The 46,403-nt window shown below is 48.1% G+C and carries 43 protein-coding genes and 3 pseudogenes; 21 read left to right on the top strand and 25 right to left on the bottom strand.

What is annotated here, in order from left to right; translation table 11 throughout:
• From E2980_RS20830 to E2980_RS20795, 8 genes and pseudogenes are all read right to left on the bottom strand, one after another.
• Window positions 1-181 (bottom strand): annotated as a pseudogene (locus tag E2980_RS20830) (RNA-guided endonuclease TnpB family protein); the annotation flags it as partial.
• 113 nt (window positions 182-294) lie between these two features.
• Window positions 295-453, bottom strand: a pseudogene (locus tag E2980_RS24815) (NAD(P)-dependent alcohol dehydrogenase); the annotation flags it as partial.
• Window positions 450-1,133 (bottom strand): DUF4386 domain-containing protein, encoded by a 684-nt coding sequence (locus E2980_RS20820; RefSeq protein WP_135154153.1) that lies wholly within the window; start codon window positions 1,131-1,133, stop codon window positions 450-452. The gene E2980_RS20820 and the pseudogene E2980_RS24815, both read right to left, overlap by 4 nt.
• 54 nt (window positions 1,134-1,187) lie before the next feature.
• On the bottom strand, window positions 1,188-1,589 hold the full coding sequence (locus tag E2980_RS20815) for a hypothetical protein (protein WP_135154152.1): 402 nt from the start codon (window positions 1,587-1,589) through the stop codon (window positions 1,188-1,190).
• Window positions 1,590-1,614: 25 nt separating this feature from the next.
• The gene (locus E2980_RS20810) at window positions 1,615-2,313 is read right to left on the bottom strand and encodes an ABC transporter ATP-binding protein (RefSeq protein ID WP_338080735.1); all 699 of its coding nucleotides are present in this window, start codon (window positions 2,311-2,313) and stop codon (window positions 1,615-1,617) included.
• Entirely contained in the window at window positions 2,306-2,683 is a 378-nt protein-coding gene (locus E2980_RS20805; protein ID WP_135154150.1) for a GntR family transcriptional regulator, read from the bottom strand. Before E2980_RS20805 ends, E2980_RS20810 begins: the two co-directional genes overlap by 8 nt.
• A gap of 6 nt (window positions 2,684-2,689) precedes the next feature.
• Window positions 2,690-3,430 (bottom strand): hypothetical protein, encoded by a 741-nt coding sequence (locus E2980_RS20800; protein ID WP_135154149.1) that lies wholly within the window; start codon window positions 3,428-3,430, stop codon window positions 2,690-2,692.
• A 150-nt stretch (window positions 3,431-3,580) separates the two neighbouring features.
• Window positions 3,581-7,453, bottom strand: coding sequence for a discoidin domain-containing protein (locus E2980_RS20795; RefSeq protein ID WP_135154148.1), 3,873 nt, complete (start codon window positions 7,451-7,453; stop codon window positions 3,581-3,583).
• Between the two features lie 331 nt (window positions 7,454-7,784).
• On the opposite strand from E2980_RS20795, the gene E2980_RS20790 reads away from it, so the two are divergent.
• From E2980_RS20790 to E2980_RS20765, 6 genes are all read left to right on the top strand, one after another.
• Window positions 7,785-9,356 (top strand): ABC-F family ATP-binding cassette domain-containing protein, encoded by a 1,572-nt coding sequence (locus E2980_RS20790; RefSeq protein ID WP_135154147.1) that lies wholly within the window; start codon window positions 7,785-7,787, stop codon window positions 9,354-9,356.
• 506 nt (window positions 9,357-9,862) lie between these two features.
• Entirely contained in the window at window positions 9,863-10,750 is an 888-nt protein-coding gene (locus E2980_RS20785) for a carbohydrate ABC transporter permease (protein ID WP_135154155.1), read from the top strand.
• Window positions 10,751-10,817: 67 nt separating this feature from the next.
• Window positions 10,818-11,594, top strand: a complete 777-nt coding sequence (locus E2980_RS20780; RefSeq protein ID WP_167747206.1) for a carbohydrate ABC transporter permease — start codon at window positions 10,818-10,820, stop codon at window positions 11,592-11,594.
• A 99-nt stretch (window positions 11,595-11,693) separates the two neighbouring features.
• Window positions 11,694-13,007 (top strand): ABC transporter substrate-binding protein, encoded by a 1,314-nt coding sequence (locus E2980_RS20775; protein WP_135154145.1) that lies wholly within the window; start codon window positions 11,694-11,696, stop codon window positions 13,005-13,007.
• Between the two features lie 64 nt (window positions 13,008-13,071).
• The gene (locus tag E2980_RS20770; RefSeq protein ID WP_135154144.1) at window positions 13,072-16,326 is read left to right on the top strand and encodes a carbohydrate-binding protein; all 3,255 of its coding nucleotides are present in this window, start codon (window positions 13,072-13,074) and stop codon (window positions 16,324-16,326) included.
• Between the two features lie 85 nt (window positions 16,327-16,411).
• Window positions 16,412-17,422 carry a cell wall hydrolase gene (locus E2980_RS20765; RefSeq protein ID WP_240703124.1) on the top strand — a complete coding sequence of 337 codons (1,011 nt, stop codon included), beginning with the start codon at window positions 16,412-16,414 and terminating at the stop codon, window positions 17,420-17,422.
• Between the two features lie 18 nt (window positions 17,423-17,440).
• On the opposite strand, the gene E2980_RS20760 is transcribed toward E2980_RS20765, so the two are convergent.
• From E2980_RS20760 to E2980_RS20740, 5 genes are all read right to left on the bottom strand, one after another.
• The gene (locus E2980_RS20760) at window positions 17,441-17,740 is read right to left on the bottom strand and encodes a transporter (RefSeq protein ID WP_338080734.1); all 300 of its coding nucleotides are present in this window, start codon (window positions 17,738-17,740) and stop codon (window positions 17,441-17,443) included.
• Window positions 17,741-17,769: 29 nt separating this feature from the next.
• Window positions 17,770-18,093 (bottom strand): hypothetical protein, encoded by a 324-nt coding sequence (locus E2980_RS20755; protein ID WP_135154142.1) that lies wholly within the window; start codon window positions 18,091-18,093, stop codon window positions 17,770-17,772.
• A 157-nt stretch (window positions 18,094-18,250) separates the two neighbouring features.
• A complete protein-coding gene (locus E2980_RS20750; protein ID WP_135154141.1) occupies window positions 18,251-19,981 on the bottom strand; it encodes a methyl-accepting chemotaxis protein in 1,731 nt (576 codons plus the stop codon).
• 219 nt (window positions 19,982-20,200) lie between these two features.
• A complete protein-coding gene (locus tag E2980_RS20745; protein WP_135154140.1) occupies window positions 20,201-21,022 on the bottom strand; it encodes a methyl-accepting chemotaxis protein in 822 nt (273 codons plus the stop codon).
• A 170-nt stretch (window positions 21,023-21,192) separates the two neighbouring features.
• Window positions 21,193-22,278, bottom strand: coding sequence for an LLM class flavin-dependent oxidoreductase (locus E2980_RS20740; protein ID WP_135154139.1), 1,086 nt, complete (start codon window positions 22,276-22,278; stop codon window positions 21,193-21,195).
• Between the two features lie 287 nt (window positions 22,279-22,565).
• Between E2980_RS20740 and E2980_RS20735 the strand changes: the two genes are divergently transcribed.
• The gene (locus tag E2980_RS20735) at window positions 22,566-22,916 is read left to right on the top strand and encodes a winged helix-turn-helix transcriptional regulator (RefSeq protein WP_135154138.1); all 351 of its coding nucleotides are present in this window, start codon (window positions 22,566-22,568) and stop codon (window positions 22,914-22,916) included.
• A gap of 88 nt (window positions 22,917-23,004) precedes the next feature.
• Here the strand turns inward: E2980_RS20735 and E2980_RS20730 are convergent.
• The 4 genes and pseudogenes from E2980_RS20730 to E2980_RS20715 form a co-directional block, all read right to left on the bottom strand.
• Window positions 23,005-23,648, bottom strand: a pseudogene (locus E2980_RS20730) (FMN-dependent NADH-azoreductase).
• An 82-nt stretch (window positions 23,649-23,730) separates the two neighbouring features.
• Window positions 23,731-24,699, bottom strand: coding sequence for an NAD(P)-dependent alcohol dehydrogenase (locus tag E2980_RS20725; RefSeq protein ID WP_135154136.1), 969 nt, complete (start codon window positions 24,697-24,699; stop codon window positions 23,731-23,733).
• Window positions 24,696-24,923, bottom strand: coding sequence for a helix-turn-helix transcriptional regulator (locus E2980_RS20720; protein ID WP_135154135.1), 228 nt, complete (start codon window positions 24,921-24,923; stop codon window positions 24,696-24,698). The genes E2980_RS20725 and E2980_RS20720 overlap by 4 nt, the downstream gene beginning before the upstream one ends.
• A gap of 1 nt (window position 24,924) precedes the next feature.
• A complete protein-coding gene (locus E2980_RS20715; RefSeq protein WP_135154134.1) occupies window positions 24,925-25,371 on the bottom strand; it encodes a hypothetical protein in 447 nt (148 codons plus the stop codon).
• A 215-nt stretch (window positions 25,372-25,586) separates the two neighbouring features.
• Here E2980_RS20715 and E2980_RS20710 point away from each other — a divergent pair, with 215 nt between their 5' ends.
• The gene (locus tag E2980_RS20710) at window positions 25,587-26,132 is read left to right on the top strand and encodes a cupin domain-containing protein (RefSeq protein ID WP_135154133.1); all 546 of its coding nucleotides are present in this window, start codon (window positions 25,587-25,589) and stop codon (window positions 26,130-26,132) included.
• A gap of 49 nt (window positions 26,133-26,181) precedes the next feature.
• Here the strand turns inward: E2980_RS20710 and E2980_RS20705 are convergent, their stop codons facing one another.
• From E2980_RS20705 to E2980_RS20685, 5 genes are all read right to left on the bottom strand, one after another.
• Entirely contained in the window at window positions 26,182-26,937 is a 756-nt protein-coding gene (locus E2980_RS20705) for an amino acid ABC transporter ATP-binding protein (RefSeq protein ID WP_135154132.1), read from the bottom strand.
• Between the two features lie 14 nt (window positions 26,938-26,951).
• Complete coding sequence (locus E2980_RS20700; protein ID WP_135154131.1) at window positions 26,952-27,620, bottom strand: amino acid ABC transporter permease; 669 nt, start codon at window positions 27,618-27,620, stop codon at window positions 26,952-26,954.
• A 28-nt stretch (window positions 27,621-27,648) separates the two neighbouring features.
• Window positions 27,649-28,482, bottom strand: coding sequence for an amino acid ABC transporter substrate-binding protein (locus E2980_RS20695; protein WP_135154130.1), 834 nt, complete (start codon window positions 28,480-28,482; stop codon window positions 27,649-27,651).
• A gap of 274 nt (window positions 28,483-28,756) precedes the next feature.
• The gene (locus tag E2980_RS20690; protein WP_135154129.1) at window positions 28,757-29,395 is read right to left on the bottom strand and encodes a YitT family protein; all 639 of its coding nucleotides are present in this window, start codon (window positions 29,393-29,395) and stop codon (window positions 28,757-28,759) included.
• Window positions 29,396-29,679: 284 nt separating this feature from the next.
• Complete coding sequence (locus E2980_RS20685; protein ID WP_135154128.1) at window positions 29,680-30,312, bottom strand: YitT family protein; 633 nt, start codon at window positions 30,310-30,312, stop codon at window positions 29,680-29,682.
• 165 nt (window positions 30,313-30,477) lie between these two features.
• Here E2980_RS20685 and E2980_RS20680 point away from each other — a divergent pair, with 165 nt between their 5' ends.
• Together E2980_RS20680 and E2980_RS20675 are read left to right on the top strand one after the other, a co-directional pair.
• Window positions 30,478-30,915 carry an Lrp/AsnC family transcriptional regulator gene (locus tag E2980_RS20680; protein ID WP_135154127.1) on the top strand — a complete coding sequence of 146 codons (438 nt, stop codon included), beginning with the start codon at window positions 30,478-30,480 and terminating at the stop codon, window positions 30,913-30,915.
• A gap of 3 nt (window positions 30,916-30,918) precedes the next feature.
• On the top strand, window positions 30,919-32,112 hold the full coding sequence (locus E2980_RS20675) for a low temperature requirement protein A (RefSeq protein WP_135154126.1): 1,194 nt from the start codon (window positions 30,919-30,921) through the stop codon (window positions 32,110-32,112).
• Here the strand turns inward: E2980_RS20675 and E2980_RS20670 are convergent.
• Entirely contained in the window at window positions 32,104-32,949 is an 846-nt protein-coding gene (locus tag E2980_RS20670; protein WP_135154125.1) for a helix-turn-helix transcriptional regulator, read from the bottom strand. The two genes, E2980_RS20675 and E2980_RS20670, sit on opposite strands and share 9 nt — an antisense overlap.
• 121 nt (window positions 32,950-33,070) lie before the next feature.
• Here E2980_RS20670 and fabF point away from each other — a divergent pair, with 121 nt between their 5' ends.
• Window positions 33,071-34,309, top strand: a complete 1,239-nt coding sequence (gene fabF, locus E2980_RS20665) for a beta-ketoacyl-ACP synthase II (protein ID WP_135154124.1) — start codon at window positions 33,071-33,073, stop codon at window positions 34,307-34,309.
• A 232-nt stretch (window positions 34,310-34,541) separates the two neighbouring features.
• Window positions 34,542-35,630: an HD-GYP domain-containing protein gene (locus E2980_RS20660; RefSeq protein WP_135154123.1), complete on the top strand. Its 1,089-nt coding sequence runs from the start codon at window positions 34,542-34,544 to the stop codon at window positions 35,628-35,630.
• Here E2980_RS20660 and E2980_RS20655 read toward each other — a convergent pair.
• Window positions 35,623-35,850 (bottom strand): hypothetical protein, encoded by a 228-nt coding sequence (locus E2980_RS20655; protein ID WP_135154122.1) that lies wholly within the window; start codon window positions 35,848-35,850, stop codon window positions 35,623-35,625. The genes E2980_RS20660 and E2980_RS20655 overlap by 8 nt on opposite strands.
• Window positions 35,851-35,998: 148 nt before the next feature.
• Here E2980_RS20655 and E2980_RS20650 point away from each other — a divergent pair, with 148 nt between their 5' ends.
• The 9 genes from E2980_RS20650 to E2980_RS20610 all read left to right on the top strand — a co-directional run bounded on the left by E2980_RS20650 (window position 35,999) and on the right by E2980_RS20610 (window position 45,296).
• A complete protein-coding gene (locus E2980_RS20650) occupies window positions 35,999-36,268 on the top strand; it encodes a hypothetical protein (RefSeq protein ID WP_135154121.1) in 270 nt (89 codons plus the stop codon).
• 488 nt (window positions 36,269-36,756) lie between these two features.
• The gene (locus E2980_RS20645; RefSeq protein ID WP_135154120.1) at window positions 36,757-37,341 is read left to right on the top strand and encodes a GNAT family N-acetyltransferase; all 585 of its coding nucleotides are present in this window, start codon (window positions 36,757-36,759) and stop codon (window positions 37,339-37,341) included.
• Window positions 37,342-37,446: 105 nt separating this feature from the next.
• Window positions 37,447-38,817, top strand: a complete 1,371-nt coding sequence (locus E2980_RS20640; protein ID WP_135154119.1) for an extracellular solute-binding protein — start codon at window positions 37,447-37,449, stop codon at window positions 38,815-38,817.
• Between the two features lie 83 nt (window positions 38,818-38,900).
• Window positions 38,901-39,794, top strand: coding sequence for a carbohydrate ABC transporter permease (locus E2980_RS20635; protein WP_135154118.1), 894 nt, complete (start codon window positions 38,901-38,903; stop codon window positions 39,792-39,794).
• A 16-nt stretch (window positions 39,795-39,810) separates the two neighbouring features.
• On the top strand, window positions 39,811-40,692 hold the full coding sequence (locus E2980_RS20630; RefSeq protein ID WP_135154117.1) for a carbohydrate ABC transporter permease: 882 nt from the start codon (window positions 39,811-39,813) through the stop codon (window positions 40,690-40,692).
• Between the two features lie 9 nt (window positions 40,693-40,701).
• Entirely contained in the window at window positions 40,702-42,504 is a 1,803-nt protein-coding gene (locus E2980_RS20625) for a sensor histidine kinase (protein ID WP_135154116.1), read from the top strand.
• Window position 42,505: 1 nt separating this feature from the next.
• Window positions 42,506-43,690 carry a response regulator gene (locus tag E2980_RS20620; RefSeq protein WP_135154115.1) on the top strand — a complete coding sequence of 395 codons (1,185 nt, stop codon included), beginning with the start codon at window positions 42,506-42,508 and terminating at the stop codon, window positions 43,688-43,690.
• Window positions 43,691-43,929: 239 nt separating this feature from the next.
• Window positions 43,930-44,484, top strand: coding sequence for a PadR family transcriptional regulator (locus E2980_RS20615; RefSeq protein ID WP_135154114.1), 555 nt, complete (start codon window positions 43,930-43,932; stop codon window positions 44,482-44,484).
• Window positions 44,481-45,296 carry a CPBP family intramembrane glutamic endopeptidase gene (locus E2980_RS20610; protein ID WP_135154113.1) on the top strand — a complete coding sequence of 272 codons (816 nt, stop codon included), beginning with the start codon at window positions 44,481-44,483 and terminating at the stop codon, window positions 45,294-45,296. The genes E2980_RS20615 and E2980_RS20610 overlap by 4 nt, the downstream gene beginning before the upstream one ends.
• 11 nt (window positions 45,297-45,307) lie before the next feature.
• Here E2980_RS20610 and dnaN read toward each other — a convergent pair whose 3' ends face one another.
• Complete coding sequence (dnaN, locus tag E2980_RS20605; protein ID WP_167747205.1) at window positions 45,308-46,207, bottom strand: DNA polymerase III subunit beta; 900 nt, start codon at window positions 46,205-46,207, stop codon at window positions 45,308-45,310.
• Between the last annotated feature and the right edge of the window lie 196 nt (window positions 46,208-46,403).

Raw genomic sequence — 46,403 nt, 5'->3', positions numbered from 1 at the left:
GATTCCGTACCGCTGAAGGCAGCTTCGCTTCAATGTCTTTAGATGTTAGATGGGGGAATGTTCCTGCTCTTTCTGCTTGCATGGTGAGTCGGTTCGTCGCTTCGATATATGCGTTACCATGTTCGCGCAACAATGTGGGATTGTCAGGAAATATGCGAATCTGAACGGTTATGGTTTGCATCTTATCACCTCCTTCACGGATATTATACCAAACAAATGTTCGTATAAAAAGGCTTAAAGACAGCCCTTGTCCTAAGGCGATTCATCCCATGACTGAAGGCAAGGGCTTTCTCGGCTTGATTCTGTAAAGCTTCGCATCCTGCAGTCCCCGGCGTTTACGGTTGTCGCATGCACTTTTACCAATATTTCATTGTCATTTGGCGTAGGTTTGTCGACCTCTTTGAGCTGAAGAACCTCAGGTGATCCGTATTTTGTTGCTACAATTGCTTTTATAAGTATTCCTCCTTAATATTGAATCCTTTAACGATGAGCCATACCGCGAGGATCATTTCATTAGCTGCTATTGGCAGCGCCAATAGCCCCCAAACAGAAATTTGTTCAACTACACCGAACATTACTAACAAGGCATTAATAAAAACAAGAGTTGCCCCTGTCATACCCAAGATGGGTATAAACCGGGGTACGAGCTTGGATTTATAAAAGATATAACTGTACATCATCGTGTTGATGCCCAGCATGAAAAGAGGCCCAAGCAGAAAGGTCCAGTCATGTATTGCTTTTAATAATATACCTGAAGCTTGAAAAGAGGCGGTATCCGGGGCTCCCGCTGCTACGAATTCCCGGCTTAAGGTCAATAGGGACAGTACGCTGATTACGCCGACAGTAATGATGACCGCCTCCAGAAACCTGAAGCAAACATGCCAAAGAGCTATCGTTTCGTTATATTTTCTTAAAAGTGGAAACATTGTAGTTGCAGTACCAACCGCGGAAACGACAAGAATTAACTCCATAAGCGCTCCCAGTATCACCTGGTTGGAATGTTCGGAACCTTTAATCAGGTAATCGGGACCATTTAGAATCGGATCGTATAAAAGCAGACCTATTATCGCAGTAACGGCCGCAAGTATAAACAGTACCCCCACAATTTTTGCTCTTTGCCTGTTGCTATTCATTTTTTGTCTCCTTCTTATATATATTTTTGATTAAAATTACATGTCCAGCTTCGCTCAGCGCCACCGATCTCCGCGCTTCTTCACGTAGTGAGCAAACACATAGCGCCAAGGAATGACGAAAGGAATAATCACGACCCACAAGCAGGATGAGGCGATCGCCAAGGTTGATTCGTCCATTTGACCGGCGGACCACAATGGGAGCGCAACGACGATCAGCCAGATCAACTTCCACACCAATTCCCATAGGAGCAAAGGCAGCATCTGCAGCGGATACCGCAGGCCCAGGACTGACAGAGCCGAAAAGGCGACCAATATGCATTGGACCACTCCTTCCATCAGTTCCCAAGGCTCCTCTCGGTAGATGACTCCTGGCCATACTACGATACCGAGCCCCACGACGATAAGAAGGTACATCGCCCTCAGCAAATAAAGACGAAACAACGAGACCTCGTTCATTTTGGTAGATCCTCCTTCTTTATATTTAGACATAAGTCTTCTTCATCCACTCCGTTATACCAAGTCCCTCTGATTCGTGTAATTCCTCGACATCGGCCATTCTAATCAATGACCCGTCTCTGATGGCTATGAAGCTGTCTAATATCGATTCGATTTCCGTTATCTCATGGCTCGTCATGACTAGCGTCTGAGATTCCAAGTCGACATAGGAGATCATTCCCTTCACGATAGATTGTCGCACCATCGGATCAAGTCCGGATAACGGTTCATCCAATAGGATGTAAGGCACATCTCTGGCTAGAGTAAGAACAATTTTTAATCGGCCGCGATTTCCTATGGAGAGATCTCTGATTCTCTTATCCGGTTCTAGCTGCAGATACCTCATGATTTCTTCAGCCTTAGCTCTATTAAAGTCAGGAAATTGCGAAGCCTGAAAGGCCAGCGCTTCTCTAATCGTGAATAGGGGATAAAAAGAATCATGATCCGATAAGTAAGAAACGAGCTTGCCGATTCTTCGATTCGCGATTTCTCCATTAACGGTTACCGATCCGCTCGTCGGATGCGAAAGTCCCGCAATAAGCTTCAATAGCGTTGACTTTCCGCTGCCGTTCTCGCCCACAATGGCTATGATCTTACCCAAGGGTAACGATAATGAAATGTTCTTAATTGCGGATCGCTTCTTATACATCTTAGAAACATGAGTAAATTCAATCACATTACGCATCTCCCTTATCCTTTTTGTTCAAGTGGTCTTGTAATCCCGAGATGATTTCATCTGAGCTGTATCCCATTTCCTGCATGATCTGGACAAACGTTTGAATCTGCTCCTCTTTCAAATTCCCGCGTAGTTGAATCAAGCGATCCTCTTGTTCCGTGACGAATGTACCTTGACCTCTTCTCGTTTCCAGAATGCCCTCACGCTCCAGTTCGCTGTAAGTACGCTGAATCGTATTCGGGTTCACGTTGTAGGATAGCGCCATGTCGCGGACAGATTGAAGCTTCTGGCCTGCTTTTAACTCCTTACTTACAATCAGTCGATTGATCCGATCCGCCAATTGCAGATAGATCGGTTTTGAAGTATTAAATTCATCCATCCATCGTTACACCTCGACTTTCCTATCGATGATCCAAGTACTTAAATAAAACAATCCGACGATAACGATAAAATGATACAGATATTCTCCAGCATATAAGGGTATAGGGTCCATCAAGAAAGTCGTAAAATTCAGTTCCATGCTTCCCCATTGCGTTAATTGCTTGAATAGGTCAGTAGAATCGATTAGGGCAGCAATCCAGGTGGGCAGGATGACCGCTCCAAGAAGCGCTAACCAGGTCCAACGCCCGATTCTGTATTTAAGCGCGTGGTATAACGACCATAAGAGGATCACCCAGACGCCGAACATAATGGAGATCATCAGAATATGAGGAAAAATCAGCAGTCCCGCCGTCCAAGTATCCGTCCAATACGCTTCGATTAATTCGAACCTTGAAATAATCAACGATCCCGCCATCGAATATAGGACTACTAAGGATACAACCGCCATGACAATCCCATTCAGTACCTTGCTTAGGAGCAAGGCGGCGGCCGATCGGGGATTATGCAGCCAGAGGTGCAGGTGATTAGCCTCCGTTTTCAAACTGATAAACAATAAGATCGGAAGATATAGAATATGAAACGCAATAGCGACTACCAAGGGTATAAACAGGTATAGGTTATCGCCAGTATTCACATCCACGAACAACGTTAAGGATAAAATCAAGAAGTTAATGACAAGCCCGACGAAAAAAACAGTTCTCGTTAATCGAAAATCCTTTTTGAATAAAGCTGACCAGGTGGCCAATTAAATCTCCCCTTTAATTACGGTAAGTGTATTAATGTCATAGTACACTAATCCGTTAGTTCATGTCAATGGACGTTAACTATGGCTAGCAAACAAAAACAGCTTACTCGGTTACCCGAGTAAGCTGTTTGCCATTTTAATAACGTAATATCACCAGTTGTTGCCGGAAACTCTGTTGACCGTAAAGTTCGGGCTCAAGGCTTCGCCGTAGATTGCGGTGACACCAGGATTGTTTACTTTTACATTCGTAAAGCTTGCCGTACCGACAACCGGTCCTTGACCTTCCTCCGCTTTAGCAACAAGCTTGATGCCATAGCGGGTCGGATTGTTAATGTTGACGTTCTCAATGCGAACGTTTTGCATGGCAAGGTTTTCCGGCGATTTCGTCTGGAACATTAATCCAAAGTATACCGGATTATTGATATCCACATTTTTCACTAGAATATTTTTGAAGACTCTGTCCCCTCCGAAGAACCAAATGGCTCCGAAGTTTTGATACTCGTTGATCTTGTCGTCCGCTCCGACGCTGGTCCAGAAATCTCCGCCGGTCCGGTCTAACGTAATTCCGTCGAATACCGTATCCACGTCGCCAAAGCCCAAGGTGTTGTAACCGAAGCTCAAGCTGCTGATCGTGATGCCCGGGTAAGTCAACGTATCGGCGCCATACAGGTTCTGGAACAAGTTATCCGAACCGCCATAAGCTGCAAAAGCAGCGGCGCGTCTTACGCAAACCGCCGTAAGGTTAGTGAACTTGTTGCCTACGTTGTAGGAACCGCCGGCATCGACCGCGCTGAACAAAGCGAAGGCATCGTCCCCGGCTCCTCTCGAATAGTTGTTGTCGATAATGTTGTAGGACGAACCGTTCGTCATGTTGATTCCGTCCGCAAACGTATTTTTGATCCGGTTGTTTCGGAACGTATTGTAAGAAGAGTTGACTCCCCAATACAAGCAGATGAAGTGCTCGGCCCAAACATTCTGAATCGTTACGTTCTGCATGCCGTTTCCGTCGATGAATTTACCGGGTCCGTCTTGTCTGTAGATATAATTGCCCCAAGCGGACAAGTCTTTGATGACCGTGCCGTTGGCGGTTGATGCGATATTAAAGCCTACGTCCGTATTGGATTGGTCTTGCGGAGCCGTCAACTTGGTATGCCATGGACCGGCGCCGATGATTTCGGTCGCGCGTCCGTAGATGAAAATTTTACTGTTGATGGTCCACGTGCCGGCAGGAATAAAGATCCCTTTCTTGGTGGCATCCTGTCTAAATTCATTTAGCGCTTGCTCAATGGATTTCGTAGCCGAAACCTGGACGTATTTGCTCGGATCGGGGTTGGAAGCCGCCGGAGCAACGTTTTCCGTTTCGATCATGTCTACGTAGATCCACGAGACGTCGCCGGCGTCTTTTTGGATTTTGATCTTCGTTCCAGCCGGATAGACTTGGTCGAGCATCAGTTGGGAATCTTCATAGAGCCAGTAAGCTTTCGTACCCGAATTATCATAACCGAGTCGGCCAAGCGTAGTAGGCGATGCATACAAGTAAGAGAACTTGGAGGATACGTTGAATTTTCCTTTGCTGACTCCGTCGGCATAAATACTGACGGTTCCCGTCGTATTTTCCGCCACGGCGTTACGCAGGACGAACGCGTTGGCCGAAGAGGTCAGCGTAAACTCGACGTATTCTCCATTCGCATCCAGGTAAACAGCGGAACGTCCGGAAGCTTCGCCGGCAAAGTCGCCGGGCGTGAAGTTCGGAACCAATCTCGTTCCGTTCGTGGTATTGGAAGGCAGCTCCGCTTCAATCACAGTAAAAGGCATGTTAGCGCCTCGTCCGGAATAAAGGCTTGTCGTGCTTGTGTTGTTCATTTGCTTGATGCTTACTTCGTTCGCATCGACCGCAACCGTCGTGGTTACCGTGTAGCTGCCATTGACAGCCGTCCAAGTTCCCATATTAACATTGACGGATTGCCCCGCCGCTAGTGCACCGTTATAGGAACCATTCAAGGTTTGAACGGTTGTACCGGCAGCGTTCTTAAGAACCAAGGTGAGGGCATGAGCGCCGCTTGCGGAAGCGATGTTGCCTTGGTTGCTTAGGTTTACCGTAAAGGTCACGGTATTGCCGGCGCTTGGATTACTTGGGTTCCATGTCGCCGTTGCGACTAAATCGGAACTCGGCACGGGAGCGACAACGAGCGACGACGGATTCGTGAAGGCGTTGTTCGCGTCGTTCTGCTCGATGATTGCGTTGCTCTCGTCAACCTTGGAGCTGACGGCGTATGTCGCTGCATTTTTAGTTCCGATATTCAAAGATACCGTTGCCGATCCGCCGGCCGCAAGCGCGTTAACCGGGGCGGAGCCTGCCAGCTGGTTGTTCAGATAGAAGTTGACGGTAGAGGCAGGCGAGCTGGAGTTGCCGATGTTCGATACGTTTGCGTTAAGGGTAATCGCGTCCGACTCGAGCGGAGAAGCCGGCATCCAGGACATGCCCGTAATCGTCAAGTCAGGGTTCGGTGCAGGATTGCCGTAAACTTGGAACTCTGCGATCTGACCCGCGGGAGCGCCGGAATTGGACGTAATGTTCAGTTGCAGACGCTTCACCGTCGCCGTAACCGGAATCGTGACGGAGTTGCCGGTAGCCGGATCGAACGTGTACGTTTGCGCCGAAACCAAGTTACTGAAAGTCGTCGTATTCTGGTCGTGGCCGAGTACTTGAATCGTTTGGGTCCGCGTAGCCCAGATCGTGTCCGGGTTCAATTTCAGCACGATGGACGTAATGTTTTGATTGGCTAACAGGTCGAGCGTCAGTTGGCTCGGATTGCCGCCGCCTTCCCAGTACGTGTTGACGTCGTTATCGTTGGCGTTCGTAGCTACGAACGTATGCACAGTGGAAGATGCGGTAATCGGTTTGCCGGGAGCAATGTTGCCGCCCGGTGGTGGAGGCGTTGGAGTAGGAGTAGGTGTAGGTGTAGGTGTAGGTGTAGGTGTAGGTGTAGGTGTAGGTGTAGGTGTAGGTGTAGGTGTTGGTGTAGGAGTCGGCGTAGGCGTTGGAGTTGGAGACGTTGGATCTAAAACAATTTGGTCTAGGTTGACGTTGCCGGAGTCACCCGCGTCGTATTTGTACGCGATCGTGTTATTGCCGGCATTCAGGGTAATCGTCTCTGCTTTATTGCTCCAGGTGTCCCAGTTCGCCAAGTTAGGCAACGAGGATTGACGGATTTTCGTTCCGTTGACATAGAGGCTTACCGTCTTCTCGCTCCCGGATGCATTACCGTATTTCAGCGTCGCGTTGTAGTTGCCCGCAGATGCTGCGTTAACCGTGAAGGTTGTCGTCGCGCCTTGTATCCAGTAGCCGTCAACAAAGCCCGTACCGGAGTAGCCGGTATGGTCCGTGTTCACTTTAGCTCCGGCGGTCAATTCAGCGGACTCAGCTTGGTATGTGTTCGAAGGCGGTGGCGTCGGCGTCGGTGTCGGTGTCGGTGTTGGCGTTGGCTGGATTGTAGCGCCGTATATTTCGAATTCGGACAGCTGTGCTGCCGGCCAACCTGTGTTGCCCGTTACGTTCAGACGAACGTAGCGCGTGTTGGCTGATGCAAAGTTGATCGTGACCGAGTTGTTCGCAATCGCAGAGTCGAATACATAACCGGCGGAGCCTACGATATTCGCGAATGTCGAGCCATCTGTACTGCCTTGAACGGCCAGCGTTTGCGTCCGTGCCCCCCAGCCGGCGGGGAGTTTCAACACGATCTGGTCGATGTCCGTATTCGCGCCGAGATCGACTTGAATCCATTGCGGGAACGCGTTGTTCGTGCTTTCCCAGTACGTTGCTTGATTACCGTCTTTCACGTTATTCGGCGCGTATACGTCGGCTTGGCCGCTCGCCGATACGGTTTTGCCTAGAGCGAGGTTAGGCCCGCCTGCAGCTGAAGTCGAGGAAGGGTACAGCGTAAACTGCGATAGCAGCATAACGAATGCCAACAACCAGATGACGAATGGGTTTCTTTTTAGCGATTCGCTTATTGAAAACATAAACAACCTCCAAGTAAAATATTTTTAACTCATTAATGCGCTTTCATTTGCGCAAAGCCGGTATGCCTTTTCTTAAAACCCCCTTTATTGTGTTTTGTCGTGAGTCTCATCATGGAGATATCGTGAAGTGAACTTAGCATAAATCAGTTACATCTCTTGCTGAAGATGTATTCCTACGCTTATCGTGTGTAATCTTATGTGACTAGCGTAATGAAGAACAAACAAACTCCCATCAAAGACATCGCGGAGATGTCAGGATTTAAGGAACACACTAGAACGGTGATCTAGTGTTATAATCGCTAGATTGACGGAATTTAGAAGGGTGATTGCCATGAGCGTAATTCGTTTGGAGAACGTCACTAAGAAATATGAAGAGTCCCTGATCTTTCGCGATATCTATTTTCGAGTGAGCCAAGGAGAGCGTATCGGCCTTATCGGACGGAACGGTGCCGGTAAATCGACGGTTTTCAAGCTGATCATGGGTAAAGAAGAGCCTACGTCCGGAAAAGTGGAAATAGATCCTCAGGTTAAGATAGGGTACTTCTCCCAATTCTCGGAAATGCGCGGAAGTCTGTCCGTTCAGCAAGAGCTGGAAATGTGCTTCGAGCAGGTTGCTCTTATCGAACGGGAGCTGCAGGAAGTCGGGGAAAAGCTAGGTACGGTTACTGATAACGGAGAAATGGACGGGTTGTTGACGAGGCAGGCGGAGCTGTTCGAACAAATGGAGCATTTGGATGGCTGGAACGTGTCCGTCGAGATTAACACGGTTCTTACGAAGCTGGGGTTCGGCGAGAGGTCGCGCAATCAGCCTATCGATGAATTGTCCGGAGGCTGGAGAAACCGTGCCGCGCTCGCCAAAATGCTCATCGAGATGCCCGATATCGTCTTGCTCGACGAACCGACGAATTATTTGGATATGGAAGGTATAGCTTGGTTGGAGCAGTGGTTGTATCGGTTCAAAGGCGCCATGATCCTGGTGTCGCATGACCGGCAATTTATTGACAAAGTGGTCACGCGAACGATCGAGATCGAGAACTATCATTTTCAGGAATACGAAGGGAATTACACCGACTACATCCGCAAAAAGAAGATGCGCAAGAAGGAGTTGGACCGCCAGTTCGAGTGGGAGGAAGAGCTTCTCCTCATGGAGGCGGAAGCCATCGACAGCCGCGCGAGCAGGAAATCTTCTAAGGACCGGCTCTCCCGTCAGCTGGCGGATAACAAGAAGCGGATAGAGCCGCACCCCGTAAACGTCCTGATCACCGATATTTACGAGAGGCTGCGCTTTCCGGACAAGCTATGCGAAGTAAAGAAAATCGGGCAGACCTACGAGGAAAGGCAGATTTTCCAAGATGTCAGCTTCGATATTCAGAAGGAAGATCGCTTAGTCATCGTGGGCCCGAACGGAAGCGGGAAGTCCACGCTCATTAAGGTGCTCACGGGACAGGAGAAGCCCGAATCCGGCGAGGTGATCTGGGAGAAGGGCGTCAGCTACGCTTACTTCAACCGGATGTGGGAGGAGCTTAATCCTAAGGATACCGTTAGCCACGCGGTGAATACTTACGGATTGGGACTGGACGCTCCGCGGAAAAAGGTGAACAAATTTCTATCTATGCTGCAATTCTCGGAGATGGATCTAAGCAAGACCATCGGCAACCTATCCGGCGGACAGATGGCAAGGGTCGCGCTAGCTAAATGCCTTCTCTCCGGTGCCGCGGTCATCATATTGGATGAGCCGACCAACCATCTCGATCTAACGAGCATTCAGGTCATGGAGCAGGCGTTGATCCATTTTCCCGGCGCCATCGTTACGGTAAGCCATGATCGGTTCTTTATTGACAAAATCGGAACGAAAATGCTGACCTTCGACCCGGCATCGGGAATAAGCGAGCAGAGTTTGTAGGCCTACAGAGCATGGCGTGATAAACGCCGTCGCTCTGTTTTTTTTAGCGCCGGAATAGGAAACCAAGGAGAATTTCCGGTAAGTAACGCCGCTCATTCCTGCTGTTACCGGAATGACATAGCGGACGAACGGAACGAGAAAACCGAGGGAAAGTGCAACATTGCCGTATTTCCCGAATAATGTTCGGGCTTCGCTGTTCCTAGTTAGTATATCAACTAAAGGGGATATTCCGATAAATATGGCACTTACAAGAAGAATCTTAATGATTTTATCTAACAGGAGTATAAAAAGTTCATGATGTTATACCAATTAATATATTGACATAACATATTTAGGGATGGTATGTTGTCAATGGAATGACTTAACTGGTATAGACTGGGAGATGGCTAAGATGCATTACACATCGGTGTGTCGTCGGATTCTAGAACAGATAATTTTGCATGCGCTTACAAAAATACGGTTTTCTACAAGTAATGAAAGCAGGTGACGACTTGAAGGTACAATCCATGAGAAACGCGCGTAGAAAGGATATCCTTTCCGGATACCTCTTTATACTGCCGGGTTTGATTGGCTTTTCTCTGTTTGTAGGTTACCCGCTTATCGTGTCGATCTATTATTCGATGACCGAATGGAGCGGATTTAATACGCCCAAGTATATTGGTTTCGAGAATTTCAATTATCTCTTTAATGAGGATCCGACTTTCTATCCGTCGCTGAAATCGACTTTTCTCTACGTCATTACGTCCGTTCCCTTGCTGCTCATCTGTGGATTATTGCTGGCTTTACTGTTGAACAAGCAAGTTAAAGGAATACGCATTTTCCGCACATTATTCTATCTTCCTGTCGTTCTACCGACCGTTGCGGTCATTACGTTGTGGGGGTTCGTATATAATCCCCAATTCGGACTGGCGAATCAAGTACTTGGGTGGATAGGGCTGCCATCAAGCGATTGGCTGTCCGGAGAACATTCCGCACTCTTCTCATTAATCGTTATGAGCCTGTGGGGTGTAGGGGGCACGATGATCATCTTCTTGGGAGGATTGCAATCGGTACCTAAGGATCTGTATGAAGCTTCCGAGGTAGATGGTGCCAGTTCATGGCGTAAATTCTGGAGCATTACGCTGCCTATGATTACGCCGATCTTATTCCTTCAGTTCATCATAGGATTGATCGCTTCGTTCCAGATTTTCGAGCAAGCGCAGATACTTACGGATGGCGGCCCCGGCTTCGCGACTTATTTCTTGAACTTCTCCATCTATAAGAGCGCATTTAACGAGAATGATTTCGGTTATGCGATTGCTAAGGTATGGGTGCTGTTCTTTATCGTGATGGCTTTCACGGTAGTGAGTTACCGGTTTGCCAACCGTCATGTGTACTACGAGAACGAGGACTAAGGAGGGCAATCGTATGCCGTTAAGCGTTTTTCTTCGATATACTCTCCAAGTTTTAGGGTCGATCACTATGATTTATCCTGTTTTATGGATGCTTACGATAGCTCTGAAACCAAACGATGAAGTGTTTAAGATACCGCCGGAATTTCTGCCGAGCGATTTTCTATGGTCTAACTTCATAGACGCCACAACGAAGATTAGTTTCTGGCCGATTTTTCTCAACACATCGATTATTACTGTTGCAGCTACTATAGGTGCCGTAGTCAGCTCTATTCTGATCGGATACGGCATTTCGAGAATTAACTTCCCGGGGAGGAATTTCTTCTTTTACATCTTCCTGGGCAGTCAGATGTTGCCGGGTATGGTTTCTTTGGTTCCAACCTTCGTATTATTCAAAAGCATCGGTTGGTATAACACCTGGTATCCGCTTATCGTTCCCGCATTTCTGGGAAATCCGTTCTTCATTTTCCTGGCAAGGCAATTTTTCCGCGGAATTCCCAAATCCTACGACGAGGCCGCTAAGATTGACGGCGCCGGGCATTGGAAAATTCTATGGAAAGTAATCGTGCCAATGTGTATGCCGATGGTTGTTACGATGGTCATTTTTCAATTCCGAGGATCATGGAACGATTATCTGGGACCGCTGATCTATCTCGGCGACAAGGAGATGTGGACTCTCTCGCTAGCTATTAAAGGGTACATGGGCGGCATGGAATACGGCTCGTCTTGGAACCTGTTTATGGCTGCGGATTTAATCTATATGATGCCAATGCTTCTATTGTTCTTCTTCGCGCAGAAGTATTTCATGCAAGGGCTTGGGTCATTGAACTCAGCTGGCATTAAGTAAAAACGACTTTGATAGGAAGGGATGTGGTTCTCCAAAATTATAGGCACTGTTATAAGCAAGGGGCAGGTCAACCAATGACATTATAATGGAGGTAATCCAATGAAACGGTCAAGAGTACTTATCATGCTTCTAATGATTATGACAGTCGTGGTCTCGGGTTGTGGAAACGGCAATGGCAACGGTAACGGCAGCGAATCTTCTTCCGATAACTCTTCGGAAGCGGGCGGCAAAACAAAAGTAACGTTCATGACCTGGGAAGGTCAGGACATGAACAATAAAATCGTAGAGGCCATGAAAACCTTCGAAGAGCAGAATCCCGATATCGATGTCGAGCTTATCCCTTCTCCGATAGACGATTACGGCACCAAAATCAATGCGATGATTTCTGCCAAAGAAGCGCCGGACATCTTCATGGTCGGAAACGACATGGCGATAAACCTCGGTTCTGACGGCGTGCTATACGACTGGAAAAAAGAAACGGATGCGGATCCCGACTTTATCTCTCAATTCTTCCCCGGTTCGGTTGAGGCTTATAGTAAAGATGGAAAGCAGTATGGGTTGCCTGGATTGCTGAACGTGTATGGTATTTTCTATAACAAGAAAGCGTTTACAGATGCAGGCATTGCCGAGCCTAAAGCAGGTTGGACTTATACGGAGATGCTAGAAGCGGCGCAAAAGCTTTCTAATAAGGATAAGAAGCAATTCGGTCTTTTCATGGATGCCTATGATCCTTTCGTCTTTTCCTTGTATTCCGTATCGGCAGGCGGCGCACCCTTCGCGGACTCGATTACGGATGTAACGAAGGTCGAAATCAGCCCGCAATTCATAGAAGGCGTGGAGTTATTCAAGAAGTATGCCCAGAGCGGCGCAATCACTCCTCCGGACTACAAGGTTGACAATGTCATGGGTATCTTCAAAGCAGGACAGCTGCCAATGGCTCGCCAAGGCCAATGGGTTGCCGATGATCTGATCAGAAATGCATCCGATTCCGTGGATTGGGGGTTTGCCCCTTACCCTGTCGTTAATAGCGAGACTTCTACGCTAGATGCAGTTGGTTGGGCGAGCCCTGCAACGATCAAGAATCCCGCGGCGGTATGGAAAGTGCTTAAGTATCTGGATGGAGAAATGTATACCAAGGTACTTCCTGAAACTCCTGTTGCGCCCGCGGCATTCCAACCGGCAGCGAAAGCCTATTTCGACAAACTGAATTCTAGCGGACACGAGGATCTTGCCAAGGGGGTCGAATCGATGCTGAATGCCGACAAACAACCTATTCGATTCCTCGAATCGTTCTCCGGCAAAGCTAATCCGTTCGTGGACGCAACCTTTAAGAAGGTAATCAAGGGTGAGCTGGAAACATCCGCTCTGAATGATATGGCAGATAAAATCAATAACGTCATTTCGAAAAAATAAGATGGCGAGGATGAGCCGGTCAAGAGAATCGGCTCTCTTCTCATCCATACAATGGAGGGAATTTATGAGACAGGTAAAAAGCGTAACATTCAAACTCTTAATGTTGACCTTGGCGTTTACCTTAACCTTCACTTCGGTGTCTTCCATTAGAACGACTGAAGCATCCGCAAATACTTCATCGGATGCAGACGCTGCGATCGAGGCATTTAACGCCATGTTCTGGGATAGTAATGCAAAGTATTACTGGACGAATTCTAATCGCGGCAACAACTATCAAGGCTTCTGGGTAGAAGCGGAGCTTTGGGAAATGGTGATGGACGCCTATGTTAATACATCGGATGCTGCCTTGAAATCGAAGCTTAGAACTCAGATTGACGATATATTCGATGGTACGGTAGCAAAGTACGGAGAAGATTGGACGAATAATCATTTCAACGATGATATTATGTGGTGGGCGATGGCGTGCGCAAGAGCTTATGAAATAACCAACGACCCCAAATATTTAGAGAAGGCGAAGTATTATTTCGACTTTGTATATGATACGCAATGGGATGACACCTTCGCTAACGGCGGGATCTGGTGGTTGAATACGGAGCATAACACCAAGAATGCCTGCATTAATTTCCCGGCTTCCCAGGCGGCTGTTTATCTTTATAACATTACAAAAGATGATCATTATTTAGAAGCAGCTACCCGTATATTCAGATGGGGTAAAACTATGCTTACTGATGGCAATGGAAAGGTTTTTGACCGTATAGAGGTTGAAAATGGCGCTGTCCCTGATGCCACTCACTATAATCAGGGTACTTTCATAGGTGCAGCAGTAGGGCTGTATCAAATAACCGGAAACGCGGTATATCTTGACGATGCAGTGAAAGCGGCAAGCTTTACCAAAAACCATCTGGTAGACGCAAATAATTTGTTGCGCTATGAAGGGCCGAATGGGGACTTAAAGGGCGGTAAAACGATATTAATTCGTAATCTGGCCTATCTTCAAAAAGCCGTAAACGAGCGAAGCGAAAGTGCATATCAGCAGTTTAGCAGCGACTTTAACTACTGGCTTGCTTTCAATAGGCAAATGGCATGGAACAATAGAAGCCCAGACAATATAGTGGATGGAAACTGGGCAGGGCAGTTGCTTTCCGGAACCTATGAATCGTGGTCATCGGCGGCTGCCGTCGAGGCGTTAACTGTTCTAAAACCGCAGGAAGTCGATCTAAAATATGCCGTTAAAAATCCCTACAATAAAATAGAAGCAGAGAGCTATAATACGGGCACTGGATTTGGAATGGAAGGCAGCGTGGAAGGAACGCTGCAATTGGGTGGGATTCAGCCTGGATTCTACGCAGCGTATAAAAATGTGGATTTTGGCTCCGCTGGCGCTATAGGATTCATTGCAAGAGCGGCTAGCGGAACAGGCGGAGGCAATATAGAAATTAGGCTTGATTCGTTAGATGGTCCCAAAGCAGGTACTTTAAACGTTCAAGGAACAGGCGGATGGAATAATTATACGGATGCCGTTACGTTACTTAAAGATGATCAGGGAAATCCAAGTACGATAACAGGATTGCATGATGTATATCTGGTCTTCACCAAAACTAACGATCAATACTTATTTAATCTAAACTGGTTTAAGTTCACCATGACGGATCCGACAAAAACGGATGCGTATGCACGGCTTAAGGCTGGAGATTATGACGGTAGTTCGGGCGTAAGCAAAAATCCGGATTGGGGATTTTTGGACAATATTCACAATAACTCTTATACCTTTTACAAAGAAATCGACTTTGGAACGGGTGCTGCCGGAGTTACCGCTCATGTAACAAGCGGCAATCAAGGCGGAACGATTGAAGTTAAGTTGGATAGCTTGGACGGGCCAACTGCAGCAATTATCGGAATTCCGGCTTTAGGAAATTGGGATAGCTGGGCAGACATTATGTCTAATGTTGATGATAACTTGGCAGTAGGCGTTCATGATGTATATCTTATTTTTCATGGAACAAATGGAAGCGACTCGCCCTTTAACTTGGACTGGATCACTTTTACGACAGTGAAGGGTAAAGCACTAGATGCTTATGGCAAGCTGGAGGCCGAGAAATATACCAGCGGCGTAGGTTTCGGTACGGAGAGCGGTGGAGGGCAAACCTACCTAGCGGGAGTATATGGTCCTAATAACCCTTATGCCATGTACAACTATATTGACTTCGGCAGTTCAAGCCCGTCGAAATTTTCCGTAAATGCGGCAAGCGATACGAGCGGAGGAACGATTGAAGTAAGAATAGACAGCATGAATGGCCCTGTAATAGCAACCAGTACAGTTCCAGGGACCGGCGGTTGGCAGAATTTCGCGGTTACCCAGGCGGATGTAACGGCTCCCGTGACGGGAAAGCATATTGTTTTCCTGTTATTTAAGGGAGGAGACTGGTTGTATAATCTAGATAAATTTACTTTCGGCGATCCAGCGGTATTTACGACTCCGCTTCCACCGCCTGTGCCTGTGACGGACAATGTTCCTCCGGGAGAGGTGGAGAATGTTCAGGTCATTAGGGGAGCCGACAATATTAAGCTTTATTGGGATGGCCCTTATGATGTTGATGGTCAAAAAGTGCAAATTACTTTATCCAGCAATGGACAACAGGTTGGAAACTTAGTGGAGGTAAATAGAGGAATACAAACCGCTGTGATATCAGGAACGGAGAAGGGCAAGAACTATACCCTCTTGATAAAGAATGTAGATACGTCAGGAAATGTATCAAGCGGAATAACGGTAGACTTTAAGGATTTGCCTTCATACTCTCTTTCTGCAAACGGGAATGCTTTAGCAGAAGGCGATTCCATTGAAGACTATAAGGTTCTGAACTTTAACGTATGGGATAATTTATCGGAAATAAGATCTGCAATAATCACGATTGACGGCAAGGAATATCCTATTAATCCACAGTTAGAGCAAAGCATAGATATTGATATGGCAGGAAACTTAGGAGATAAGACGGCAACCGTAACGATTGAGGATGAATTAGGAAACAAGCTTCAGAGCACATTCGAATTCAAGGTTATAACGAGCGTGGATTCCATGAATCGTTTAATCGAACGTTTCACGGATTCCGGAGAACTAAGCGGAGCGATGATACCCCAGCTAACCAATTCTTTAAAACAGGCTCAGCAGCAACTTGATATTGGGAAGCAGGATCAAGCGACTAAACATATGCGCGATTTTATAAAACACTTAAACAATGAAGCATTAGACGCCAACATTACAGATGGTGCTAAAGCCATTCTGAATGTTGATGCAGAGTCGATGATCAATACCTGGCAGTAGAAAAATGAAATAACTCTCATAAACTTTACAGCTGCGATCGTTTTCGGATACCTTGAAAACAGAAGGTTGACGAGGGGAGTCCGATATGAATTTGGGAAAGAAGATGAAGAAGCCGATTGGCAAGCCTATTCTCATAGCTGTCTGGGCTCTGCTCTTGTTGGCAACAATGCCGCTTACCGCAATTGCCGCTCAGGGGAAGTTGATCGCAGCGGCGGAACATGTGACGATCAAGTTAGACGGGAAAGAAGTACAGCTAACTGATCCTGTGAGAGTAATGGCGGGCAGACTGTATCTGCCTGTTGCGCAATTATCTAAGATGTTCGGAGCACGAGTCGTCTGGGATCAGGACAATGAAGAAGCTACGATTAATACGGCGTACGGAGATCGCATTGTATTAGGCAACGGCGTGCCGGTCGTCTACTTTAATGGCGCACGTTATGTTATGGATGCATTTCCATTCCAGGCAGAAGGACGGATGTATATTCCGTTGCGTGATGCCGCGGAGCTGTTGCATGCGAAGGTGAGCTGGAACGATGAGGAGCAGACTGCTTGGCTTGAATCGGTTCCGCTAGCCGTTGTGACGGAACAAATCGGATTGACTGAGATCAGCGAGCAAGCGGGCAGCAGTAATGTTGAGCTTCTAAAGCGCAATGGTCTGGACAATAAGGACAGCATCGAGGCGGGTACGAAGCTTCGTGTGGTGATCCCGTCCATTTTTGGCCGTGAGGCGAAGCCTTTCACTGAATCAGATCGGCTGTTGTTAGCCAAGATAACGCAGATTGAGGCTGGGAATGAGTCCTATGAAAGCCAGTTAGCGGTAGCGAATGTCATTCTTAACCGGGTGAAGGACTCGCGTTTTCCGAAGACGATCCGGGATGTGATCTATTCCGGAAAACAGTTCCCGCCCGCTCATAACGGGTTATTGGATAGAAGCGTACCGAAAGCAAACGCGCTGCGCGCTGCCAAGGACGCATTGAACGGCAAGAACAATGTTGAGGATGCCGTTTATTTTTACAATCCTAAGGTGACCAAGGGTTCGTTCTGGTCCAGTCTTACGGTGATCGATACGGTCGGGTCTCATCGCTTTGCGAAGTAAGAGGGATGCGATACGCCGTCAAAAGCACGAAAACGATTCGATTCTCTGAAGATCGTAGCCCGAGAACATCCAGAAGAAACCGTTCCATCTAAAACCCGCAACGGAAGTTCGACCTACGAAGACGGGGTAAAACCAGAAACCTGGTCCGCCTCGCGGCCAAATATAAGTATAGCGAAACAAGCAGCCGGAGATTGCTCCCGGATCAACGGCAAGCGTTGCTGCAAGGGGCTGCGGAGGAATCGTTTGAGGCGGCGGCGAAGAGGGGGGCTGTATCCCGCCTTGTTGTCCGAATGGAGGCGTAAAGGCCAAGTTGATCACTCCTTTGGTATTTAACTATCCTTGCTTTCTTAGAGCAGCGATATAGCGAGAAGGTTAAATAGAACTAGAGGCAACACGAAGTTATTGTAGTAGTATGGGGGCGGGGGGCCTGGGAAAAAAGCGCGAGCGTAACCTTCATTCGACAGGCTAAGGTGGAGAATTCCCCTGTCGCAATGAACGATGTGCCCTTCAAAGACGTCGCCATCCATTGTCTCGACCTTCACCAGCCGATTAGAGTGGTCAGTGCACAACTGATGAAGATGGTCTTTGACGGATTGCAACGTCTGATGGACATTGGAATTGCACTGATAGATCGGCGTCAGCCTTTGCTGTTCCATAATTTGCGAGCTCATGGTGATGACCTCCGTTTTTCGAACTTGGGTTATCCTATGCGGGAGCCTAGTTAGGCGTTACGGGGATCGTTAACCCATCCGCAAAAAACCCGGTGTTTCCCTCGAACGAGGAAACACCGGGTTTTTGTCATTATCGTGAATCCCTATCTTCCGTACCTTAAAGTTTAAAAAAACGGACCGAACTATTCAAGTTATTCACGATGGTTTGCAACTGCTCTGCCGAATGGGCAATATTCTCTACGAGAGCAAGCTGTTCTTCCGTGGCGGCGGAGACGTTCTGAGCTTTGCCGGCGATATCTTTCACCGAAGAAGACGATTGATCCATGCTGGCGGAGACTTCCTCGGAGCTGGCGGACATTTGCTCCGTAACCGCTGACGCATCATGAATTTGTTCAGTGACCTGCTTAATGGATTCGACAATGGATTCAAAGCCATGAGATACGTCATCCATAAAGGATGTTCCTCTCTCACTCTGCGAAACGGTAGTTCTCATAAACTCGGATGCATGGCCAATCTCGCCTCTTGTATCGGCGATAAGCTCGTTAATGATCTCAGCGGATTCAAGAGAACTCGTTGCGAGCTTCCGGATTTCTTGAGCGACAACGGCGAAGCCTCTGCCATGTTCACCTGCTCTTGCCGCTTCAATGGAAGCATTAAGCGAAAGAATACCAGTCTGGTTGGCAAAGCTGGTGATATTTTCAGTAATGGCGCCTATTTTAGCCGATTTGTCGTTTAATACGGCAATGCTGCGATTTAAAAGTTGGATCGTTTCCATCATCTGTTCCAGCTGCTCCCGTAATTTCTGCAGCTTGTCCATTCCTTGATCTGCCTGAGCATTCGTTTGGTGGGAGTGATCGGATATTCGATTCGTGCTTTCGGCTATTCTCTGAACGCCGACGGACATTTCTTCCATCGCTTTACTAGCTTCTTCGGCAATGGTGGACTGCACGTCCGCGAGAGAGGTCATCTCTTGGATATTTTCCGCAACATGGGTTGCCGCGGCGGCGGATTCCTGCGCGCTTAGCGACAGCTCTTCAGAGGCGGTTGCTACCTTACTGGTATTGTCGGCGATGCTGCTGATGAGCTCGCGCATTTTTCCGATCATGCTGTCCACGGAGAACAGGATTTGTCCTAGTTCGTCTTTGTCGTATTTTTTCTGAGGACTGTACTTCAGATCTCCTTCGGATACCTGCTTGGTTTTGGTCTGCACTAGAGCCACCGTGTGGCTGACTTTGCGAATCAGGAGCATTCCGAACAAGGATAACAGAATCCATCCGGCGATCATGGCACTGTAAGTCACGACGTTCGTTTGCTTCATATTGCTCTTCATGATGCTGACTTCATTCATCGTATAGCTTTCGAGGATTTCGCCGAATTCGTTAATATTGCCGCGAGCTTCTTCGAATAAGGCGTGCATTTTGGTCTCGCTCTCCGCAGTAAAGGAATTGTCTTTGATATGGTTCTCGGCTTGTTGTTCCCAATTATTAAAAAGCGGCGTAACTTCTTTAATGGTTGATTCAATGGATTTACCGCTTACGTCGTGCGTTAATCCGGTTAATCCCTGCTCCTTGATGATCTCGAGGGCTTGTCCGATGCGATCGTTCGCTTGGGAAACGTTTTCCTTGAGATCTTTGTGAGCGCTCTCTTTATCTGCCGGGGTTACATACGCAGATTGCATTTTCTGGTAGGCGCTTAAGGCTTGGTACATGTCCCTGTCTGCATTAAGGACGAGCGTGGTCGACCGATTGCTAGTCTCGTAAAGTATTCTTGTCAGCTTGCCGATATTGGAGGAATTCAGTTGCAAGAGATAGACGGCTGTCGATGCGAACAAGAGCAGGGGAACAAAAAGCAAAAGAAGTAGTTTGGTCTTGAACGAGATGTTATTCATTGTTTCGTGCGCTCCTTTGATCTAGGTGTCTGTAAGCTTCTCTTGTAATATCGGAACGCAGGACGGTTAAAGTTAGTAAGATTAGCCAATTATTTCGTGGTAAAATGTGGATGGTAAATTGTGGGGGCGGATCAGCGATCAATGATTCCCAAACTCGGCCTTTTAAACCGAAAACCCACCTTAGCCTAGGGAGCCTTGAGTGGGTTTTGCTTTCTCTTGTTACAGCTTGCGGGCAAAATCGTTTAATTGACCCGTCATCTCTTGAATTTCTTGGATAAACTCCGATATTTGCTCTGTCGATACCGCCTGCTCCTTGCTGATCGAAGCCACTTGGCTGATCGCGTCTCCGATCTGAAGTGTCACTTCCTTAAGTGCCTGAAGCGTTTGGTGGATATCCTTCGTCGAATTGATCGTTTCCTGAGACAGCTTGCGAATTTCACTGGCGACGATGCCGAAGCCGCGCCCCTTATCCCCGGCATGCGCCGCTTCAATCGAGGCGTTCAAGCCGAGTAAATTCGACTGATCGGCGACGTTTTTAATAATCGATACCACTTGATCCGTCTTTTCTACGCTTTCGCTCCCCTCTTGCGACAACACAAGCAACTGGCGGTTGAGATCGGCTATGACGTTGGATCCGTTAACAGCCTTAACGATTCTTTCGTTTGCTTGGGACAGGGCAATAACGATTTGTTTGGCGAGTTCGATCAGTTCGCTGTGCCTTCGAATTTGGACGGCGACTCCGCCGATGACGACGCCCTGTTCATTGTGAACCGGAATAGCCGTACCGGTGAACTCGAAGCCGTAGAACTCGGCTGGAACATCTCCCCTGAAGTATTTGTTTTCCAGCATGGCGGTCATGAGCGGCTCATCGGGATTTAATTCATGCCCAACGTTGATTCCGAGGCTGATATTTTCTCCTGGATAATAAGCAATGAATTTGGTAAGATCGCACACAGCGATAGACATATCCGCCGGAACGGCCGCCTGAATGATAGGCAGCAGTGAAATAAGACTTTCGAGAGATTCGACTTTGTTGTTCATCTATTCATTTCCTCTCCTAACAAACTGATTCACATTCTTTCATTTTATATATCGTCGGGAAACCTACCGAATATTATATAGACTTATCGAGGAATTAGGACAACATGGACAAAAGAAAGACGACTTTCCATCCGAAAGGCTCGATGGAAAGTCGTCTTGTAAATGAAGTATCAGCGAGCCAGCTCGCGCCGAACGACGGGCGCGACTTTGGCGGCCAGAAGTTCAATCGTTTTCGCAACCTGGGAATAAGGCATTCCGCCGATATCTAGCTGGGCTATAAAGCGGCTATGTCCGAACACCTCGTGTTGGTGCAGAATCTTCTCGATCACTTGCTGAGGACTGCCGACGGCAAGCGCGGTTTCAGGTCTGGCCAGCTGCTCGAATTCGGCGAGAGACATTCTGCCTCTTCCCGTCCGCCGCCCCAGGAATTGTTCGAAGTAGCTGCTGTAATACGGGTAAAACTCTTCCCGCGCTTGCTGGGAGGTCTCGCCGACGTAGCCGTGACTGGTGACGGCGACTCTAAGCTTCGATGGATGGTGGCCGGCTCTGAGGCCTGCCTCCCGATACAAATCGACGAGGGGCTTCGCGCGTTCTGGCTCTCCGCCTAGAAGTGAAAGCGCCATGCCAAGGCCGAGCCGACCGGCATTCACGGCGCTCTCCGGAGTCCCGCCAACGCCGATCCAAATCGGCATTACCGATTGAGCGGGACGAGGAGCGATTTCCAGATCGTTCAAATCGCTGCGGAAATGGCCTTTCCAAGTAATTCTCTCACGTTCGCCAAGCTTCATGAGCAGGTCGATCTTCTCGGAGAATAAACGGTTATAATCGTCGAGATTGTATCCAAACAGCGGGAAGGAGTCGACGAAAGCTCCTCGGCCCGCAATGATTTCGGTGCGGCCGTCGGATAGCAAATCCACGGTCGCAAAATCTTCGAACAGCCGCACAGGGTCTATGGTGCTCAGCACCGTGGTCGCGCTAGTTAACTTGATTCGTTCCGTTGCTTGGGCGATAGCGGCGAGAACCACGGGCGTGGAGGTGGCTGCGAAATCCAGCCTATGATGCTCGCCAACGCCGAAGATATCAAGTCCGGCTTCGTCGGCCAGTTTGGCAGCGTCGACGATTTCCCGGAGGCGCTGCTTCGCGCTTATCGTCCCGCTGCCATCTTGTTTGGGAACGAGATCTCCGAAGGTGTAGAGGCCGATCTCAAATCTGGAAGGGACCTTTGTTATATCTGCAGTTGTGGATTGATTAGTCATTATTGCACCTGCTTCCTATAAGATATATTCGGCGCCGATTTAGAGTGAATCGGCTACAACGTCATTATGGACCTAAGGTTACCTTTTGCGAAGTAGGTACATTAAAGTGTCATAGTATCATTCGGGAAACCTTATGAGACATTAGGAGATAAGGAATGGCTTTTCTGCAACCGGAAGAGCTGCGGTTTGTTTTGCGACCGCGACCCGTACATGTTATTATGTATCCAAAGAATCGATATATTTTCTCGCAATGCAGCATTTAGAGAACCCCGTGAGGAGTCCCGATGATGAAACACGATTTGGAGTATTGTACGGTCGAACCGGCACTGGAAGTTCTCACTGGAAAATGGAAGATTTCCATTCTGTATTTCCTCTTTCAAGGCACTAAGCGTTTCAGCGAGCTGCAGAATAGTATCCCCAACATTACGAAGAAGATGCTGACCTCGCAATTGCGAGAGTTGGAAGAGCAAGACATTGTACGGCGCGTAGTCTATCCTGTCGTTCCTCCCAAGGTGGAGTATTCGCTATCCGAATACGGCTATTCCGTCGAGCCGATATTAAGGGCGATGCATTTATGGGGAATGACCCATATAAAGCATATACAGCTTAAAAGAGAAATCCAGAAAGTACAGACCTGACTTTTGCGCCAAGTAGCTTGAGTGAACGAATAAAAAATAAGCCACGGCTTTAAGCCGTGGCTTATTTTTATTGTCGAGACTAAGAGGACTAGAATGCGGCTGCGGCCGCGGCTGTTTCATTCAAACCGCTCTCAATAATTTGCGCCGCGCGGTCCGAATATTGCGCATGACCTTGGATCACGACGGATTCAGGCTGATGGATTCCCCAAAAGCTGATAATCGTCTTTACATATTTCAATGCCATTTCCATCGGCTCCATAACGTCCAGCGAATAGTCGCCTCCGCGTGCTGTCAGCAAAGCGACTTTTTTGTCTCCGGCAAGACCGATCGGGCCTTCCGAAGTATAGCTGAACGTTCGTCCTGCTTGCGACAAGTATGAAATATAAGTGATCAAAGGACCCGGGACTGTAAAGTTCCACAGCGGGAACGCGATTACGACTTTGTCCGATGCCAGAAATTGGTCCAAATACTGATTAGAAATTTCGGCTGCCCTTTTCTCTTCGGGATTCGGCTCGATACCTTGCCCTAGCTTATATAGGCCGGTCAGCGCCGTATTTCCGAAATACGGCAGCTCGACGTTGTAAAGATCCAGCTCGGTGATGACGTCGCCCGGATTCGCTTCCTTATAACTTGCCAAGAAGGTATTGTACATACGACTGCTGATCGCCTGATCCGAGGGACGGTCGTTTGCTTTTACGAATAAAACGTTTGCCATTGTGCATCTTCCTCCACTTTTAGGTTTGTCTAGTACTCAGCTATTATGCTCGTGTTAGAAAAAAAGAGGAAGTATGCACTTTAATGTAACCGAGTTACATTAAAGTAACCTAGTTATGACCACATTTCCTTTTTTGCGACCTGTTTCCACATATCTGTGAGCCTCGGCTGCATGTTCCAGCGGATAGCGTCTATCGATGATCGACTTTATCTTCCCCGCCTCGCATAGTTCTTTAAGGAAGACTAGATTTTCTTTGCTCTGCTTTAAGCCAGCGGCCGTAAAAATGGCTTTCTTCCTGCCGAGCTTTGAAGTCCATAACATCTGAAGCATCGTTCCCAGTGCAGGGACAGTTGAGAGATAGATCCCTCTCTGCTTTAGCGAGCTTTTACAACGTGAAAATGAACTCTTGCCTACCGCGTCGAAAATAACGTCATAGGTCTGACCGCTTTTGGTAAAGTCCTCTTGGGTATAATCGATTACCTTATCGGCTCCCAGAGATTTCACTAATTCCAAATTCGCTGTGCTGCATACTCCGGTAACTTCCGCCCCGTAGTATTTGGCAAGCTGTACCGCATAAGTGCCTACCGCTCCGGAAGCGCCATGGATAAGGACTTTTTGTCCGCTCTGAATATTCGCCTTATCTCTAAGGAACGTCAATGCGGTTGTTGCCCCATCGCAGACGCCGGCGGCTTCCTCATAGGTCATATTGGACGGTTTTATTGCCACCGGTTTGTCTTCAGGCAGACACATGTACTCGGCATGAGCGCCAAAGCGATTGGGACTCAACCCGTAAACCTGGTCGCCTTCTTTAAATAAGGTCACATCTTTTCCAACGGATTCAATTTCCCCTGCCAGTTCAACCCCTAGAATCGTATATTTGGGTCTTAGGAGACCGTACATAAATCTGATCATAAAGGGATTAGCCTTTCGAAAGGCGCAGTCCGATGGCGTTACGATTCCCGCATGTATTCTGATCCGTACTTCATTGTCCTTGGGAGCAGGTTTTTCTACTTCTCTAAGCTGAAGAACTTCCGGCGTTCCGTATTTGGTACATACGATCGCTTTTATATGAATTCCTCCTTATTATCGATAAAGAATACTTCTTCCAATGGCGAGTTGAAGACGAGAGCAATGCGAAAAGCCAATTCCAGAGAAGGCGAGTATTTTTCTTTCTCGATGGCTACGATGGTTTGTCGCGTCACGCCCACCTTTTCGGCCAATTGTTGTTGGGTCATTTCATGATGGTTAAAACGTAATTTGCGAACGTTATTGCGTATGAGAAATTTGCCCATTTTAGACTCCTTTCCGATAGAGGTAGAGCTGCGTGAATACTCCAACCATCTCCGACACTAACCCTGAGGAAATAAGAATGATGAACATCGCAGAGTGCGGCATATCCATGACCAGCGATCCCATCGCTAGAAGAAAGCCAAGAGTAAACGCATAATGAGAATTCTTGGTGGCTTTCAATTCGATTAACTTGTCAAGCTCATCGGCGAATGAAGGTTCCGCTTCTTTCGTCGTTATTCTGTAGATGATGTTGAATACAATCGTGATGATGATTTTCGCTACGATCGACACCGGGATTAAGATTAAGATGAAAGCTCCCCAGAAGCGGAAAATATCCGTCGAATCTGGACTCCCGAAGGGGTGATTCTGAAATACATACAAACAATACAATCCAAAAACCAATAAGGTGCCAAGTAAAGATACGATATTCTTTTTTTCTTGATAGGACATGTTTTTACTCCTCCTATACGTTAACCTTTTCATTTAAGTTAAGTATTATGTACATAATGTAATAGATTTAATACACTGTGTAAAGTATTTTTTACATTATAAAGTTTATCTGACGCCGGGGGCGCACGCCTAGCTGGGCGGATGAATAAAATATGCCGATCAGAACAGACGGAGATGATAGTTGAACCGTCCAACCTGAAAGGCGGGATTACCCCATGTCAAATGAAATCGCCGCGGCGGCGCTTGCTTCACCTTCGTTAAATTTATCATTCGACTTAAGCCGATCCGTTTTCTTCCAGCGGAATGACCAGAACTTCATCCTTCAGCAATTCGCGGGGCAAACCCCCATGCTTCAAAACATGGGCTTGCTCGATATCTATCTAAGCAGAGGGCATAGCGTAGAGGCGCATTGGCACCCGAATGCTGCAGAATTCGTGTATATGGTGCAGGGGGAAGCGATTATTTCCGTTCTGAACCCCTTTACCTTACAAGTTCTGACTTATCGCCTAAAAAATCCGCAGACGATCTATATCCCGATGGGTTGGTGGCATTGGGAAATCGCGACCGAGGATCGCACCCATATGCTGGCGTTTTTCGACAACAGCATGGTACAGACGGTGTTCGGGTCCGACGTGCTTAGGAAGACGCCGCCGGAAGTATTCCAGTTGATCTACGGAGTTAACGCCGCCCAGCTAGCCCATGTGCTTAAGCCGATCGATCAGACGGTCGTCATCGGTCCGCCTTCTACAAGAGGCGCGTAAATGGGAAAAGAAAAACGCCGTCCTTTCATTTGCGAAGGGACGGCGCTTGCTATTCATCGGATTTCCCGTTCAGGTGATTGAGAAATTGTACGGCACGTGAAGATTTCGGGTTATTCAGCACCTCTTGAGGGGAACCTTGCTCGATAATAATTCCATCGTCCATGAGAAGAATATGGTCGGCGACGTCCGCGGCGAATTTCATTTCGTGCGTCACGATCGCCATCGTCATGCCTTCGGCTGCCAACTGCTTTATCACCTTCAGCACCTCTCCGACCAATTCGGGATCAAGCGCGGACGTTGGCTCGTCGAACAGCAACACTTCCGGATCAAGGGCCATGGCCCGAGCGATAGCTACCCTCTGCTGTTGTCCTCCCGATAGCTTATGCGGATAGGAGTCTGCTTTATCGGCAAGACCCACCTTCTCCAGCAGAACCTCAGCGCGTTTTCGAGCCTCGCTTTTCTTCTTCTTCTGAACCGTCACTTGCGCTTCCATTACATTCTCGAGAGCAGTCATATGCGGGAATAAATTAAGCGACTGAAACACCATCCCCGTATCTTTGCGCAAGGCTAAAATGTCTTTTTGGGGAATTTTCGCGCCTTCACGAAACTCGAAGGTGTTCTCACCAAGCTTAAGCGATCCTCGATCAGGCATTTCGAGCAGGTTGAAGCAACGCAACAGCGTTGTTTTACCCGACCCGGATGGACCGATGATGACAAGCACTTTTCCTTTCGACAAGGTGAGATCAACGCCTTTTAATACTTCCAGAGAACCGTAAGATTTATGCAAACCACGAATTTCGATCATTCTCACGGTCTCCTTTAGCTGGCGGAGAAACGATCGAGACGTTTCTCCACGTAATTTTGCAGCACCGTCAAGACGGAGCAGAATAATAAATAAATGACTGCGACTTCGCTATATAAAAGCAACGGTTCATAGTAAAAAGCGACATACTCTTGCGACTTTCGGAACATCTCGACAAAGGAAATGATGGACACAAGCGAAGTATCCTTAACTAGACTAATGAAGGAGTTGCCTAAAGGCGGAACGGACACCCGAGCGGCTTGAGGGAGAATAATGCGTCGTAAAGCTTGCATTCGGGACATCCCGAGCGAATAAGCCGCTTCCCATTGGCCCTTCTGAATCGACAAAATCGCCGCCCGCACGATTTCCGATCCGTAGGCACCTACGCTTAGCGAAAGCCCGATAACAGCCGATACATATGGACTTAAAATAATACCCGCGCTAGGCAACCCGAAAAATATAATAAATAATTGTACCAAGAGCGGAGTTCCTCGGATAATCCACACGTAGAAGCCTGCAATAAATTTAGGGATCGTCCAGGAGGACAACCGGATTAGTGCGGTTATTACGGCGATTATTAAGCCCAATGCGAATGTAATCAAAGTGAGCGGAATGGTGTAAAGAACCCCTGCCTTAAGCAGGGGCCAAAAGGTATCCATTATAATTTGTATTTGACGATCGTCCATCGTTCAGACATCCTTTATGCGGCTCTTTTTATTTGGAAACGTCCGCTCCGAAATATTTTTCGGAAATGGCCAGATAAGTTCCATCGCTCTTCATTGCGGCTAGGGCTTCGTTTACGGCTTTGACCAAGTCGTCATTCCCCTTACGGAACAGCGCTGCGCTTTGTGAAGCTTCTGTTGTTTCGTCTACGACTTTAATCTTCACATCCGGCTTCTGCTTCTTTAGATCCAGGTAAGACAGGCCGTCATTAATGGTAGCATCCACGCGTTTCGAAAGCAACAGGTCGATCGCTTGATTAAAGCCTTCCGTGCCCACGATCTCGGCGCCGTTCTCTTTGGCAATTACCGTAAGATTACTCGTTAGCGACTGAGCGGACTTCTTGCCCTTCAGATCGGCCAGCTTCTTAATTTCATCGTTATCTTCATGAACGAGCAATACGGCTTTGGAGACAATGTAGGAATCGGAGAAATCGTATTTTGCTTTGCGTTCATCGGTAATCGTGACTTCATTAAAAATGACGTCGAATCTCTTGGCATCCAATCCGGCAATGATACCATCCCATGGCGTCTCGATAAATTCAGCCTCGACTCCTAGACGTTTACTGACTTCTTGCGCGATTTCGACGTCAAACCCAGTCAACTTTCCGTCTTTGTCATGGAAGGTAAAAGGAGCGTATGTTCCTTCTGTGCCAATGGTTAGCTTGCCGCTGGCTTTGATCGCTTCCAACGTGCTTTGCGTTGCCGGGTTAGATGTTTCTGTATTAGCAGCCGTTTCAGCTGGCGTTGCGGATTCGTTTTTCCCGCAAGCCGCCAGTAAAACCACGGTTAGCGCGAGCAGCAATGTTAATAGACTTGTTCTTTTCATAGAATGTACCCCTCTCATCTATCCTCTGTTTGTGTCTGACTATGTCAGTAAACTGAATAGTACACCGTCTTTCGACCGACGTCAACATTTATCCGACAAAAACCATTGGAATAATTAAAAATGATGTGAAACCATCAATCGTTGATGAAAGTATTTACCAATCGCAATGAACTTATGAATCAACCGCAGGTTTTGAATTTAAAAGGATAAAGGCGAGAAACCGCGACTGCGCGGGTTCTCGCCTTTATTTTGTTCCCCGGGGAGGGATTTATGATCAAGCTGCGGCGGCGGAAGATAGTTTGCCTCTTCCGGAACGGCGCGGGCCTTGATTTCGGTTTCGGTTAGTATAGAAGGACATTAAACCGGATGTAACCGCGAGAGAGAGAACCGAGATTAAACCTTGGTTCAGGGTAAGTGCGGAGAGGCAGCCTGCGAAGGCGAGAACGTCCGCGATGAAGTTGGTCTTGCCCGGGTCCCAACCATATTTCTTCTGGAAGTAAAGCACCAGAATCGTGGAGCCGCCAAGTGAAGAGCCATATTGAAATAAGAGGCTAACCCCTAATCCGATGAATGCCCCGCCGACGATCGAGCCGGCAAGCGCGGGCAAAGAGTAGTGGGGAAGCAAGTTGTCTGCGGAAGTCATGCCGGATAAGAGGACGACCGCGATTATCGTTCGAAGCGTAAACGCGCGCCCTAATTTCCAATAAGAAAACAATAGAAAAGGAATATTCAGAAGAACGAACGCGTAATGGAATTCTACATGAAGGACATAAGACAGGCTAAGCGAAAGTCCCGCGGTCCCGCCGGTAACGACGTGCGAATGCTTGAGAACGACCAGGCCGAGCGCGGTAATCAAGCATCCCAGTATGATTTGAAGCCATTGACGATTGAATTCCTTCATGCGCGCGTTCATTATCCGTATCCCCTATCGAGAGTCGTCCGTGACGATTTACTCTTCCAATGATATACCACGAATCGGGGAGGATCACATAATAAAATGCATGCGTTTTTAATATTTTCGTCTAATTTTGAATAGAATTAGACCGAATCACCTCCATTCTGAAAGGGTTGGTTTTTTGGATTTTACGCTTTTTTTACTGAACTTTGTGGTCGTAGAGTGGGTTATCCTTAGATCCAAGAAATAGAAAAAAACCCACCTTGGGCAACTTGCCTCGGGTGGGTTTTTGTTTGAACCGATTACGTTGTTGCGGCAGTCGATAGAGTACTCTGTTTGGAACGCCGAGCGCCGCTATACCTGTTTTTATATAGAGAAATAATTCCCGAAGTAACGGCAATAGACACGACGGAGATCAATCCTTTGTTAAGCGAAATGGCGGAGAAGCTTGTAAGGACAACGAGAAAATCGAAAACGAAGTTCGTTCTGCCCGGATCCCATTGGTATTTTCTCTGCAGGAAGAGCGCCAGTATCGTGGAGCCCCCGAGAGATGCGCCGTGTTTGAACAAGGAGCTAATTCCTACCCCTATCATAGCCCCGCCAACGATGGAGCCTGCAAGAGAGGGCACCGAGAAATCGGAAAACAAGCGGTCGACGGAAGTCATAACGGACAATAAGGAGATCGAGACGATCGTTCGCAGCGTGAAAGAGCGGCCTATGCTAAAGAAGGAAAAGATAAAGAACGGAATATTAAGCAGCATGAACATGTAGTGGAATTTCGTTTGAAATAGATAGGACATGCCGAGCGCGAGACCCGCCGTTCCACCGGTTACGATATGCGAATGTTTAAGGAGGATTAGACCGGCGGCCGTAACCATGCATCCAAGCACAATATGAAGCCATTTGCGGAATAAGTCCTGCATTTTATTATTCATAATCCGATTCCCCTATTGTGCAATTCTTGTTCGCGATCCTATATTCAATGATATAATACGTATCAAAAGCGATATATGAAAAAGCGAATGGATTTGACGTTAGATTATGTAACATTGAATGAATATTGCGTACGAAACCTCCATTTTGAAAGCGGGTCGGATGAGATGGATAAATTAGATGTTTCTCTCCTCAAATTGCTTCAGGAGGATGGCCGAATGACGGTGAGCGAGCTGTCCAAACGATTGTCGTTAAGCCGTCCCAGCATCTCGGAGCGTTTGCTTCGACTCCAGGAAAAAGGAATTATTCTTGGCTTCAACGCAAGGGTATCGCCTGCGGCGATCGGCAGGAACGTACAATTGATTATTCAGATCAGCGAATTGAAAGTATCTCCTCAGGATTTCGAACAGCGCTTAACCCAAGACGAGGATATCCTGGAGTGTCATCGCGTAACGGGAATCGTCAGCCATGTACTTAAGGCGGCTGTTACCGGGATGGATGATCTTAGCAAGCTCGTAGAGCGGCTGATGCCCTATGGCAATGTGAATACATCCGTTATTCTGTCTTCGCCAATAATAAATCGAATTATTTTGCCTAAGGAGTAAGATATGAAGAGACTGATATCGGAAGCAGTGCTTTTTCGCAGCAGGGGAGCGAAAGACTCGGGAAAAGTATCGTTTATTGAATTGTTCTTTGATTTGATGTTTGTCTTTGCCGTAACTCAGCTGTCGCACTCTTTCCTGGAGAACTTCACGATGGAGGGGGCAGTTCGGCTCGTGTTGATTACGATGGCCGTATGGTGGGCTTGGATCTTCACGGCTTGGGTCATCAACTGGTTGAATCCGGAAACCAGACCGGTTCGGTTGATGCTGGTCGTGCTGATGCTGATCGGTCTCATCATGTCCTCATCCATTCCCGAGGCTTTCGGGCAATCGGGGCTTTATTTCGCCCTTGCCTATACCCTCTTCCAAGTTGGCCGGACCACCTATACCATCTGGATATTGCGCAAGGGCTCGGTCGAACTGAGGATTAGCTTCACGCGCATTCTCGGTTGGTTGCTCTTGTCCGGGGCATTCTGGATCGCGGGGGGAATCGCGCACGATTCGTGGCGATTAGCTCTGTGGGTAGTCGCACTCTTGGTTGAATACGTTGCCCCTTCTCTTGGGTTCTGGCTACCGCGGCTCGGCCGAACGCAAACCCAGGTATGGGACGTAGAAGGCTCGCATATGGCGGAACGCTGCGGATTGTTCATTATCATCGCGCTGGGAGAGTCGATTCTCGTGACGGGAGCAACATTCGCGAAGCTGGAGTGGGACCCGACAACGCTGGCGGCATTCGCCGTTTCCTTCGTCGGCACGGTAGCCATGTGGTGGATATACTTTGAAATGACGGCAAAAATGGGACATCACTTCATTTCGCACTCATCGGATCCCGGCAGGGTTGCCAGATCGGCTTATACCTATACGCATCTGCTGCTGGTTGCGGGGATCATCGTGACAGCGGTGGCGGATGAATTGCTGCTTGCTCATCCCGTCGGCCATACGGATGCCAAGACCGCCGCGGTTATTCTCGCAGGACCGGGGCTATATCTGCTCGGCAATATGCTGTTTATGAGAATCGTGGCTAACGTCGTTCCTAAGCCATATATCGCAGGCTTGGCTGCGCTGGCGATTCTCATCCCGTTCGCTACGGAGCTGTCTCCGTTACTCTTATCGGCTATCGTCACCGTCCTGCTTGTGATCGTTTCCGTGCGGGGGGCAGCTTTTACGGAAAGGCTTTGCCGTTTGGTTCCCTCATCCTAAGTCGTGCTGCATCAATTGCTTCAGCTTGGATTTCGTTGAGGTTTCCGAAGCGGGTGTATAGATGCTGCACCTTAAATCCGTACCTCCATGGACTTGCAGCGAAGTGAGCTGGAAAAGCATCTTTCTAGCCTTGGCATGCCTGAACTCAAGCAACACCTCCGGAGCGGAGCTAACCTTGCTCTGCTCCCAGAGGCGATTGAAATCAGGGTGGGTCTCTTTCATTTCCTCTAGAAACCTCTCGTACCATTCATCCTCTACGTACTGCCCGTAATAAGCCCTGAATATCGCAAGGAATCCGCTGGCGAACTGCTCCCAATTCACGGCAAGCCGCTGAAATTCTTTTCTCGTGAATAATAGACGGATCATATTTCTCTGCTCGGGCGGGATAACCTCGAAATCCAAGAAAACGTGAGCGGCCGCTTCGTTCCAGCCGACGATATGACATCTGCGATCGGAAATAATCGTCGGGCAGTAAGTAAGCTCTTGAAGAATGATCCTTAAGGAGGGGCTGATTTGAGGGAGCTCATCTTTAAGAAGGCTTACTCCCGAAGTCGTCTCCAATGCCAAGGAAAACAAGTATTTTCGCTCATCGACGGTCAATTGCAGAGCCATAGCCACGTTATCTAAGACGGATGACGATACCTTGATGTCCCGTCCTTGTTCCAGCCAGGTGTACCAGGTGTGGCTAACGCCTGCCAGCTGCGCAACTTCCTCTCTTCTTAGCCCGGGCGTCCTTCTTCGGCTTCCTTCGGGCAAACCGACGGACTGAGGGGTGAGCTTAGCTCTCTGAGCTTTTAAGAATAGGGATAAAGCTTGACGTCTTGATTGTGAATTCATGGTTACGCTCCCTTGCGCAGGATTATCGTATTATTAATTATACTAGGATAAATGATAACTTGTAATAGGATAATAAGCATGACATGATTATCATAGGGTTTCATTCAAGGAGGGAATCGCCATGGAAAGAGTAGTAATAACGGGAATGGGCGCGATAACGCCGCTTGGAAATGACGTAGAGACCTTCTGGACTCGGCTTGTCCGCGGAGATTCGGGGATTACAACTATAGATGCTTTCGATACGACCAGGTTCAAGGTTAAAATAGCGGGAATGGTACGGGATTTCGATGCCAAGGAGCTGTTCGGTCATAAGGAAGCCCGGCGCATGGATCGGTTTAGTCAGTTCGCCTTAGCGGCGGCAGACCAGGCATTAGCGGACTCGGGGATCGATTTGGAGCAGGTGAACAAAGAGCGGATGGGCGTATATGTCGGCTCTGGTATCGGCGGAATACAGACTTTAATGGATCAACATACACTGTTAAGCGACCGAGGACCGGAAAGGGTAAGTCCCGCTTTGGTTCCTATGATGATAGCCAATATGGCTGCGGCGTTAATCAGTATTAAACTCGGTGCGCTGGGGGCTACGCTATCTCCCGTAACGGCTTGTTCTATCGGGAATACGGCCATAGGAGAAGCGTTCTTTCATATTCAATCCGGAAGAGCCGATGTCCTTTTCGCGGGCGGTTCGGATGCGGCGATAACCGAAATATCGTTAGCCAGTTTCTCGAACGCAACGGCGTTATCGACGAGGAACGACGAGCCCGAGAGGGCTAGCCGGCCGTTCGATGCCGGAAGGGACGGTTTTGTTATGGGGGAAGGCGCGGGAATTCTGGTTCTGGAATCGTTGACTCATGCCTTAAAGCGAAACGCCAGAATACACGCGGAAGTCATAGGATATGGAGCAAGCTCCGACGCGTATCATATGGTAGCGACCCATCCTGAAGGCGACGGGGCTTACCGGGCAATGAAATTGGCGCTTCAAGAAGCGAAAATACAACCTGGCGAAGTGGATGTCATTAGCGCTCACGCCACTAGCACGGAGCTCGGAGACAAGTCGGAAACGGCGGCCATCAAGAAATTGTTCGGACAGGATGCCTATCGTATTCCGGTTACGGCCAACAAGTCCATGACGGGACATATGTTCGGAGCCGCGGGAGGCGTAGAGGCCATTGCCTTGGTGAAAAGCTTGCAGAACGGCATCATCCCTCCGACGATTAACCAACAGGAGAGAGGGGAAGGTTGCGATTTGGACTATGTTCCCAATGCAGCTCGCCCAGCCGATCTGAATATCGGAATATCCAATTCCTTTGGGTTCGGCGGACATAACGCGGTTATCGTTCTTAAGAAATATAAAGGTTAAAGATATATGCGTCGTCGTCCACTTAAAGGAGGCCGGGATTCTCTAATATGAGAACTCCCGGCTTTTTGTACGTTCGATCCAAACTCACGGAACTGCGGTTATTCGACCAAATTCGCTATATTTATTTATTATTGGATGACAGCATTCAACAGTTTATTTGAGTTCTTGTCGTTATACTAAATTTATCGTCAGTTTTCAAGGAAATATTCTACTATTAGGAGAAGATTAAGAGATGAAAATAGTCCCTATATCCCAGTGCCTTCCGGGAATGCGTCTAGGTAAACCGGTGCTCTCCGAACATGGCAAAGTCATTCTCGGCTATCATGTGGAGCTGACTTCATTAATGATTATGAGACTAACTAGAATGGGAATCCATTCCTTATATATCGAGGACGTTCAAACGGACGATATTCCAATAGATGATTCGATCGGGGAAGAGACGCGTGTCATGCTGCACATGGCGCTGGCGAAGGTCTTTGCGAATTTCAGCGTGACCTCTTCGTTCGGAATCGGAAATCAGATCTTGGCCACTAATCGGATGTTAGTCGAGGGAATAACCAGAGTGATTGAAGATTTAAGCCGTGACAGGCGAAACCTCGTATCGCTTATGACGCAGAACATGGCTCCCGCTACAAAGTTAGAGCAGCATTTTTGCCAAAATGCTATTAATGTCTGCGTTTATACTACGAAACTTGCCATGCTGCAAGGTTATTCCCAGACAGAGTTGGTTGAGGTAGGGCTTGGTGCCCTTCTTCACGATGTGGGAAATATTCAAATCCCGTCCCAATTGTTGTTAAGCAGCTCCAAACTAACGCCGATCGAGTATATGGAAATCAAAAAGCATACGGAATACGGCTTTCGCATGCTCAAAGAGAATACAGGCCTTCCTCTACTGGCGGCAACTTGCGCACTGCAGCATCACGAGCGTATCGACGGCAGCGGATACCCTTATAACCTAAAAGGTAAGCAAATCCATGAATATGCCCTTTGGATCGGCATGCTTGATTCCTACGACGCGATGACCCATCCTCGTGCTTACCGCAGAGCAATTGCTCCTCACCAAGCATTGGATATTCTTTTTGCAAATGCCGGCACCCTCTATGATTTGAAGAAGGTAACTTTATTTCGAAACAAGGTAGCTATTTTTCCGGTCGGACAAAGCGTCAAATTGAGCACGAGAGAAAGGGGAGTGGTATGCCGCCAGAACCAGTCCATTCCTTCTAGGCCTGTCGTAAGGGTTCTGCAAAACGAACGAGGCGAGAAACTGAAAGCTCCCTATGAAATCGACCTGTCCTCTGCGCTTCATGTCATGATTAACTAACGAATAGCTGTTGCCAATGGCTGAACGGTTGAAAGACGGCTGCAATCAAATCCAGGGGATTCGGAAGTACGGTATTCAAGCCTTTCGCAATGCTGATGCCTGTCCCTATCAGCAGTAGAATCGAGAAGATCCATAGCCCCTTCTTATCTTTCCTTAAAGCTGGAACCTCGATTGCGGCAATGATAGCTGTGATCGCCAATACACCGGGAACGAGCCACATCAAGACCAACTCCTTTGGTTCACATAGAAACAATTTCCAACGGTCTTATTTCCATTATTTCCTTGCCGTTACGGTTATATTCTGTCCTGCTTTTTTGAACTCGAAACCATGATATAATGAGAACAATTCAAACATGGGGGTGAGCAGGATGGAAAAAGTGCTGACAGAATTCGAATTATTCGACCATATTGGCCGGATGAGTAGAACAAATTCAGTGTCTCAAGTCTTTATTCCGGGAAAAGGCACTTTTACCATGTTGCTTCAAGAAGAAGACCCTCTTTCGCTCAACGTAGAGACTGCTTTAGACCCCCGGCTGCATGAAATGATTCAAGACAGTCGAGATGATTATAAATCAGGCAATGTATTAACTACGAAACAATTTCTTCAATCCATTTCTCCTGCTGACTTCAAGAAATGAAAGCGCGACACGAGGCGATTGTAGTCGCGGTGAAGAATAGGTTAACTTTAGGCTTGGGATGCAGTCATTAATTCATGACAGGCATCCTTTTTTAACATATCCCACCGACCACCAACGTCGGCTAATAGCACCCCCCGCAACCCGTAACCCCGAAATCATTGGAAAAAACTAAGTGTAAAATAGTCAGTTAGTTTGAAGGAAAAGGTAACCTATCCGAATCTAATTGCAGAAAATACAGTTAGTTGAATGAATGGAGTCCGAATATCAGAATTTTGAAGGATGTAAGTGTATTCTCTGCAACTAGTTTCTTCAAACGAGTGAGTATTGAGTTTCTTAGTGTATTTTTTACAACTAGAAATATAGGAAGGACTCGACCGGCCTTGCTCGATATAAACGTATACTACCGTTGAAAGACGGCGAAGCCGGTTTTTCTTAAGTGCGTTATTAATTCTATCTAATTGGATTTAAGATATTAAGGAGGAACGGACATGAGTTCTATAATTGCTAACCCTATATTATTAACAATACCCGAGAGTTTTGAAAGTAAGCGTTTAGTTATTCGTGCTCCTCTATGGGAAGATGGGGCGATGGTTAACGAGGCGATCAAAGAGAGTATAGATGAATTACGTCCTTGGATGCCCTGGGCCGGGCAGATTCCAACGATTGAAGAATCGGAGATCATTTCACGACAAGGAAGAGTTCATTATTTGGAACGCTCAGACTTGAGGTTGTATCTTATAGATAAGACAACAGGCCAATTCATTGGAAGCAGTGGTCTTCATCGAATCGACTGGCAAGTACGGAAATTTGAAATTGGATATTGGGTTAGCACCCCCTTTAGCGGGCAAGGATACATTACTGAAGCGGTTGAACGTATTACATACTTCGCAATTAATGAATTACAAGCTAATAGAATTGAAATTCGGTGCGATTCACGAAATACACGAAGTGCTCGAGTTGCTGAGCGCTTAAAATTTACCATGGAGGGTATTCTTCGAAACGATAAATGTGATGTTGATGGCTTGCTAAGAGAGACCGTCGTATATTCTAAAGTTCGTGGTGCAGAGTTTTAGGCCCCCTCCTTTAAAAAACAAACATCTCCTCTTAAGTAACTTTATTGTTTGCGTTTTCAGTTAGATGGATAATGAGGCTATCACAACCTCAAGGGGGATGTACCAATGAATTTTATAAACAAGAAAATGCTTGGCACCGTTATGGCGGGTTTGCTTGCGGTTAGCTTGTCCGCATGCGGATCTTCCGGAAACAACAATAACGGCGGCAATGCAAGCGCTCCGGCTAGCAGCCCGGCTGCCAGCAGCAGCGCAAGCAAGGACACAGGCAGCAACGAGAAAGTCACGATCACGTTCCAGAACATTTACCCTGACCAAACCGACCCGAAATACAAAATGATCCGCAACGTCGTCGCGAAATACGAGTCGGAGCACCCGAACGTCAAGATCGAACTCGACTCCCTCAACACCGACCAACAAAAGCTGAAGCTGAAAACGCAAGCCGCTTCCAAAGAAGTGCCGGACATCACGATCGTTAACCCATCCGCTCAAATGCAGCCGTTCGTCGACGCCGACCTGTTCGCTCCGCTGAACGAGATGGTCGAGAAAAACGGCCTCAAAGATACGTTCCAATCCGGAATCCTCGACTACTATACATTCGACGGCAACCTGTACGCCTTGCCGGACGGCAACAACATCGCCCTTGTCTATTACAATAAATCGCTGTTCGAGCAAGCCGGCGCGAAAGTACCGACGACGTTCGAGGAAATGGTCGAAGCCGTCAAAACGCTTAAAGCCAAAAACATCACGCCTATCGCCATCGGCGAAAAAGATTCCTGGACCGGTTCGTTCCTGTTCATGAACGTCTTGCTCCGCACGAACGGCGGCCCGGGTTTCCTGAAGGAAGTTCTCGACGGCAAGAAAACGTTCGACGACCCGGCGTTCACAGAAGCCGTCGACGCGTTCCAATCGCTCGTGCAAGCAGGTGCCTTCCAAGAAGGCGCGACGTCCTTCGACTATAACGCTGGCGAGAATCTGTTCAAGACAGGCAAAGCGGCTATGTACTTCATGGGAAGCTGGGCAACCGGCGGCATCGAAACGTCCGACGTCAGCAAAGACGGTAACGTAGGCGTCTTCAAATTCCCGACGGTCGGCGGCAAAGGCGACCCTAACCAATTCATGCTCGCTCCGGGCAGCGCGTTCGCGGTATCCAAGAACAGCGAGCATCTGGAAGAAACGCTCGATTTCTTGAACTACTTCATGCTGAACTACCCGAAAGAACTGTTTACGCTTAAGGGAGGCGTAGGCCTTGCCCAAGTCGTGGACGGCGACTTTAAAGCCGCAGGATACTCCGACATGGCAGTTGAAGTCATGAACATGTTCAAAGACGTAAAAGGCGGAGACCTGGCGTTCGACAACACGATGAACCCGGGAACTGCCCAAGTGCATCTGTCGAGCATCCAAAACTTGTTCGTAACGAAAAAAGACGCGGCAGAAGTAGCGAAAGAACACCAAACCGCTTTCGAAGAAAACAAATAATAATCACCGTCGATTAGGTACGGAGGGGGACGCCCGGCGCCCCCTTTCGTCATCTGCGAGAGGCTGTAAAGGAGGCGAAAGCCTTGAACGTGTTGAAAGTATCCCGTTGGACGATCGCGGCGTTCGTACTGCCGTGTTTGCTCCTCTATGTCATTCTCGTGTTCGTTCCGATTATCGTCTCGTTCTATAACGGGATGCTGGATTGGAACGGCATCGGCACGTCCAAATTCGTGGGCCTTTCGAACTTCGATAAAATGTTCACGAACGATGCCTACTTCTGGCCATCGGTCAGACGGACATTCCTATTGGCCGGATTCTCGATGTTGGTTCAATTGCCGATCGCCCTGTTCGTGGCGATTCTGATCAGCCGTTACGTTCGCAAGACGGGTTTCCTCGTCTCGAGCTATTTTCTGCCCGTCATCCTGTCCGTGGTCGTCATCGGCCAATTATGGAAGACGATATACAATCCGGCCTCCATGGGCGGCATGATCAACCAAATTCTGATCAAGCTCGGTCTGGATTCCTGGACGCATTCCTGGCTAACCGAACCGAAGGTGGCCATCTACTCCATCATTCTCGTCGCTCTATGGCAATACCTGGGCTACCACATTCTCATTCAATTCACCGGAATTCAGAACATTCCGGCCGATATTTACGAAGCCGCCAAGATCGACGGCGCGGAAGGCTTTAAGGCCGACCGTTACATTACGCTGCCATTGATCGTCCCGATTTTCAAAATTTCCGTCGTGCTCTCGTTCATCGGTTCCCTCCAATCGTTCGACCTCATTATGGTCATGACGGGCGGCGGACCCGCGCACGCGACAGACGTTATCTCTAGCCATATGTACAATATGTCGTTCCTCTCGATGAAATACGGTTACGGCAGCGCCATCGCTTGTTTCCTGGTCGTCGTCTGCCTAGCGGCTACCTTGTTCATCAATCTGTTATTCAATCGGCTAGACAAACGATTCTCGTAAAAAGGAGGCGCTCCGCATGAGCCAATCCGTAAGCATAACGGTAGCGAAGCCTGTCGCTGAAACCCGGCGCAGCCGCTTTACATTCACCAAAGGCATTGTATTCGCCTTCTTCGGTATCCTGCTCGTCACGCAGTTGTATCCGCTCATCTGGCTGCTCATCTATTCGCTCAAGACGAATGAAGAAATCCTGTCGGGCAACTTCTTCGCCTTGCCGTCGGTATGGCAATGGAGCAATTATTCGGCCGCCGTCGAGGGAGGAAACTACTGGAAATACCTCGGCAACAGCGTTCTGGTGACCTCCGTCACCATGGTTTGCGTCATCCTGCTGGCTTCGCTGACGGCGTTCGCGATTACCCGTTTCCGCTGGAAATACGGGCAGGTCGTCCTTCTGATTTTCTTGCTCGGAATGATGATTCCGATGCAGGGAACGCTGCTTCCGCTCATGATCATGTTCAAGAACATCGACATCTTGAACACGCACTTGTCGCTTATTCTGCCGTATATCGCCTTCCAGACGCCGATCGCCGTATTTATCCTAAGCGGCTTCATGAAGACGATCCCTCAAGAAATCGAGGAATCCGCGATCATGGACGGAGCCGGCGTATTCCGGATCTTCGGTTCTATCGTGCTTCCGGTCTCGATACCGCCGATCATGACAGTGTGCATCCTGGCCTTCATCAACATCTGGAATGAATATATCATGGCGGCTACCTTCATCTCCGCCGAGAAGCTCAAAACCTTGCCTTTCGGAGTGTATAGCTTCGTTAGTCAATACTCGGTCAACTACGGCGCGATCGGAGCTTTCCTCGTGCTTGGCGCATTGCCGGTTATTCTCATTTATTTCTTGCTCGCGGAGAAAATAACGAAAGGCATGGTAGCCGGCGCCGTAAAAGGGTAACATGGGATCATGAAAAGCTTCCGATCCATACACGGCCGATTATTTCTGATCTTTTTGTTTAGCATGCTGGGCTTGCTTCTTATTGTCAGTTTGGTTTATTACCAGCGTGCGTCCGAGCAAATTCGCAGCAAGGTGAGCGTCATTGCCGAGAAGAATATCTCGCAGACGGTCGGCCTGTTCGACTTGATGCTTAAAGGGTATGATACCGTCACCAAATCGCTCAACAGCAACAACGAGCTGATGAGACTGCTGCAGAATCCTTCATCCGACCGTACGGTCGAGGGAGTTAATCTTGAACGTCGAATTACCGACATTCTGGGGGCCATATTTTACTCCCGCAACGATATCGTCGGCATTCATATCGTAACGAACAGGGGCAAAGTATTCAGCTTCGACCGCTCGGTAGGCGCCGCCGTGAGGGATCATTCCGAGAAGCAATGGTTTACCCAGCTGCAGCAATCGACAGGCGAGATGATATGGCTTGGCGTTTACCCTCAATCGCTCATGAGCGGGGGGATCGACCGGCCTGTTTTCGCGTTCGGACGCCAGTTGTTCGAGCTTAGCGCATTAAAGCCGATCGGCATCGTCTTGATCGAAACCGACGCGGACGCCATCGTATCCGCGCTTTCGAACGCGATTCTCGGACCGGGGAGCAGCGTCATTATTCAAGGTCACGAGGGCAACGAGATCATTCGCACGAAAATGGCGGAGAACGAAACGGTAATCGTTCCCCCCGGTTGGCCGGGGAAATTGAAGAACGGCGAAGTGAGCCTGACCGAGCGGGAAGACGCCATGATTACCGCGGCCCGGATCCGCACGGCGGATTGGACCGTTATCGGCGTCACGCCGAAGCGGGATTTGAAGCTTGAGCTTAGGGAAACGCAGCGTTTTCTGCTAAGCGTTATCATCGTGCTTGTCATTGCGGCAACGGCACTCGCGACGTTCGTATCCCGTTCCTTTTCCTCCCCGTTCAAAAGGCTGATCCATCAGATGAAACAGGTGGAGCTGGGGAACTTCAAGGGTCAGGTCCACGTGCAATCCTACCAGGAGCTTAACGTTCTCGTGGGCTCCTTTAACCGCATGGTTAACCAGATGGACGATTTGATCGAGCGTATTAAGCTGGCCTCCATAAGCGAGAAGAACGCTCAGCTTCAGGCGCTTCAGTCCCAGGTTAATCCCCACTTTTTGTTCAATACGCTGGATATGATCTATTGGATGCTGGACGAACGGGAGAATGACCGGCTCGGCAAAGTGATCCTGGCTTTGTCGCATATTTTCCGTTACGGGAGCGAGTGGGAGGAAGCCTCGCGCGCGACGCTTCGCCGCGAGCTGGACCAACTGCATCATTACTTGACGATTATCCAAACCCGGCTTGGAGGACGCGTGAGAACGGAGTTCGAGGTGGAAGAGCGCTGGCTGGATATGGAGGTTCCCAAGATGTTCTTGCAGCCTATCGTCGAGAATGCCGTGAAATACGGGCTGGAGCCACTGAACCGTCCCGGTAGCTTGCGTATTTCTTCGAACGAAAATGATGGACGGCTGGAGATTATCGTGGAAGACAACGGCGTCGGAATGGAGGAGGATACGCTCCGGCGTCTTTCCCATACGCTAGATGATTCTAGCGTATTGGAATTTGGACGAAGCGACGAGGCGGAAGAATCGGCGGGCCGTAAAGGAATCGGTTTGCAGAACGTGAATAGTCGTATTCGCTTGATGTTCGGGGAAGGCTTCGGTATACGAGTCGACAGCCGCAAGAACCTCGGAACGACCGTTATCGTTACGCTCCCTATTCCGCCGGAGAGGAGACAATAACTTGAACATTCTTGTCGTCGACGACGAAAGCGTCATTCGAAGCGGAATAGAACGGACGATTCGAAACCAATTTCCGGATCATCGCGTCTTTCTTGCCTCCAATCCGGAGGAGGCCGTTTACCTGCTGAAGAACGAATCCATCGATCTCGTCCTTACCGACGTTCTTATGCCTGGCATGACGGGGCTGGAGCTGATGGAAATTTCCCGCACAAGACATGCCCACGTGAAATGGGTCGTGATCTCCGCATACTCGGAATTCGCGTATGCCCAGGAAGCGGTTCGATTGGGAGCCAAAGACTATTTGCTTAAGCCGATCGGCAAGGACATTCTGATAGAGATGATCAGGAAACTTGGAGAGGAGATCTCGAAGGAGAACGAATGGTCCAAGGAGACTCATCTCTTGAAAGGCAATTTGCGGTTGCTGCGGGAGGCCGTGTTCGCCCGCTGGGCGTCCGGCCTGGACTTAGGGGCTATCGATATTAAGCCCTTCACCGAAAACCATTCGCATTTCCACCTGCTGATGGTACGAATGGAAAGCGACCGCGACGTGAAGCTGGAGCATTTCATCATGGAGAACGTGTTATCCGAGCTGATCGAATCTGCAGGTACCGGGTTCGTGGCCAGCATCGACGCCAAAAGTCTGCTCGGATTGGTCACGTTACGGGACGACAACGGGCTTGGGAGACTGGTTGAGCAGTTGAGAAGCCATCTGAAGCGATACGTGAAGACGCCGTTTCAAGTGCTTCATACGGACCGAATCACGGACTTCGCAAAGGTACCCGCCGAAGTGCAGAACTTGCGCAAAGCCTCCGCCAGCCAAGTGTATGACCATTATGCCAGCGGCGGAGACCAGGCGGTCGAAGTCGCGCTCCAATACATCCAGTCGAATTATCACGCGGAACTGTCTTTGGAGAAGGTGGCATCCGTCGTCTACTTGAATCCGATTTACTTCAGTCAATTATTCAAGCAGAAGACCGGGAGAGGCTTCAAGGAATACATCACCCATCTTCGGCTCGAGCGGGCGATGGAGCTGCTTCGGGGATCGGAGCTGAAAATCGCCGATATCTCCGAGCGCGTCGGTTACCCGGACATGCGCCACTTCTCCCAGATATTCCGTAAGAAAAACGGCGTCACGCCGTCGGAGTACCGCCAGAATATGAGCGGAGCCGAATATGTCGAGCATTAGAAATGCGCAAAGCCGAAACTCTTCTTCGAGAAGGGTTCCGGCTTTTGTTTTAGAGTTAGAGCTTGGTAGTGGACCAATGAATCGGGCGAGCGAGTGACGGCGGCAACTTCGGATTCTTTCCGTCAATCCTGCAGTGGATTGGATGTTAACAAATGTTGACAGAACTCAATTAAGGTATTATGCTCGATTTATATGTTTCTAATAGACATGTCTATTAGAAATAAGGAGGATATTTCATTATGCAGGATAAGATCATTCTGGGTTTGCTGCTGGACGGCGATAAGTCGTCCTATGATCTAAAGAAAAGCATGGAATCAAGCACCGGGTTCTTTTACAATTCGAGCCAAGGCAGCATACAACCGGCTTTGAAGAAGCTCATTCAGAATGAGCATGTCCTTGTAACGGAGGATCGTCGGGGGGCAAGGCGCAAGAAGGTTTTCTCGATCACGGAGGAGGGGGAGAAGGAGTTCCTGCGTTGGGCCGGTGAGCCGATCGCATTAGACAAACCAAGGGACCCCGCGCTCGTAAAAATGTTTTTCTTCAACTATGTCGAAGGCCCCAGAAAACTCGAACTCGTCGAACAATATTTACGTGAAATCGAGACGGTAGGGACGACCTTGAAGATGATTCAGCAAATGAACCGGGAACAGATTGGGAAAAACAGGGAGCTTCTAAATAACCCGAAAGTAAGAAGCAGGCTGGATACATTGGAATTCGGAATGGATTATTATGCTTTCTTGAAAGAGTGGTACGGGAAATACTTGCAGAAAATAAAAGAGGAGCTGGAGCCTTGAGAGTAACTCATAACAAGACGCTGAGGAATGTGATTATTTTTTCGCTCGTCGCGCTTAGCTGCGGATGGATCGGGCGGCTGGTGGATCTGCAAGCCGGAACGGATGAGAACGGCAGCCTAGGACAGCTGATTTGGATTGTGTCCCCCCTCTTGGCTGTAGTGATTATGCGCAGTTGGATGGGAGACGGGTGGAAAGATTTCGGGATCAAACCTCGAATCAGGGGAAACACGCTTCTGTATGCATTCAGTTTCCTATTCTTTCCCTTGATGACAGCGGTGATTGTCGCAATCGGTTTGGGACTGGGGTGGACGGACATGTTCTCTTCGTCTTCTTCCTATTTGGCGGCAATCGGAATGGCGCTCATACCAAGCTTCATCAAAAATGTATTCGAGGAATTCGCCTGGAGGGGCCATATGGCTCCGAAGCTCTTTTCGCTTGGCTATAACCGCTTTCTCGTTCATATTGCCGTTGGGTTGGTTTGGGGGGCGTGGCATTTTCCTTATTTATTTCTGTTCGTAGACACCACGGAAAGCATGATCACCTATATCCCCCGCATGATGATCGGCGTGATCGTCATGGCGATTCTGTATGGTGAGATTCTGTTGATGACCAGAAGCGTATGGCCGGCCGTCGTTATGCACACGATGGGAAATGCCTTCATAGATACGTTAATTTTGAAAAAATTCATTCTTGTACATGAAGAATTCAGCTATGTTGCCATGCCCAGTCCGGAAGGAATCCTCGCGATCGCTTTGACGGGGCTTGCCGGTCTATGGATATTCAAGAGAAGAAAAAGAACGACGCCTCGGTAACATCTTATTTATTATTTTGATCTAATTGGAGTTAAGATATAAATCGATTGAGAATCTTGAAAGGGTTCAATAATCATAGGGTTCAGCTTGCCGGAAAACTTCAATGTTGTTTTTGCGCTATCTGTGGAGCGCAGAATATCTCTCATATGTTTTCCATTAAAGGAAATTTGAATTTCAGCACCGGCAATATGCTCAATGCTCATTTCCTCGTAGACATCCCCAATCTCAGCAGTTCTTGCAACTAACTCAATACGGTTCCCCGTAACATTTAAGCGCAAGAGATTACTATCATCCGCTAATAGTGAAACTCGTTCTAAAGCGCTTAATATATTTCCTGTGTCCACTAAGATTTCAGTCGAGTGCGATACCGGAATAATGTGTTCAACGGAGGGATAAGTTCCATCGATTATTGCAGAGTAAAAAATCATATTTCGTGTTTTGAAAATAGCTTGGTTTTCTCCGAATATGATCTCGGTTGATTCTTGTTCATCGCTAAGCAGTTTTGATAATTCATACAAATTTTTCCCTGGAATAATAATTGGGGTGTAACATTGCACATATTTCGTGTCCATATCAATTGTTCTCGAAGCTAATTTTACACCGTCCGTAGCAAGGAATCTAAGGCGGCCATTCGCATCATTTTGGCAGGATACGCCTGTTAATACAGGTCTATTCTCCGAAGTTGAAACCGCAAAAACAACCTGTCTTATCACTCTATGTAAAAGTGAGCTTTGGATATTAAAAATCATTATGGGCTCAACCTTAGGAACTCCTGGAAAATCCATGGGATCCAATCCACACAAGCGATAAACGGACATATCAGACCTAATAGCGAGGATAAGGTGCTCCGTTATTTCTAGAGTCACAATTTTCGATGGGAATTTTCTTATTATGTCTAAGAAGTATTTCAATTTAGTACCTCCGCCAATACCTAACTACAGCTTGCCAAACGAGCTCAAAATGAATTTAGTTCGATCTACGCCACTAGACATGCATAAAACCTGACATCAGCATCACAATATCCAAATGTGTATAATTTTTACATTCATCTTCTTGGCAGATAAGAAAAAAGAATGTAACCACTTAATCGTAGGCGATTACCATTTA

It is taken from the genome of Cohnella luojiensis, assembly GCF_004564235.1.
GTDB lineage: Bacteria > Bacillota > Bacilli > Paenibacillales > Paenibacillaceae > Cohnella > Cohnella luojiensis.
The sequence above is the reverse complement of the archived record's forward strand: the minus strand, read 5'-3'. Positions and strand labels throughout refer to the sequence as shown.

What these genes read in the sequence shown, in the direction of transcription:
- E2980_RS20785 (WP_135154155.1), top strand. Translation starts at nt 9,863, where the DNA reads ATGAGAAACGCGCGTAGAAAGGATATCCTTTCCGGATACCTCTTTATA.
- E2980_RS20755 (WP_135154142.1), bottom strand. Translation starts at nt 18,093, where the DNA reads ATGAGCTCGCAAATTATGGAACAGCAAAGGCTGACGCCGATCTATCAG.
- E2980_RS20765 (WP_240703124.1), top strand. Translation starts at nt 16,412, where the DNA reads ATGAATTTGGGAAAGAAGATGAAGAAGCCGATTGGCAAGCCTATTCTC.
- E2980_RS20630 (WP_135154117.1), top strand. Translation starts at nt 39,811, where the DNA reads ATGAGCCAATCCGTAAGCATAACGGTAGCGAAGCCTGTCGCTGAAACC.
- E2980_RS20720 (WP_135154135.1), bottom strand. Translation starts at nt 24,923, where the DNA reads ATGGGCAAATTTCTCATACGCAATAACGTTCGCAAATTACGTTTTAAC.
- E2980_RS20790 (WP_135154147.1), top strand. Translation starts at nt 7,785, where the DNA reads ATGAGCGTAATTCGTTTGGAGAACGTCACTAAGAAATATGAAGAGTCC.
- E2980_RS20645 (WP_135154120.1), top strand. Translation starts at nt 36,757, where the DNA reads ATGAGTTCTATAATTGCTAACCCTATATTATTAACAATACCCGAGAGT.
- E2980_RS20815 (WP_135154152.1), bottom strand. Translation starts at nt 1,589, where the DNA reads ATGAACGAGGTCTCGTTGTTTCGTCTTTATTTGCTGAGGGCGATGTAC.
- E2980_RS20675 (WP_135154126.1), top strand. Translation starts at nt 30,919, where the DNA reads ATGAAGAGACTGATATCGGAAGCAGTGCTTTTTCGCAGCAGGGGAGCG.
- E2980_RS20660 (WP_135154123.1), top strand. Translation starts at nt 34,542, where the DNA reads ATGAAAATAGTCCCTATATCCCAGTGCCTTCCGGGAATGCGTCTAGGT.
- E2980_RS20780 (WP_167747206.1), top strand. Translation starts at nt 10,818, where the DNA reads ATGATTTATCCTGTTTTATGGATGCTTACGATAGCTCTGAAACCAAAC.
- E2980_RS20745 (WP_135154140.1), bottom strand. Translation starts at nt 21,022, where the DNA reads ATGAACAACAAAGTCGAATCTCTCGAAAGTCTTATTTCACTGCTGCCT.
- E2980_RS20615 (WP_135154114.1), top strand. Translation starts at nt 43,930, where the DNA reads ATGCAGGATAAGATCATTCTGGGTTTGCTGCTGGACGGCGATAAGTCG.
- E2980_RS20655 (WP_135154122.1), bottom strand. Translation starts at nt 35,850, where the DNA reads ATGTGGCTCGTTCCCGGTGTATTGGCGATCACAGCTATCATTGCCGCA.
- E2980_RS20750 (WP_135154141.1), bottom strand. Translation starts at nt 19,981, where the DNA reads ATGAATAACATCTCGTTCAAGACCAAACTACTTCTTTTGCTTTTTGTT.
- E2980_RS20770 (WP_135154144.1), top strand. Translation starts at nt 13,072, where the DNA reads ATGAGACAGGTAAAAAGCGTAACATTCAAACTCTTAATGTTGACCTTG.
- E2980_RS20680 (WP_135154127.1), top strand. Translation starts at nt 30,478, where the DNA reads ATGGATAAATTAGATGTTTCTCTCCTCAAATTGCTTCAGGAGGATGGC.
- E2980_RS20810 (WP_338080735.1), bottom strand. Translation starts at nt 2,313, where the DNA reads ATGCGTAATGTGATTGAATTTACTCATGTTTCTAAGATGTATAAGAAG.
- E2980_RS20710 (WP_135154133.1), top strand. Translation starts at nt 25,587, where the DNA reads ATGTCAAATGAAATCGCCGCGGCGGCGCTTGCTTCACCTTCGTTAAAT.
- E2980_RS20670 (WP_135154125.1), bottom strand. Translation starts at nt 32,949, where the DNA reads ATGAATTCACAATCAAGACGTCAAGCTTTATCCCTATTCTTAAAAGCT.
- E2980_RS20740 (WP_135154139.1), bottom strand. Translation starts at nt 22,278, where the DNA reads ATGACTAATCAATCCACAACTGCAGATATAACAAAGGTCCCTTCCAGA.
- fabF (WP_135154124.1), top strand. Translation starts at nt 33,071, where the DNA reads ATGGAAAGAGTAGTAATAACGGGAATGGGCGCGATAACGCCGCTTGGA.
- E2980_RS20685 (WP_135154128.1), bottom strand. Translation starts at nt 30,312, where the DNA reads ATGAATAATAAAATGCAGGACTTATTCCGCAAATGGCTTCATATTGTG.
- E2980_RS20625 (WP_135154116.1), top strand. Translation starts at nt 40,702, where the DNA reads ATGAAAAGCTTCCGATCCATACACGGCCGATTATTTCTGATCTTTTTG.
- E2980_RS20650 (WP_135154121.1), top strand. Translation starts at nt 35,999, where the DNA reads ATGGAAAAAGTGCTGACAGAATTCGAATTATTCGACCATATTGGCCGG.
- E2980_RS20690 (WP_135154129.1), bottom strand. Translation starts at nt 29,395, where the DNA reads ATGAACGCGCGCATGAAGGAATTCAATCGTCAATGGCTTCAAATCATA.
- E2980_RS20820 (WP_135154153.1), bottom strand. Translation starts at nt 1,133, where the DNA reads ATGAATAGCAACAGGCAAAGAGCAAAAATTGTGGGGGTACTGTTTATA.
- E2980_RS20795 (WP_135154148.1), bottom strand. Translation starts at nt 7,453, where the DNA reads ATGTTTTCAATAAGCGAATCGCTAAAAAGAAACCCATTCGTCATCTGG.
- E2980_RS20640 (WP_135154119.1), top strand. Translation starts at nt 37,447, where the DNA reads ATGAATTTTATAAACAAGAAAATGCTTGGCACCGTTATGGCGGGTTTG.
- E2980_RS20705 (WP_135154132.1), bottom strand. Translation starts at nt 26,937, where the DNA reads ATGATCGAAATTCGTGGTTTGCATAAATCTTACGGTTCTCTGGAAGTA.
- E2980_RS20775 (WP_135154145.1), top strand. Translation starts at nt 11,694, where the DNA reads ATGAAACGGTCAAGAGTACTTATCATGCTTCTAATGATTATGACAGTC.
- E2980_RS20715 (WP_135154134.1), bottom strand. Translation starts at nt 25,371, where the DNA reads ATGTCCTATCAAGAAAAAAAGAATATCGTATCTTTACTTGGCACCTTA.
- E2980_RS20735 (WP_135154138.1), top strand. Translation starts at nt 22,566, where the DNA reads ATGAAACACGATTTGGAGTATTGTACGGTCGAACCGGCACTGGAAGTT.
- E2980_RS20805 (WP_135154150.1), bottom strand. Translation starts at nt 2,683, where the DNA reads ATGGATGAATTTAATACTTCAAAACCGATCTATCTGCAATTGGCGGAT.
- E2980_RS20695 (WP_135154130.1), bottom strand. Translation starts at nt 28,482, where the DNA reads ATGAAAAGAACAAGTCTATTAACATTGCTGCTCGCGCTAACCGTGGTT.
- E2980_RS20700 (WP_135154131.1), bottom strand. Translation starts at nt 27,620, where the DNA reads ATGGACGATCGTCAAATACAAATTATAATGGATACCTTTTGGCCCCTG.